Raw genomic sequence first — 50,458 nt, 5'->3', positions numbered from 1 at the left:
CCCAAACTCTATCAGTGTTTTTCCGTCTCTCTGACCACCTTCCTGCAGGCATGCAGAAAGCGACCCCGAGATAGGATCTGACAAGTTGGGTGCTGCCAGGCAATGATGCTTGTTCGCATCACGGAGCCTCAAGCAGGGGTACGACTGTACACGGGGCCGCGGAGCGGGTGCAAATCGATTAGAGTAGGAGTGGTCTAGACCTCTAACGGGAGTTCTCGTACGGAACCGGGACTTCCCATGACATACCCTGCTCAGCAGTGTGCCGTCCGGGACTGGCAGTGACGGCCCATATATGAATCTCCACCCCTGGGAGGCTTCCCATGACCACCGTGACGTCCCCGCTCGCCGGACGCGCCATCGGACTGGCCGCCGTGCCGGATCCGGTCTTCTCCGGGGCCATGGTCGGCCCGGGCATCGCCATCGACCCCGTGCGTGAGCCTTCCGAGGCCGTCGCACCCGTGGACGGAGTCGTCGTCTCCCTCCACCCGCACGCCTTCGTCGTCGTGGACGCGGACGGACACGGTGTGCTCACCCACCTCGGCATCGACACCGTGCAGCTCAACGGCGAGGGCTTCGAGCTGCTCGTGAACAAGGGCGACACCGTGACCCGTGGTCAGGGCATCGTGCGCTGGGACCCGACCGCCGTCGAGGTCGCCGGCAAGTCCCCGGTGTGCCCGATCGTGGCCCTGGAGGCCAGGGCCGAGGCCCTCTCCGAACTCCATGAGGACCGCGACGTCAAGGCGGGCGACAGCCTCTTCGTCTGGAAGTGATGTCATTGGCCGTCGCATGACGGCACGTAGGACAACCACCGCGGCGGCGGGACCCGCCGCACTATCCGGAGACGGGTGAGATGGAGACAACGCTGCGAGGCGTCGGCGTGAGCCACGGAGTGGCGATCGGCGAGGTTCGGCACATGGGAACGGCGGTGCTCGAACCGCCTGCCAAGCAGATCCCGGCCGAGGATGCGGAGCGCGAACAGGGGCGCGCCCGTCAGGCTGTGGAGGCTGTGGCGGCCGACTTGATTGCCCGCGGGAATCTGGCGGGGGGCGAAGCCCAGGCGGTGCTCGAGGCGCAGGCCATGATGGCCCAGGATCCCGAGCTGATGGCCGATGTGGACCGGCGGATCGCTGTCGGCAGCACCGCCGAGCGCGCGGTCTATGACGCCTTCGCGGCGTACCGGGACCTGCTGGCCGGTGCCGGTGAGTACCTCGCCGGGCGCGTGGCGGATCTCGATGACGTGCGGAATCGTATCGTCGCACGCCTGCTCGGTGTGCCGATGCCGGGTGTGCCGGACAGCGACGAGCCTTATGTCCTCGTCGCGCGCGATCTCGCGCCGGCGGACACGGCGCTGCTGGACCCCACCCTGGTCCTCGGTTTCGTCACCGAGGAGGGTGGGCCGACCAGCCACAGCGCGATTCTGGCGCGGGCGCTGGGTGTGCCGGCCGTGGTGGCACTGCCGGGTGCGGGCGAGCTGGCCGAGGGCACGATGATCGCGGTGGACGGCAGCACCGGCGAGATCTTCGTGAATCCCAGCGACGCGAAGAAGGCCCAGCTGGAAGCCGCGGCCGCCGAGCGCAAGGCCGCGCTGGCCGCGTCGACGGGGCCGGGTGCCACCTCCGACGGTCACAAGGTGCCGCTGCTCGCCAACATCGGTGGTCCGGCGGACGTGGCAGCCGCGGTCGAGGCCGGTGCCGAGGGCGTCGGCCTGTTCCGGACCGAGTTCCTCTTCCTGGACGACAACAAGAAGGCGCCGACCGAGCAGAAGCAGGTCGAGGCCTATCGGCAGGTTCTCGAGGCGTTTCCCGAGGGCCGCGTCGTTGTGCGGGTGCTGGATGCCGGTGCGGACAAGCCGCTGGACTTCCTGACGCCGGCCGACGAGCCGAACCCTGCCCTGGGCGTGCGCGGTCTGCGGACGCTCCTCGACCACCCCGAGGTGCTGCGCACCCAGCTGACCGCGCTGGCGAAGGCTGCCGAGGGTCTGCCGGTCTACCTTGAGGTGATGGCCCCGATGGTGGCGGACCGTATCGATGCCAAGGCGTTCGCGGACGCGTGCCGGGAGGCCGGGCTGCAGGCGAAGTTCGGCGCGATGGTGGAGATTCCGTCGGCGGCGCTTCGGGCGCGGTCGATCCTTCAGGAGGTCCAGTTCCTGTCGCTGGGGACGAACGACCTGGCGCAGTACACGTTCGCCGCAGACCGTCAGGTGGGCGCGGTGTCCCGGCTTCAGGACCCGTGGCAGCCCGCGCTGCTCGACCTGGTCGCGCTGTCCGCGGAGGCGGCGAAGGCCGAGGGCAAGAGCTGTGGAGTCTGCGGTGAGGCCGCCTCCGACCCGCTGCTCGCGTGTGTGCTGACCGGCCTCGGTGTCACCTCCCTTTCCATGGGTGCGGCGTCGATTCCTTATGTCCGGGCCACGCTGGCGAAGTACACGCTTGCGCAGTGCGAGCGGGCTGCGGCGGCCGCGAGGGCGGCCGACACCGCCGAGGATGCGCGTAACGCGGCTCAGGCGGTGCTGTCCGGCGAGTAGGCGGACCAAGCCGTCGACGGCTCCTCTTCCGGGGCGCTCCACCTGTGGGTGGGGCGCCCCGTCCGTGTCCGTGTCCGTGGGTGGATGCTCAGTGGCGATGCTCCGCGGCTGGGCCGTCCCCTCCTTCCTCTCCGGTCTCTCCTGCCCTTGCGTCCTGTCCCAGGTCGGGTGGGACGCAGTAGTCGACGCCTGACTCCGGAGAAATGAGGTCACCCGACTCGACGTCGGTGCAGTAGGCGTCGAAGACCTGGCCGGCGGTCAGGGGGTCGAGGCCGTCTCCACGCAGGCGCCAGCCGTAGATGCGGTCCGAGGTGCCGGGGGCGGTGGTCCGCATGACCAGCCCGCCGGGGCTCCGGGTGGCGATGCCCAGGGCCAGAACAGTGGTGAATTCGAGGGCCTCGGCCTCGTCGAGTTGTGTGGTGCCGTCGGCGTCCTGGTCGGCGTGGAGGGCGGCGACGAGGGTTTCCGGTGTGCCGGAGACGCTGCAGACGAGATGCCGGTTGCCGGGCGGGGCGGTGTCGAGGATACGGACGAGGAGGTTCGAGGCGCGGGCGAAGGCCGCGCGGCCGATGTCCTCACCGCAGGTCGCGCAGGCGCCGACGCGGGCCAGGAGTGTCGAGGCGTACTCCCAGGTCGCCTGGCGTACTGCTTCGTCCACGAGGACCGGGACCAGGTCGGCGAGCTTCTGGCCTTCGTAGGGAACCGTGGGGCCGTTGGCCGCCAGTTCGGCTGTGAAACGTGTGCGGCTCGACGGGAGGTCGGGGTCGAGGTCTCCGTCCTCGCAGAAGTCGGCGTACTCCTGCGGGTCGAAGAGGGCGACGGTGGTGTGGCTGCCCTGGGCGGCGCGTGTTTTGAGCAGGGCTTCCACCTGCTGCAAGTAGGTTTCGTGGTCCGCGAACGTGAAGCTGCGGTAGCGCCGCATGGCCCGGAAGTCGTGCTCGTCCGTGAGCAGACCGATGGTGCCGGCGATTTCGCGGTGCAGGACGCGTCGCATGGTCAGGTGGTCGGTGTGCGCCATGTTTCCCCCTGTGCGCAGTCGATCAGTGCTCACTCACAGTAACCGGAGGCACTGACAATGAGGTCCGATCGAGTCGGCAGCGGAGGAAAAGCGCAGGTCGTGGAAGCGTTGGCGTAAACAGCGGCCTCGGACGTCGACGCTGCGGTCGGTGAGTGAGAGGCCGGTTGCGGGGCTGATCTTGCGGGGGTGTGCGGGTCAGGTTCGCTTGCGGGCGAGGTCCTCGTAAAAGTGCAGCAGGTCGAGGTTGTCGATGGAACCGGGGTTGACCGCCTTGTCCAGCGGGGTGCCTTGGAGCAGGCGTTTGACCGGGACCTCGATGCGTTTTCCGGTGAGGGTGTGCGGGATGCCGGGGACCTCGATGATCTCGTCGGGGATGTGGCGCGGTGAGAGCTGTTCGCGGATCGTCTGCTTGATGCGGTTCATGAGGGCCTCGTCGAGGACGGCTCCGGGGGCCAGGTGGACGAACAGGGGCATCCAGTAGCCGCCGTCGGGCTGTTCGATGCCGATGACGAGGGATTCCCTGATCTCGGGCAGGCGTTCCACGGCTTCGTAGATGTCGGCCGAGCCCATCCGCACGCCCTGCCGGTTGAGTGTGGAGTCGGAGCGGCCGTGGATGATCACGGAGCCTCGGGACGTCACGGTGATCCAGTCGCCGTGGCGCCAGACGCCGGGGTAGGTGTCGAAGTAGCTGTCGTGGTAGCGGCTGCCGTCGGGGTCGTTCCAGAAGTAGATCGGCATGGATGGCATGGGGTTGGTGACCACGAGTTCGCCGACCTCGTCGGTCAGGGGTTTGCCGCTCGCGTCCCGGGACTGCAGGTCGGTGCCCAGTCCGGGGGCCTGGAGTTCGCCGATGTAGACGGGCAGGGTCGGTACGGCTCCCGCGAAGCAGGAGCACACGTCGGTGCCGCCGCTGACGGAGGCGATCCACAGGTCGTCGCGGACCTCGTCGTGCAGCCAGCGGAAACCGTCGGGCGGGAGGGGGGAGCCGGTGGTGGCCACGCAGTGCACGCGTGAGATGTCGTAGTCCCGGCCCGGGTGGAGGTCCGCCTTGCGGCAGGCCATGACGTACGCGGCGGAGGTGCCGTAGAGGGTGGCTCCCGTGCGTTCGGCGACCCGCCATTGGGCGCCGGTGTCGGGATAGCCGGGGCTGCCGTCGTAGAGGACGATCGTGGTGCCGGTCAGGAGGCCGGAGACGAGGAAGTTCCACATCATCCAGCCGGTGGAGGTGTACCAGAAGAAACGATCCTCGGGGCCCAGGTCGCAGTGCAGGCCGAGTTGCTTGAGGTGCTCGACGAGGATGCCGCCCTGGGACTGGACGATGGCTTTGGGGAGGCCGGTGGTGCCGGAGGAGTACAGCACCCACAGGGGGTGGTCGAAGGGCACCTCTTCGAACTCAGGTTCCGTGTCCGCGCTGGTCAGAGACGACCATTCCAGGACGCCCGGGGGGGCTTCCGTGCCGAGGAGCGGGATGTGGACGACCGCGCGCAGGGTGGGCAGCTCGCGACGCAGTTCGGCGACGATGTCGCGGCGGTCGTGCTCCTTGCCGCCGTAGCGGTAGCCGTCGACGGTGAACAGGACGACGGGTTCGACCTGCTGGAAGCGGTCGAGGACGCTGCGGGCGCCGAAGTCGGGGGCACATGAGGTCCAGACGCCGCCCACGGCGGCCGTGGCGAGGAGAGCGACGACGGCCTGGGGGATGTTCGGGAGGTAGCCGCTGACCCGGTCTCCGGGACGTACGCCGAGAGCGCGGAGTTCGGCGGCCAGGGAGCCGACCTGGCGGCGGAGTTCGGACCAGGTGACCGGGCGTGGTTCATGGGTCTCGTCGACGCACAGGAGGGCCGGTTCGTCCGGGCGTGTCGCGGCCGCTCGCAGGGCATGTTCGGCGTAGTTCAGGGTGGCGCCGGGGAACCACTGTGCGCCGGGCATCGATCGGTCGGCCAGCACGCGCGCGTAGGGCGTGGCGAAGCGTACGTCGAACCACTCCGTGACGGCTTTCCAGAACGTGTCCAGTTCGTCGACGGACCAGCGGTGCAGCGCGGCGTAGCCGCCCTCCCCGGGGGCGCCGTGGTGCTCGGCCGCCCACGCCTGGAACTTGGTGATCTGCGCCTGGGCGATGCGTTCCGGATCTGGCTGCCAGAGCGGCTGGGGGTTCACGATCGACATGGGCGGCTCCCGGACTGTGCGCGTCGTGTGCGTCGCTCGCGCACGGGCTGGGGTGTGCGCGTGACGCGGCTGACAGGGACGATGCCATGTGATCGACTCCTACACCAGGGTGCCGCCCACATAGTCCGTGTCGGGAAGATGTGGTCCCGGCACGGGTGAACGGCAGTTGAACGCCACACGCGTGTAGGCCGGTCAATGGCAGGGTGAGCAGCATGGACGGTCGTGACCTGGTGCATTCGGTGAAGGCGGTCGGTTTCGCGGGAGCGGCTCAGGGGTTGCGTACCGTACGCGCGGCGTGGCGCAGGCGCCGTGCGGACGCCGTCGGCCTGCCTCCGCGGGGGTCGGAACGCGCGCGGGTGCCCGGACAGGTGCGGGAGGTGACGCCCGGCCCGGGTGGCGGCGTTCTACGGTTCAGCCGATCCGAGCTGCGGATCACCGTCATGGTGAACGGGGCCGTCTTCTGGGCCTGGGACGGTGTGGGGCCAGAGCCGTCGTACGCCCTCGCGGGCCGCTCTCCGGAGCCCGACCCCCGGGCGGTGCTGGAGCCGGACAAGGACGGCGGCTGGCGGGTCGTGGCGGAGCGGGTGACGGTTGTCGTGTCACGGAACGGCGCTGTCGAGGTGCGTACCCCTGGTGGTGTGCCCCTGCGCCGGGATCTGCCGCCCCGGTGGTGGGAGCCGGTCGGGGGCGGACGGGCGCGCTGGATGCAGCGGTCCGAGGTGTCCGCGGACGCGCGTTTCTTCGGGCTGGGCGGACGCTCGTCGGGGCCCCGGCTGCGGGACGCAACGTACCGACTGTGGAACACCGACCAGGGGCGGGCGTTCGCGCCTGGCGACGATCCGCTGTACATCACCATGCCGGTGCAGCTGGTGGTGGCCGACGCGGGCACTCATCTGGTGTTCCATGACACGTCGTGGGACGGCACGGTGGCGCTGCGCGAGGGCGAGGAGGGGGCGGGTTCCGGGCATGACCGGGCGGGGATGTGCGAGATGCGTATGGACGGTGGTCCGCTGCGCTGCTGGGTGATCGTGGGCTCCCCCGCGCGCGTGCTGCTCGCCTGGGCCTCGCTCACCGGGGCGCCGGCGCTGCCGCCGGCGTGGGCGCTCGGCCACCATCACGCGCGGTGGGGCTTCGGCAGTGAGCAGGAGGTACGGCGGATCGTCGCGGGGTATCGGCAGCACGGTCTGCCGCTCGACGCGGTGCACCTGGACATCGACCACTACGACGCCCATCAGGTGTTCACCGTGGACCGGGAGCGGTTCCCGAAGCTGGCGGCGCTCGCCGAGGAGCTGCGGCGGGACGGGATCCGGCTGGTGTCGATCGTCGACCCCGCGGTGAAGGCCGAACCGGGCAACGAGGTGTACGACGGTGGGACGGCCCACGGCGCCTTCGTGCGGGACGTATCGGGACAGCCGGTGCGCGGTGTGGTGTGGCCCGGCGAGGTGGTGTACCCGGACTTCACGCACGCGCGCGTGCGCAAGTGGTGGGGTGGCCTCTACGAGGAGCGGCTCGCTCAGGGCTTCTCGGGGTTCTGGCATGACATGAACGAGCCGACGTCGTTCGCCGCGTTCGGGGAGTCGACGCTGCCGCGTTCGGCCCGGCACGACCTGGAGGGGCGGGGCGGCGACCATCGTGAGGCGCACAACGTGTACGGGCTGTGCATGGCCAGGGCGGGCTACGAGGGGCTGCGCGAGCTGGCACCGCGGCAGCGGCCGTTTCTGTTCTCGCGGTCCGGCTGGGTGGGCATGCAGCGCTACGGCGGCACCTGGTCCGGTGACGTCGCCACCGGGTGGCCGGGCTTGCGGGCGTCATTGTCGCTGGTCATGGGGCTGGGCCTGTGCGGGGTGCCGTACTCGGGGCCGGACGTGGGCGGCTTCGACGGGAGTCCCTCGCCGGAGCTGTATCTGCGCTGGTTCCAGCTCGGCGCCTATCTGCCGCTGTTCCGTACGCACGCGAGTCTGCGAGCGGGGCGCAGGGAGCCGTGGGAGTTCGGTGCCGAGGTGCTGGAGCACGCGCGCGTGGCGCTCGTCGAACGCCGGCGGCTGCTGCCGTACTTCCTGACGCTGGCGCACCTGGCCCGCCGTACGGGGGCGCCCTATGTGCGGCCGGTGTGGTGGGGCTCGCCCGAGGACCGGGCGCTGCGTGACTGCGAGGACGCCTTCCTGCTGGGTGACTGTCTCCTGGTGGCGCCCGTGCTCGCCCCGGGCGCGGACCGGCGTGCGGTGCAGTTGCCACGGGGGCTCTGGTACGACACGGCCACGGGGCAGGCGTACGAGGGTCCGGCGCAGGTTCTTGTCGACGCCGCCTTGTCACGGATTCCGGTGCTCGCGCGCGCGGGTGCCGTGATCCCCACGCGCGGGACGGACGGCGGGCTGGAACTGGAGGTGTGGGCTCCCGCCCGGGGGCGCACCGGGGCCGGGCTGGTGGTGCCGGATGCCGGGGACGGGTGGGAGGAACCGGAGGTCGAGCGTTACGTCACACGTTGGGAGGGCTCGCGGGTGGTCGTCGAGCGGGAGGGCGGTGGGGAGCCGCCCCACCCGGTGCGGGTACGCGGGCTCGGGGAGCGCTGACTCAGACGTACCGGCCCTCGAACCAGGCCCGCACGGCGAGCGTGTGCAGCGGGAAGGCGAGCTCCTCGGGCCTGCGCAGGAGGTGCCAGCCCTCCGTCTCGTCCGTGGCGGTGGGCTCGGGCAGGCGGTCGGCGGGGCGTTCCGGAAGGACGCCGAACAGCAGCAGATGACCGTCGGGCGAACTCATCGCGTCGACGAGCCGGACGTCGCGGCTCGCCGCGTCGATGCCGGTCTCCTCTTTGAGCTCACGGACGAGTGCCTGCCGCCAGTCCTCACGGTCGTCGATGTAACCGCCGGGCAGTGCGATGCCCCCGCGCGCGGGGGCGACGGTTCGGGTGATGACGACCAGCGCCGTGCCCTTGGTGTCGTACACGGGCTGGATCGCGACCGCGACCGGCAGCGGATTGCGGTAGGCGACTGTGCCGCAGGCCGGGCAGGTGCGGGGCCAGCCGGAGACGCCCTCTCCGTAGGGCGATCCGCAGCTCGAACAGTGGGAGTCCGGCGCGGAGTTGGGGGCGGAGTGCTGAGTTTCGGACACGCGGCGGACTGTATCCGATCTTGCTGAGGGCGTCTCCTCGCAGGTGGTCGAGTGGCCCCTGGGCAGGGCCTTCGCGGCCTGGCCGTCGAGGTCCTTAGCGCTTCCCTGGATCCGGTGGCACACTTCTGACGCACTGTCAGATCTAGCTGCCAGGAGGGACCTTGTCGCGTACACGAACACCCGTGGTCGATGGATGGTTCACCGGTGACGGGGACGACTTCCGTCTGCTGGGCACGCGCTGCTCGGCCTGCGCCGCTGTCTTCTTCCCCCGCGAGGACGTCCACTGCCGCAATCCCGGGTGTCCGGGCGGAGATCTGGAGGACGTGCCGCTGTCACGGCGGGGACGTGTCTGGTCGTACACGGACAGCCGATACCGGCCTCCGTCACCCTATGTGACCGATCCGGAACTTCCCTGGGAGCCGTACGCGTTGATCGCTGTGGAGCTCCAGTCCGAGCGGATGGTGGTGCTGGGACAGGCGGCTCCCGGGGTCACCGTCGCCGATCTGACGGTGGGCATGGAGGTGGAGGTCGTTCCCGGCGTGCTGCACGAGGACACGGAGACGATCTGGACGACGTGGCACTGGCGGCCGACGGGGGTGGCGACATGACGGGCGATGTGGCGGTGCTGGGCGCCGGAATGCATCCGTGGGGCAAGTGGGGGCGGAGTTTCGTCGAGTACGGGGTGGCGGCGGTACGCGCGGCGCTGGCCGACGCGGGACTGGAGTGGCGGCAGATCGGCTCGATCGTCGGTGCCGACACCGTGCGCGGCGGCTACCCCGGGTATGTGGCCGGGGCGACCTTCGCCAAGGCGCTGGGCTGGCAGGGGGCGCGGGTCACCAGCGTGTACGCGGCGTGCGCGTCGGGGACACAGGCCGTCAGCACCGCGCGAGCGCAGATCCTCTCGGGTCTTGCGGACGTGGTGCTCGTCGTGGGTGCGGATGCCGCGCCCAAGGGCTTCTTCCGGCCGGCGGGAGGTGACCGGCCGGACGATCCCGACTGGCTGCGGTTCAGGGTGCTAGGAGCGACCAATCCGGCGTACTTCGGGCTGTACGCACGGCGGAGGATGGCTGTCCACGGTGACACCCTTGAGGACTTCGCCCAAGTCAAGGTGAAGAACGCGGCGCTCGGCGCGCTCAACGCCAACGCGCGGTACCGCAAGCCGGTCACCGCGCAGGAGGTCGCCGCCTCGCCGGTGGTCGCCGATCCGCTGCGGCTGCTCGACATCTGCGCGACCTCGGACGGAGGGGCTGCCCTGGTCCTGTCCAGCATGGAGTTCGCCCGCCGCCACGGGGTGGCGGAGCCGGTGCGGATCCGGGCGGTGTCCACGGTGACGCCGCGTTATCCCAACCCCGTGCTGGATCTGCCGGACATCGCGACGGACTCCGCGGTGGCGGTGGAACCTGCCGCCGAGGCGTTCCGGGCCTCGATCGCGCGGGCCGCCTACGAGGAGGCGGGCGTCGGGCCCGAGGACCTCTCCTTCGCTGAGGTGTACGACCTGTCCACGGCACTGGAGTTGCAGTGGTACGAGGATCTTGGGCTGTGCGGCGAGGGCGAGGGCGCGAAGCTCCTACGGGACTGCGAGACGACACCGGGCGGGCGCATACCCGTGAACATGAGCGGCGGACTGGCCTCCTTCGGGGAGGCGGTCCCGGCTCAGGCGATCGCTCAGGTCTGCGAGGTGACATGGCAGTTGCGGGGGCAGGCCGGTGATCGGCAAGTCGCCGGGGCACGTGTGGGGATCACGGCCAACCAGGGGCTGTTCGGGCACGGTTCCGCGGTGATCGCGGTGCGGTGAGGAGCGGGTGGTTCCCGGGGGGTGCGACCGCCCGGCCGTACGGGCACCGGCGACGCTTCCTACCGTATTCGGCGCCACCGACGTACCACTGGTGATGCCTCGTCACACATCCCTGTGCAGGCTGTTCGTACGCTGCGTGATCGACTCGGAATCCTGCGTGAACGTCTCATGAACTGGACCGCGGCGCTTTCTGGGGGCGCCATCATGCTCCTGTGCGCTCCTGGTCGGATACTCTCCGCTTCGCTTTCCAACCGGTGGTCAACTTGTCCACCGGCGGGATCGCGGCACTGGAGATCCTCGCCCGCCCGGAGACCGGCGACATCCTCGCCGAGGCGCGTCGGGATCCCGAACTCGACAGTCGGCTCGCCGTGTTGGCGGTGCGCACGGCGGTTCGCAAGGAGTCGCTGCTGCCACTGCACGTCAACGTGTTCGCCGGGACGCTCGCCGACCTCGGCGGGCTCGCCTCGCTGCACGCCGCCGTGCGCGCGGCGGGACGTATGCCGTGGGAGGTGACGATCGACGTGGGCCCGCCGTACACGCACGTGCCGCAGCAGGCGCTGCTGGAGGCGGTGACCGCACTGCGCGAGCAGGGCTTCCGGATCAGCGCCGACGGCGTCGGGGACGGGGACGTACCGCTGCGACTGCTCACGGACATCGGGCCGGACCTGGTCAAGCTCGACGCGTCGCTGCTGGCGCGGCCGGCCGCGGTGCGGGCGATGCGGACGCTGTGCGACGAGCTGCGGGCGCTGCTGTGTGTGGAGGGCGTGGAGACCGAACTGCAGTTCGCGGCAGCGTTGTCGGCCGGGGCGCAGCTGGCGCAGGGGGAGTTGTTCGCGCCGCCGGCCAGGCTCCCGGCGGTGGACGTGTACGTTCCGCTCCGCTCCCCCGAGATCGAGGCGCCGTCGCCGTCGGGACCGCTGGTGCGGGAGTTCGTGCGGCCGGCCGCGCTGCTGCCCGCGAACGCGTCCGCGGCCCAGGTACGGGCGCTGCTGACCGGGTCGCCGGAAGTGTCCGGGGTGCTCCTCGTGGACCGGGACGGGGTGCCCGTGCGGTCCGTGCACCGGTCGCGCTTCCTGCTGTCCATGTCGGGCCGCTACGGGCACGCGCTGTACGCGGACCGGCCCGCCGCCAAGCTGGGCGATCCACCGCGCACGGTGGGCATCGACGCCACCGCGTGGGAGGTGCTGGAGGTGGTCGCGGACGGCGGGCGGGACCGTACGTCGGACGATGTGGCGGTCGTCGACGCATACGGACGGTGCGTGGGCGTCGTACGGCTGGCGGACCTCGTACGCGCGCTGGCCGAGACGCGCGTCGAGGAGGCCGCCGGGCTCAATCCGCTCACGCGCCTGCCCGGGTCGGACGCGATCACCGGTGAGGTGGACCGGCGGATCGCGGACGGCCGGCCGTTCGCGCTGAGCTGGCTGGATGTCGACCACTTCAAGCAGGTGAACGATGGGGCCGGGTTCGCGGCCGGCGACGAGCTCATCCGGTCGATGGGACGGGCGCTGCAGCTCTCGGCCTCCGGGAGCACGCGCGTGGGGCACATCGGCGGGGACGACTTCTTGGTCCTCGCGGATCCGGAGGGGCTGGATCCGCTGGCGGCCTCGGTGCTGGACATGCCGTGGTCGGCGGGTGGGCGGCCGGTGACACTGTCCCTGGCCACCGTGCTGTGTCCGCCGGGCAGCGTGGCGGATCACCGAGAGGCGGCGGCCTGTCTGGCGCCTCTGAAGAAGGCCGCGAAGTCGCTGAGCGGGGCGAGCTGGGTGCTGGGCCACGCCCGACTGCCCGGGTATGAGATCCGCCGTGGCGCGGAGCCGACGCGGAGCGGGGCAGGGTGTGCGGTGGGGGAGCCCGGCAGGGGCTGAGAGGGCGCTGAGGGCCCAGCGGCATGGCCTGGCGGCCCCGGACGGGTGCGGCGTCGCCAAGCTGGTGCCAGCGCAGCCTGGGGCCCTGAGGGCGCTGCCTGGCGCGCCGGGGCGGGCGCGGAGTCGTGAACGGGTGTCGTCAGCGACCTTGACGCCCCCTGAGCGCCGGTGAACACTTCCCGTTGTCAGCCGACATCGCCGTACATTCTCGGCGTAATCCGGCACTGCGCCGTATGGGCTTCTCACCGAAGCCCACTCCCCCGGCCGGTCGGCTGCGACGGCACGCTCGTCACGGACGCCGGGCGGGGCGCGGGACGTCCCTGGCTCCGGCTGATCGGCACGGGAGCAACGCGACGCACCCTGCACGGAGGACCGGGGTCGAGCACCCCGTCCACGGCCTAGGAGCCGCCATGAGCAACGGAGACGTCTTCGTCGGCGAGATCATCGGCACCGCGATCCTGATCCTGTTCGGTGCCGGTGTGTGCGCGGCCGTCACGCTCAGATATTCGAAGGCGCGGGCGTCGGACTGGATCGTGATCGCGTTCGCCTGGGGGTTGGCGGTGACGGCGGGCGCGTACACCGCCGCTCCCCTGCCCGGTGGGCACATCGATCCGGCCGTCACCCTGGGTATCGCCGTCGACACCGGCGTGTGGGGCAAGGTCTGGGTCTACGTGCTGGGGCAGCTCGTCGGTGCCCTGCTGGGCGCCGTCCTCGCCTACCTGGAGATCATCGCGACGATCGCCCTGGTTCTGCCGATCCTGGCATTCGGGCTGATCGAGGGGCTCGGCGCATCCGGAACGACCGTGCTGATCGTCTCGCTGCTGGTCGTCGGCATCGGCCTCTCGCTCGGCGGGCCCACCGGCCATGTGATCAACCCGGCGCGCGATCTCGGCCCACGCATCGTGCACACGCTCCCGCCGATCCCGAACAAGGGCACCTCTGACTGGGGCGACGCCTGGATTCCGGCGGTTGGGCCACTCGGGGGAGGAACACTCGTCGGCCTCATCTACAACGCAGCTTTCTCAACCGAGCCCAAGGGGTAGCCATGACGAACAACGCCGAGAAGTACGTGGCCGCGATCGACCAGGGCACCACGTCAAGCCGCTGCATCATCTTCGACCGCAACGGCGCGATCGTCGCCGTCGACCAGCGCGAGCACCGGCAGATCTTCCCAAAACCCGGCTGGGTCGAGCACGACGCGACCGAGATCTGGTCGAAGGTGCAGGCGGTGGTCGCCGGTGCGGTCGCCAAGGCCGGACTTCGTGCCGAGCAGCTCAGCGCGCTCGGCATCACCAACCAGCGCGAGACCACGGTGCTCTGGGACCGCTCGACGGGGAAACCGGTGCACAACGCCATCGTGTGGCAGGACACCCGCACCGCCGCGCTCTGCAACGAGCTGGGCGGTTCGGACGGCCAGGACCGGTTCCGCGAGCAGACGGGGCTGCCGCTGGCCAGCTATTTCTCCGGCCCCAAGGCAGCCTGGCTGCTCGACAACGTGCCCGGCCTCAGAAACCGCGCCGAGCGGGGTGAGATCGCCTTCGGGACGATCGACTCCTGGCTGATCTGGAACCTCACCGGCGGCACCGACGGCGGACGGCACGTCACCGACGTCACCAACGCCGGACGCACCATGCTGATGAACCTGGAAACCCTCCAATGGGACCCCTCCATCCTCTCCGCGATGAACGTGCCCGAGTCCGTGCTGCCCGAGATCCGGTCCTCGGCCGAGGTGTACGGGACGGCCGTGGGTCAGCTCGCGGGCGTGCCCGTGGCGTCCGCGCTGGGCGACCAGCAGGCAGCCGTGTTCGGGCAGGCGTGCTACGACGTGGGGGCGGCGAAGAACACGTACGGCACGGGCAGTTTTCTGTTGCTCAACACCGGCAACCGGCCGGTGCCGTCCAAGAGCGGGCTGCTGACGACGATGGGCTACAAGATCGGCAGTGAGGCACCGGTGTACTGCCTGGAGGGGGCGATCGCTATAACGGGCGCGCTCGTGCAGTGGTTCCGCGATCAGCTCGGCATCATCCGTACCGCCGACGAGATCGAGACACTGGCGGCGAGCGTCGAGGACAACGGCGGCGCGTACATCGTGCCCGCGTTCTCCGGCCTGTTCGCGCCGTACTGGCGCTCCGACGCGCGCGGCGTCGTCGCCGGGCTGACCCGGTACGTCACGAAGGCGCACCTCGCGCGTGCGGTGCTGGAGGCCACGAGCTGGCAGACGCGTGAGGTCGTCGACGCCATGTACCAGGACTCGGGCGTGCACATCACCACCCTGAAGGTGGACGGCGGCATGACCAAGAACAACCTCCTGATGCAGCACCAGGCGGACGTCCTCGACGTACCCGTGATCCGGCCCAAGGTGTCCGAGACGACCTGCCTGGGCGCCGCCTACGCGGCGGGGCTCGCCACGGGCGTGTGGAACGACCTCGACGAGCTCAAGGCGCACTGGGAGAAGGACGCGGAGTGGACACCGACCATGGAGGCGTCTGTGCGGGACCGCGAGTACCGCAACTGGCGCAAGGCGGTCGAGAAGAGCTTCGGCTGGGTCGAGGACGGCGTCGACTAGGCACACGCGCGCGTGCGATGTCCTCGGAGTTCTTGGACTGCGGCCCGTACCCCAGTCGGCGGGGGTACGGGCCGTGCACGTACGTCAGGTCGTCACGGCCTGGCGGCGGTCGGCCGCCTGCGCCATGGCGTGCTGGACGACAGCGATGAGGACCTCCTTGACCGACTCCCGGTCACGCGCGTCGCACAGCAGCAGCGGTACGTCGTCGTCGAGGTCGAGGGCCCGGCGTACCTCCTCCGCCGGGTAACGGGCCGCCCCCTCGAAGCAGTTGACGCCGACGAGGAACGGTATGGAGCGCCGCTCGAAGTAGTCGACGGCGGCGAAGCAGTCCGCCAGGCGGCGCGTGTCGGCGAGTACGACGGCGCCGAGCGCGCCTTCGGAGAGCTCGTCCCACATGAACCAGAACCGCTCCTGGCCGGGCGTGCCGAACAGGTACAGCACGAGGTCCTCGCGCAGTGTGATGCGGCCGAAGTCCATGGCCACCGTGGTGGTGTGCTTGCCTTCCACGCCGCTTGTGTCGTCGACCGGGCGCCCGGCCTCGGTGAGCAGTTCCTCGGTGCGCAGCGGCCTGATCTCGCTGACCGCGCCGACGAGGGTCGTCTTGCCCACTCCGAAGCCGCCGGCCACCAGGATCTTGAGCGTGACGGGCTCGACCGGTGGTTTGCCGCGCTCAGAACGCCCGAAGATCATCGATCTCTTCTCCTGCTTGATGGGGGTCGGGCGGCGGTGGCCCGTAGCCTCCGCCGCCGGGGGTTTCGATGACGAGTACGTCGCCGGGTCCGACGTCCGTCGCGTCGCTGCCGCCGAGTGCGGTGATCGTGCCGTCCGCGCGCTCGACGCGGTTGGCGCCCAGGGCGCCGGGCTCGCCGCCCGCCATGCCGTACGGGGGCACCTTGCGGTGCTGGGACAGCGTGGAGACGGTCATCGCCTCAAGGAAGCGGATGCGGCGGACCGCGCCGTCCCCGCCGCGCCACCGACCCGCGCCTCCGCTGCCGCGCCGGACGGAGAACTCCTCCAGCCGGACGGGCAGGCGCCACTCCAGTACCTCGGGGTCGGTCAGCCGGGAGTTGGTCATGTGGGTCTGGACGACGCTCGCCCCGGGGAAGCCGTCGCCCGCGCCGGAGCCCGATGCGACGGTCTCGTAGTACTGGCGGCGTTCGTTGCCGAAGGTGACGTTGTTCATCGTTCCGGAGCCCTCGGCCTGCACGCCGAGCGCGGCGTAGAGGGCGCCGGTGATGGCCTGGGAGGTCTCCACGTTGCCGGCGACCACAGCGGCGGGCGGCTCGGGCGAGAGCATCGAGCCGGACGGCACGATGATGTGGATCGGACGCAGGCAGCCGTCGTTCAGAGGGATGTCGTCGGCGACCAGGGTGCGGAACACGTAGAGGACGGCCGCGTTGACCACCGAGTAGGGGGCGTTGAAGTTGCTGGCCAGCTGGGCCGACGTACCGGTGAAGTCGACTGTGGCGGAGCGGTTGTCGCGGTCCACGCGCACGCGTACGCGCATCACGGCCCCCGAGTCGGTCTCGTAGGCGTACTCGCCGTCGTCGAGGGCGTCGATGACCCGGCGTACGGCTTCTTCGGCGTTGTCCTGGACGTGCCGCATGTACGCCTGGACGACGTCGAGGCCGAAGTCCTCGATCATGCGGGTGACTTCTTCGACACCCTTCTGGTTGGCGGCGATCTGGGCGCGCAGGTCGGCCAGGTTGGTCCTCGGGTTGCGCGAGGGGTGGGGCGCCTCGGTGAGCAGACGGTGGGTCTCCTCCTCGCGGAAGCGGCCGTTCTCGGCGAGCAGCCAGTTGTCGAAGAGGACGCCCTCCTCCTCAATGGTGCGGCTGTTCGCGGGCATGGAGCCCGGTGCGATGCCGCCGATTTCCGCGTGGTGGCCGCGGGAGGCGACGTAGAACAGAATCCGGTCACTGTCCGTGTCTGTGGTGCTGCCGGTGTCGAAGACCGGGGTGATCACGGTGACGTCGGGGAGGTGGGTGCCGCCGTGGTACGGGTCGTTGACGGCGTATGTGTCCCCCGGCCGCATCCCGGTGCCGCGGCGCCGGATGACCTCCTTGACGCTGGTGCCCATCGAGCCCAGGTGGACGGGGATGTGGGGGGCGTTGGCCACCAGGTTTCCGTCCGGGTCGAACAGGGCGCAGGAGAAGTCCAGGCGCTCCTTGATGTTGACGGACTGGGCCGTGGACTCGAGTCGGGCGCCCATCTGTTCGGCGATGGACATGAAGAGGTTGTTGAAGACCTCGAGAAGAACCGGGTCGACTTTCGTGTCGAGATCGGAACTCTGTGTAATCGCCGCGCGTTCCAAGACCAGATGCCCGTCGTCGGTCGCCGCGGCCCGCCAGCCGTCGTCGACGACGGTTGTCGCGCCGGACTCGGTGATGATCGCGGGTCCGGTGACGGTGCCGCCCGGGGACAGTTCCTCGCGGCGGTGGAGGGGTACGTCGCGCCAGGTGCCGCCGGTGTGGAGGCGGACGGTGTGCGGGGCGGTGGGGCGGCCCGCACGGGCGGCCTCGTAAGGGGCGAGAGCGGAGAGATCGGGGGGTTCGGTGATGCCGGTGGCTTCCACGGAGAGGGCTTCGACGACGATCGGGCGGTCGAGCGTGAAGGAGTACGTGGCGCGATGACGTTCTTCGAAGGCGTGCTTCATGGTGTCGGGCTCGGTGAGCTCGACGGTGAACGTGGTGTCGGTGCCGTCGTAGCGGAGCTGCGCGCGGCGCGTGATCTCGATGCGGTCCTCGGGGATGTCCTCGGCGAGAAGTTCGGCACGGGCCGCGGCCTCCAGGTCGTCCGCCGTCTTGGTGACGGCGGGCATGGAGGCGGCTTCCAGGGGCGCTTCTACGGACTGTTCCCGCATGGCGGTGGTGTCGGCGAGGCCGATGCCGAGCGCGGAGAGGACACCGGCCATGGGGGGTACGAGGACGGTTCGGATACCGAGCAGGTCGGCCACCATGCACGCGTGCTGCCCGCCGGCCCCGCCGAAGGTGGTCAGGGCGTAGCGGGTGACGTCGTGGCCCTTCTGGATGGAGATCCGCTTGACGGCGTTGGCGATGTTGGCGACGGCGATCTGGAGGTAGCCCTCGGCGACCTGTTCGGGGGTGCGGTCGTCGCCGGTCCGCTCGCGGATCTCGCGCGCGAGGGCGGCAAAGCGGTCGCGGACGAGGGGCGCGTCGAGGGGCTGGTCGCCGTCAGGGCCGAACACATGGGGGAAGTGGTCGGGCTGGATGCGGCCGAGCATGACATTGGCGTCGGTGACTGCGAGGGGGCCGCCCGCGCGGTAGCAGGCGGGGCCCGGATCCGCGCCCGCCGAGTCCGGCCCCACGCGGTAGCGGGAGCCGTCGAAGTGGAGGATCGAGCCGCCGCCGGCCGCGACGGTGTGGATGTCCAGCATGGGCGCGCGCAGCCGGACACCGGCGATCTGCGTGGTGAAGACGCGTTCGTACTCGCCGGCGAAGTGGGAGACGTCGGTGGAGGTGCCGCCCATGTCGAAGCCGATGACGCGGTCGAAGCCGGCGAGCTGCGACATCCGGGCCATGCCGACGATGCCGCCCGCGGGCCCGGACAGGATGGCGTCCTTGCCGCGGAACTGGCCGGCTTCGGCGAGTCCTCCGTTGGACTGCATGAACATCAGCCGCACGCCTTCGAGCTGGTCGGCGACGCGCTGCACGTAGCGGCGCAGCACCGGCGACAGGTAGGCGTCGACGACGGCGGTGTCCCCGCGCGGGATGAGTTTCATCAGTGGGCTGACCTCGCTGGACAGCGAGATCTGCGGGAAGCCGACGCGGGCTGCCAGCTCCCCGACGGCCTGTTCGTGGGCGGGGTGGAGGTGGCTGTGCATGCAGACCACGGCGACGGCGCGGATTCCGTCGTCGTAGGCCTGGCGGAGCGGTTCGGCGAGGGCCTCCAGGTCGGGTGCGGTCAGGACGGTGCCGTCGGGGGCGATGCGCTCATCGACCTCGACGACCCGCTCGTAGAGCAGCTCGGGGAGTTCGATGCGGCGGGCGAAGATGTGGGGGCGGTTCTGGTAGGCGATGCGCAGGGCGTCGCGGAAGCCGCGGGTGATGATGAGCAGGGTGCGTTCGCCCTTGCGTTCCAGGAGGGCGTTGGTGGCGACCGTGGTCCCCATGCGCACCGACTCGATGGGGTCCTGGGAGCCGGCAAGGAGTTCGCGCACGCCCGCGACGGCCGCGTCGGAGATGGGGGTCCCCCTGCTGGAGCGAAGCCGAGAGTCGGGGAGTGCCGGGTTGTCGGACAGCAGTTTGTGGATCAGCAGCCGTCCGTCCGGGCGCCGCGCGACGATGTCGGTGAAGGTGCCGCCCCGGTCGACCCAGAACTGCCAGCCTGTCACGTCTCCACCTCGCTTCCGCGCTGCTCACAGCGCCCGGAGGCCGTTGATCACGTCGCGCAGAATACTCTCGTCCGGCAGTTCGGCCGGGGGTACGGGCCGTGTCACATGGACCAGTCCCGCGTCCGTCAGGTCACCGACGAGGACCCGTACGACGCCGATGGGCAGGTCGAGTTCGGCTGCGAGTTCGGCGACCGACTGCGGGGCGTCACGGCACAGCTCGACGATGTCCACGTGCTCCGGGGACAGGGTCGGGTCCGCTTCCGGGTCGTCCACATGGGGTTCCGTGACGACCACCGCGATCAGATCGAGGCGGTGCTGGGCCGCATGGCTGGTGCGGCCTCGCGTCATGGCGTAGGGGCGGACGACCGGTCCTGCTTCGTCGTCGAACCAGTGGCTTCTTGCCTGACCGTCTGCGCTCATGCCATCCCACTACCCGCCCGAGGGCAGATCGGTGCGCGGAGCGGTGCCCAGGTGCGCGCCAACCCGCTTCACGAGGAGCGTCATCTCGTAGGCTACCTGGCCGATGTCGGAGTCGGCGTCCGACAGGACCGCGAGGCAACTGCCGTCGCCGGCGGCCGTGACGAACAGGAAGGCGTCGTCCAGTTCGACGACCGTCTGCCGGACGCTTCCAGCGTCGAAGTGCCGGCCCACGCCCTTGGCGAGGCTGTGGAACCCGGAGGCGACGGCGGCAAGGTGCTCGCCGTCCTCCCGGGTGAGGTCCTTGGAGACCCCTGTCGCCAGGCCGTCGCCGGAGAGCACGACGGCCTTGCGGATGCTTGCGACGCGGTCCACCAGGTCGTCGAGGAGCCAGTTGAGCTCGCCGGACTTCCCGTGCGCGGTGTGGCCGGTCGCCTTCGGTGCGGTCATCGACCGTCCCCCTTAGTCGTTCCCTGTGGTGCTGTGCCGGGGTGGGCGTCGTCGCCCGCGGCGTTCTCCTGGCGGCCGCGCTGCCAGCCGCGCTGGAGCGAGGCCATGCGGCTGCGGACCTCGTCGGCGTCCCGTTCTGCGGGCACCGTTCGGTCCTCGGTCCGGCGGCCGGGGTCCTGTCTCAGCTGCGGCACCAGGTTGGCCTGGCGGATGCGGCGCGGCAAAGGGCCGGTGCCGGACGCCTCAGAGCCGCGTTCCCTGGGGCCGGGGCGCCGCCCGGCGGGATCGTCGGGGCCGAGGTCGCGGACCGGCGGCTCGGCGCGATCGCCGAGGGGGCGAAGCGGAGGCTTGGGGCCATCGCCGAGGTGGCCGAGCGGAGGCTCGGGGCCGTCGCTGGGGCTGGGGCCGGTGGACGGGGGGCGCGCGCCGGTGTCGTCGGCCAGGCGGCCGGGCCGCCCCCCGCGGTCCTTTGACCTGGAGACGTCATCCTTTGCCTCAGAGACGTCGCCCAAGATCTTGCCCGGGTGCTGCGAAAGCTCGCCGGAGTCGCGGTTCGTGGACTCGTTCGTCTCGTTGAGACGGCCTGGGCCGGAGCTCCGGCCGAGAGCCGAACTGCCGCGGCGGCGGGTCGGGAGAGGTGGCGTGCGGTCCTGGTCCGGGCGGCGAGGGGCGGGGCCGGTCGCGTTCTCGTCCTCGGTGTCCGAGCGCCGGGATCGCTGGTCGGTGACCGGGCGGCCGTGCGAGCTGACCAGCTTGGGTGTGCGTCGGCGGGGCAACGGCACCGGGGGATTGACATGATCGTCTGTTTCGGCACGGCCAGGTCCGCCGCGTGCGTCGGCGCGGGGCGTTGTGTCCTCGTCCGCGCGGGTGAGGGTGCGGCGCGGGCGGAACAGCCCGCCACGTTCGCTCTCCTCGCCGTCGAGGGCGCCCGGGAAGTCGTCGAGGGCGTCGAGATCGACGGGGCCCTCCAGTTCGACCGGCCCGTCCAGCAACCCGGCGGGCAGGCCAGGCAGTTGCACCGGCACCTGGGAGAGCGCGGTCCTGCGGCTCTCCTCAAGCTCGGCCTCCTTGGACGGGCGCGGCCGGTCGAGGCGGAAGCCGATGCCGTTGGTGTCGGGCACGTCGTCCGTCAGCAGCGCGTCGGGGATGAAGACGACCGCGGTGGTGCCGCCGTACGGGGAGGGCTGCAGCGAGACCCGGACGTTCTGCCGCTGGGCGAGCCGGCTCACCACGAACAGCCCGAGCCGGTCGGTGTCGGAGAGTTCGAACTCCGGGGTCTCGGCGAGTCGGAGGTTGGCGTCCAGCAGGGCCTCGGCCGCCATGCCGAGGCCGCGGTCGTGGATCTCCAGGGTGAAGCCGTTGGCCACCCGCTCACCGAGGACCTGGACGGCCGTGTGCGGCGGGGAGAACACGGTGGCGTTCTCCAGGAGTTCGGCCACGAGATGGGTGAGGTCCGCGACCGCCGGTCCGGTGACGGCGATACGGGGCAGGCGGCGGACCTCGATGCGCTCGTAGTCCTCCACCTCGGCGACGGCGGCCCGGACAACGTCCATGAGCTGGATGGGCTTGCGCCACTGCCGGGAGGGCGCGGCGCCGGAGAGGATCACCAGGCCCTCGGCGTGCCGACGCATACGAGTGGTGAGGTGGTCGAGGCGGAAGAGGTCGGCGAGTTCCTCGGTGTCCTCGGTCCTGCGCTCCATGGCGTCGAGCAGCGTGAGCTGCTTGTGGAGGAGGACCTGGCTGCGGCGAGCGAGGTTCACGAAGACCTCGGAGACGCCGGCGCGGAGTTCGGCCTGTTTGACGGCGGCTTCGACGGCGGCCCGCTGCAGGGTGTTGAGGGCCTGGCCGACCTCGCCGATCTCGTTCTGGTCGTACTCCAGGCGCGGGACCTCGGTCTCCACGTCGACCTGCTCGCCCGCGGAGAGGCGGCGCATCACACTGGGCAGCCGAACGCCGGAGGCCTCGTGAGCCTCCAGGCGGAGTTGGCGCAGATCGCGGACGAGGCCGCGGCCGATGCGTATGGAGACGATGAGCGAGAGCAGGACGGCAATCAGACCGAGGACGCCGGCCACGACGGCCTTGACGATGATGCCGGTGGCGATCGGGCGGACGCGGTCCTGGTAGCGGTCCGCCGCCTCGTCGTCGAGGGTGCCGAGTTCATCGAGCACGTTGCCGGCCGTGGAGTCCCAGGTCTGCGCGGAGACTCCGCCGGCGTCACCCGAGGGCGCAGACACGGCGGACTCCTCGGCGACACGCAGTGGAGCGGTGGCGGCGTTCTTCCAGAAGCGCTCGTACCGCTCACGTTCCGAACTCGGCAGCAGCGGCAGGTTGGTGTCGTAGAGGAGGTTCCGCTGGGCCACGAGGTCGGAGATGTGACGGATCTCGGCGCGAGAGAGTTCGCCGACGACCAGGGCGGAGCCGAGGAGCGCGTCCTCGCGGGAGAGGAGTTCGCGGGCGCGGACCACGTTGACAAGCGCGCGGTACTCGGTGTCCATCTCCACGTTGTCGACGACATGGAGGTCGCCGAGGAGGACGAAGCAGGGGTCGACCAGGCGGTTGTAGAGGTCGAGCGCCTGGGAGCGGTTGACGGTGCCGTCCTCCACACTCTGGCGCAGGGACTCGATGCCGTCGAACGCGTCGAGGACGGCGGTCAGCCGTTCGCCCCAGGTCTCGTCGAGGGCATCGCGCACCTCCGGACTGCCGGCGTTGCTACGGACCCTGGCGATGGCCTCGTCGGTGGCGGCGCGGCTGCGTCTGAGCGCGGCAAGTCCGTCGGAGGCCCGGGGGTCGGCGAGGTAGACCAGGGTCTGGCGGCGTTCCTGCTGAAGGACCCGGACGGTGTCCTCGGTGGGGTAGCCGATTTCCTCGACGACGGACGACGCGCTGAACAACTGGGCTGCTTCGCGTCCCGTGAGTGCCGTGGCGAAGGCCCAGATCGCGCTCAGGGACAGCAACGGCACGAGAAGCAGCGCCACGATCTTCCGGCGGATGGACTTCCCGCGAAAGCGCATGGCCTCCCCCAGCTCGACCCCCACCGGCAGGGGGTACACATGTGCGTCAACAAACGGCGCGAGCCTACTACCGACGCACCCGTAACTCGAAGGGACTTCCGGAAGGTGAGCTTCCGTACGCCTGGCGGTCATGGGGAGTTGTCCGGTCATTGGGGGAGATTGCCGCCTCGAATCCGGGGACCCCCGCGAAGCCGGACCCGGTCAGCATGTCTGGGTGTTTGGCCGGAAATTTTCGCCCGTTGGGAATCTTCGCGGCGCACCGTTCGTCCTTCTCTACAGGAAATGGGGGCAGAATCGGCCACAGGAGCCGCATCCTGCACCCGGTCGGCGTAAAACAGCGCAAGCCGGGCAGTCACTGGGGAGTCGGGTCTTCGGACTGGGGCGATCGGTCTGCTGGCGGTGGGGAGTGACACGGTGATGGGCACGGCGGAGCGGCATGAGGCACCCGGGACAGGTGCGGTCGCACACATGACGGCGCGGCGGGGCGCCGAGGCGCCGGATCGTGACATTCGGGTGGGCGGGCTGACAGTGGCGGACGGGCACTCAGGGACTGAAGAGAACAAGGAGGACTCTGGGTCCGCAGTGGCGGCAGCAAACGAGGGCGCCGCACGGTCCTTTGAGCCGGAGGCGTCCCAAGAGCGGCCCTTTTACCGGCCGTTGTGGATCGAGGAGCCCGCGAAGCGGCGGCGGCTGCCGGATCCGGTGCGGACGGCGGCGGTGCGGGCGGTGCTCATCATCGCCGTGACGTTGATACAGGCGATGGTGGCGTTCCTGTGCACCCTGGCCGGGTCCTGGCTGGCCTTCCCCATGGTGCTCAGCAGTATCGCCAGCACCGTGGTGGCCACATGGAGTGTGCTCGACGTGTGGGTGACACGTCAGGTGTGGAACCAGCGCAACGGCGTGGTGTCGGTGCCGAGCAGCACCGCGCGGGCGCTGCGCCGCGAACGCCGCCGGGCCCGACGGCAAGCACGGGCCGCCGAGCGGGCACAGGAGCGGATACGTGGGCAGGGCGGGGCTGGGCAGTTGTCGCATTCCTGAGCCGGTTGGGCTGGACCGGTCGTGCTGGGCCGACCGGCCAAGGTGGTACAGGTCACGCGCTCAAGAGCTCTCCGAGGAAACCCCCACCCTCCCCGCCCCGCGTGCGAGTTCACGTCGTACGCGCATGAACGGCCGTGTACGGTCCACCGCGAGTACGGCAGTCGTGCGTCCCTCCCGCTCGTAGAGCGCCCGGAAGCCGCCGCCGTCCGGTGCGGTGGCGTTCCCCCCTCGGCGATCCGCACCGTGTCGCCGTGCTGGCGGTGACCGGCGAACTGGATACGTACGCCGTACTGATCGGACCAGAAGTACGGCACGGAGCGCACGGTCTCGACGGTGCGCCCGGCGAGCAGGTTGGCCACGGCGACGCGGGGCTGCTGCGTCACGGAGGTCAAGTGCTCGGCGCGGGAGCCGCCGACCCGGGCGACGTCGCCGACGGCGACGACGTGCGGCAGTGATGTCACGCAGCCGTCGTCACACGGGACCCCGTCGTGCAGGGCGAGCGTCGAGACCGAGAACACCTACACGGCCGGGCAGCTGGTGATCTGCCCGAGCGCGTGGGCGCCGCGGCTGCTCACCGGCCTTCGGGTGCCGTTCACGATCGAGCGGCAGGTCATGTACTGGTTGGAGCCGAAGGGCGGCATCGAGCCCTTCCTCCCGGAGCGCCATCCCATCTACACCTGAGAGGACGCCAAGGGGCTCCAGGTGTACGGCTTCCTCGCCATCGACGGCCCCGGCCTCGGCGCCAAGGTCGCCTTCTTCCGCAAGGGCGAGGTCACCACCCCGGAGACCATCGACCGTACGGTGTCCGACCACGCTCGCCGAAGCTGCTGATGCTGTCCGGCCGTCCGGCCCGCCGCGCATCTGCGCGAGCTGGGCTTCGACGTCGTGGTGCATCGATACCGCCCCGCGCCCCTCAGGGCGCTGTCGGTGTCGGCCGTTTGAACAACCGGGTCGCCGTGATCTCGCTGTGCACCGCCTCCCCGGCCTGGGGCTGCTGCGGCAACCCCGGCCTCAGGTGTTCCTCCACGCTGATGTACTTCAGGCCCGCCCGCAGGTCGGCGTCGTTGCGCAGGCGGATGACCAGCGGGAACTCGGCCAGAGCGGTCGTGTCGAACAGGCCCGTGGTGTACAGGAGCTGCACGCCCAGCGCGTCCGACACCGCCCGCTGGAGTTCCAGCAGGTACGTCGCGTTGGCGCGGCCGATGGGGTTGTCGAGGAAGAGGGTGCCGGCGTGCCGGTGCTTGGCGCGGCCCCGGTCGTTGGAGCGGAGCGCGGCCATCGTGCAGTACAGGGCGATGGCCGCGGTGAGCAGCTGGCCGCCGGAGAACACGTCGCCCATCTGCCCGACGGGGACGCGCTCGGCGCGCAGCACGGCGTCCGGCTTGAGGATCTCCACGGCCACGCCCTTGGGCTGAAGGGCGGCGGCCACGCCGCGCAGCAGCAGGGACATGCCGTCGCGGCGCAGGTCGGAGTTCTTCTTGACGGCGGCCCGGGTCGCCTCGTCGACGACCTCGCCGAGCCGTTCGGTGAGGGTGGCCTGGTCGGGTTCCTCGAAGCGGATCCGCAGGAACTCCTGCCCGGACCACTCGCCGAGGCCTTCCGGAAGACGGGAGAGCCGCTGGGCGGACCGGAGCGTGGCCAAAGCCGACTCGACGAGCCCGCGGAGCCGGTCCACGATCGAGTCCCGGTTGCGCTCCAGCTGCGCCAACTCATCGGTGAGGACCCGAAGCCGGGGCGCGAAGGCGTCGGCCCATTTCTGCGCGTGCTCGGGCAGCGCGGACGCGGGAAGCTCGCGGATCTGCTGGCGGGCGGGGGTGCGTACCTGCTCGTAGCGGGTGGAGTTGGCGTGCCGTACGAGAATGTCGCTCGCCTCGCGCACGGCGGCCTCGGCGGCGGACAGGTCCGCGGCGCAGCCGCGCAGCGAGCGGCGGGCTTCGGCGGCGGACTGCCGGGCGTCCTCCAGGCTGCCCGGATACGGCTCCGGCGCCTCGTGCTCCTCCTCCGCGGCGTGCTCGCGCAGCAGGTCGCGCAGCAGCGCGGCGATCTCGTCGAAGCCGCTCGCCGCGTCCTCGGCGGCGCGGTGCGCGTCGAGCAGCTCGGCGTGCGCCTCGCGGGCCTGGGTCAACGCCTCGGTGCGGGACGCGAGTTCGGCGGTCGCCGTGCGCAGCAGCGCCTGGGCGTGCTCGGCGTCGCGCGGCTGGAGTTCCTCGGGCAGCTCGGTGTGCGCGTCGCCCTCCTCGGGCGCGTGCCGTTCGGCCTCGCCGCGCAGCCGGCCGAGCTGCTCGCTCGCGCTGGACATCCGGGTCTCCAGCAGCTGCACCAGCTCCTCCGCGCGCGCGGCGGCGGCCTGCCGGGACGGCCCGTCGGCCCCGTCGGGGAACTGCAGCAGCTGCTCCGCGCGCGTACGGACCTTGTTGCTCAGCCGGTCCAGCTCCGCGCGGGCCGCGCTCTCGTCGCTCTCCGCCCGCGCCTGTTCGGCCCGCAGATCGGCGCCGACGCCGACCTTCTCGTACACCTGGGAGGCCGCCCGGTACGCCTCCCGCAGGGCGGGCAGGGACGCCTTGGGCGCGTCCGTGTCGTCTTCGGGTACGTCGTCGGGGGCGCCGGCGATCTCGGAGCGCTCGGCGCGCAGCGCACGCGCGGTGCGGCGGGCGTCGTCGGCGGCGCGCTGGGCGGCGCGCCGGTCCTCGTCGGCGGCGCGGGCCCGTTCCAGGCAGGCCTGGGCGAGAGCCTCGGACTCGGTGGCCTCGTCGGCGAGTTCCCGCAGCTTGACCTGCCAGCCGGCGCGTTCGCGCAGCCGGAAGGCGAGCCCGGCGAGGGCGTCGGCGGAGCGCCGGGCCTTCTGCGCGGCCTCCTGCCGCTCCTCACGCACCTGCGCGGCCTCGGCGGCGGCTTCCTCGGCCTCGGCCCGCACGGTCCGCGCCTCGGCCAGCTCGGCCTCGGCGTCCTCGGCGAACGCGCGCGCCTCCCGCGCGGTGTGCGCCAGCTCCACCAGCCGCCCGGCCGGACAGCCGGTGCGCCACGAGGCGAGCCGCGCAGCCAGCTCGCGGTCCTTGCCGAGCCGGGCCGCGAGGGTGCGGATCTCCTCGTCCCGCTCGGTCGCCCGCGCGCGCAGCGCCTGCCGTTCCTCGTCGGCGGCGTGCTCGTCGTGCATGGCCGGGTTCGGCGGTACGAGGAAGACGTCCGCGCCGCTTTCCGCCTCCGGGGCCGGGGTGGGCGCGAGCAGGGCGGCGGCCGTGCCGACGGCCACGGCGGACCGGGGCAGCAGGGCTGCGTCGCTGAGCGCCTCCCGCGCGCGTGCGTGCGAGGCCGGGTCGGTGATGATGACGCCGTCCACCAGCTCGGGCCGGGCGGCCAGTACGCGCGCGTGGTCGGCGGGGGCGACGGCCTGCGCGAGGTAGCGCCAGCCGGGCAGGGCCGGGATGCCGTGCTCGCCGAGGAACTCCACGGTCGCCAGCACGTCCGGGCCGGGCGGCAGCAGGCCCCCGTCACCGAGCGCGCCCAGGATGCGGGCGTCGTCGGCGGCGGCGGTGCGCAGCTCGAAAAGCTGACGCTCGGCCGAGGAGACGGCGTCGTCGAGCAGCTCGCGCAGTTCGTCGGCGAAGCGGTCGAGTTCCTCGGGGGTGAGGGGGCCTTCGGCGACAGCGCGCGGGGTCCTGGAGGTGCCATGACGCGGGCGGAGCGACCGGGATGCGGAGTCCGCGCCCGCTCCTCGCCCGGCCGCGCCGTCGGCCGCGTCCGCCGCCGAGGCACCGCCCCGGCCGGACCCGGCGACGGGCACAGCATCCCCGGAGCCGGGTCGTCCGGACCCGGCTCCGCTCGTGCCGTCGGCACCCGCTCGCGGCCCGGGCACGCCACCGGACGCCGCTGCGCCGGAGGCAACTGGCAGGCTGAGCAGCTCCGCCAGCCGTTCCTCCGCCGCCAGCGCCTCGGCGGTCCGCCGCTCGGCGTCGTACGCCCGCTCCGCCGCGGTCGCCGCGTCCGCCGCGCGGGCCGCCGTCAGTTCGGCCCGGGACTCGGCGGACGCCGCCTCGCGCGCCTGCTCGCTCGCCCGGTGGGACGCCTCACGGGCCGTGTCCCAGGCGGCCACCGCCGACTTCTCCGCGTCGCTGGCGGCGAGGGCGGCTCGGGCCGGGTCGGCGTCGGGGGCGCTGTCGTCGAGCCAGCCCGCGCGCACCGCCTCGGCGGTCTCCTGCTGGACCTCGGTGAGGCGCTGCCGCAGGTGCCCGGCCTCGCTGCGGGCCCGCTGCGCCTCGGTGGCCGCGGTGGTGGAGTCCCGGTACGCGGAGTCGCTGACCTCCTGGAGTCCGGCGGACCGCGCCTCCTCCTCGTTCGCGAGCGTCTCGGCGCGCTCCGCGGCCGCGTGCAGGGCCCGTACGAGGTCCACGGCGGCCTTGGTCCGCGCGGCGAGCGCGGGAGCCGCGTCCCGTTCGGCCTCCTGGATCGCGGCGGCCACGCGCCCGACCCGGTCGGCGGCGGCGCGGTGCCGCAGTACGGCCTCGGCGGCCTGCCAGGCCGCGTGCAGGGTGCGTGCGTCGGCCAGCTCACGCTTCTGCGCGGCCGCCGACTTCTCGGCCGCGGCGAGCGCCAACGAGGCGTGCCGGTAGGCGAGTTCGGCGGCGATCAGGGCGCTGCGCCGGCGCGCGGACTCGGCGTGGGTCACGGCGTAGGCGGCGGCCGTGACCCGCTGGGCGAGGTCGGCGGCTCGCACGCGCTCCTGGGCTCCGCGCGCGGACAGCCGCCGGGCCAGCGCGCGCGTCCGCCGCTCGGCCCCGGCGTGGATGTCCCGCGCGCGTGCCCGTGCCTCGGCGGCCTCCACGATCCGCCCGAGCAGGTCGACCGACCCGGCGGTGAAGTCGCGTTCGGCGATGAGCTCGGCGCGCCGCCCCAGCTTGTTCCCGAAGCCGCTGACGAGGTCGGCGAGCCCGTCGGTGTCCCGGGTGTCGGTGACCGCGCGCAGCAGCAGGTCGGTGAAGTCGGAGTCCTTCTTCACCGCGAAGAGACCGGCGGCCTCACCCTCGTCGGCGTTCATCTCCCGCTGGTAGCGGAAGAGTTCGGGGTCGAGGCCGAGGTCGCCGAGGTGCTCGGTCCAGCGCTCGTGGATCTCCTCCCAGTGCACTTCGAGGTGCGGATACGCCTTGCCCGCCTCGGTGAGCGCGTCCCGGAAGCCCTTCATGGTGCGCCGCCGCCCCTGCGCGCCCGACTGGCCCTCCACGGGCGGCCGGACGGCGGTGGACTCGGCGACGGGCAGGTTGTCCAGGGTCAGCCCGGGGCCGGGCCGGAAGGAGTACCAGGCCTCGGCGAACTTCCGCGGGTCGTTGGAGACCTGACGCCCGCGCCACTCGCTCACCTTGCCGACGACGACGCACTCGCCGGTCAGCACGTGCTGCCACTCCAGCGCGACATGCCCGCAGTCGTCCGCGAGCAGGAACTTGCGCAGCACACCGGAGCTGGCGCCGCCGAGCGTGTTGCGGTGTCCCGGCAGCATCACCGAGAAGATCAGCTTGAGCAGCACGGACTTGCCGCCGCCGTTCTCCAGGAAGAGCACCCCGGCGGGCGCGGGCCGGCGCGGCGGGCCGACCGGCTCCTCCTCGAAGAACTCCGCCTGCGTCGGCGCGGGATCGGGCACGGGCTCGCCGACACCGCGCAGGTCAAGCACGGTGTCGGCGTAGCGTGCACCGGCGGGCCCGATGGAGTAGAGGCGGACCCGGGACAGCTCGTACATGGCGGACTCTCGTAAGTCTTCGGCAGGTCAGGGAAGTTCAGGCGCGGGGTGCGGCTTCAGGCGGAGTGGAACGGCAGTCCGGCGTCGGCCACCAGCTCCAGGTCGTCGCCGTCCTCCGGGGGCAGCAGCGTCGGCGTGCCGTCGGTCACCGGGACGACCCCCAGCTCCAGCAGCTCGGCCATGGCCGCGCTTCCGGCCATGTCCCGCACCTGGAGCTGGTAGCGGGCGGTCGTCCGATAGGTGCCGCCGTTGTCGTCCCCCGTCCGCTGCAGGAACCCGGAGTCGGTGAGGAAGGCCACGGCCTTGCCGACGATGCCGGTCGTGGACCCGGCGAGGCGGCGCGCGTCCTTGGTGGCACCGGTGGCGCTGCGTCTCACCCAGATCCGCCAGGCGGCCTCCAGCCCGGGCGCGTCGGTCGCGGGGTCGGTGTTCTCCCCCTGCTCGGCGGCCCGCTCCTCCAGCCGTCGGCAGGCCTGCCGGACGAAGGCGTCGACGCCGTTGACCGTCACGCGGCCGATGTACCCGTCGTCGGCGAGGTCCTCGGGGCGCGGGAACGCCATGGCGGCGACGGCGAGATGCGCGAGCCCGTGCAGGAACCGGTCGCCGGAGTCGGCGGCCGTACGCCGCGCGTAGTCGCCCATCCGGACGGCGAACACGGAGTCCTCGGCGGCGGTCACGGCCATCCCCGCGCGCGGGGACACCTCCAGCACGATCAGGCCCAGCCCGGCGGCCACGGCGTCCGCGAGCCGCGCGAACGCCGGGTCCTCCCGGTAGCGCCGCAGCAGATCGGCGTACTCCTGATCGCGCGCGGGCAGCAGCTTGGGCTGCAATCCGAACGCGACGAGCCGAGCCGCGTCGGCGGCGTCGGCGGGGGTGACGGCGGCGCTCCCCGGCGTCCCGGCGCGCTCCGGCTCAACGTGCTCGCTCACGACTGCAACTCCTCAGACATCATCACGCGGGCTCCGTCCGGTCCGCCGTCATTCCCGCCGCGTCCAGCAGTGCCGTGCCGACGATCAGGTCGGCCCCGCCGAACTCGGGATCGTCGAGCTCCGTCCCGTCGTCCACGGAGAACAACAGCTTCTCCTCTCCCTGCCGATAGGCCGTCCCCACCGGCGGACTCGCCGCGTGGACCGCCATCAACGCCACCAGATACGGCAGGTCGGGATCGATCCGACGGGCCTCGGCCAGCAGGCCCGACAGGCGCCGTGGCGCGTCCGGCGGCAGGTCCAGCAGCGCGTTCGCCGCGGCCAACTGCTCCTCGCTGAACCGGCTGTCGTCCGGCGTGGCGATCAGATCCGGCTCCGGCATCTCCGCCCCGAGGTGCTCCCGCTCCACCGGCGGGGTCAGCAGTATGTCGACCAGGTCCCCGACCCGGACGGACACCGGCGTGCGCAGTCCGGTCCCGCGCGCGAAGAAGGCGTCCGTGACACGGATCGCCTGCTGAAGCGGCAGCGGCAGCACGGGCGCCACCAGGTGCCCGTACAGATCTATCCCCGCCATGGACATCGGCGTCGCGAAGGCCTGCCGGTCCTGTTCTGCGCGGAACAGCGGCCCGGCCTCCAGCAGTCGCGACTGCAACTGTGTGTGGCGCCGGATGCAGTCCTTGACGATGTCGACCAGCTCGGCGGCCCGCCGCTTGTGCTCGGGGTCCTCGGACTCGTCGCGCGCCTTGCGGATGTTGGTGAGGATGGCGTTCTCGTGCCGGTACCGGTCGGCGACGTGGTCCAGCGCCTCGGCGATCATGTCGGGCACGGTGCTGAGCCAGTCCACCGCGCGGACGTTGCGCCGGGTGGCCTCCAGGGCCCGGCGGAGCGTCTCCGAGTACTGCACGGTCCGGTAGCGGGCCTGCTCGGCCGCCAGTTGGGCGTCCGCGAGCCGACCGCGGTTGATCAGGACCTCAAGCTTGACCTCGGCGGCGATCTGGGCGCTGGTGACATCGGTGTCGAGGGCGCCGACGAGGACGTTCACCGCCTCGTCGGTCGTGCGGAGGTAGACGCTGCCGCCGGGTCCCGGCACCTCCTCGATCAGCTTGAAGTCGTAGTCCCGCCGGACATATGTCCCATCCGGTGCGAACGTGCCGTAAACCGCCCGGAATCCACGGTCCACGCTGCCGACGTTGATGAGGTTCTCCAGCACCCAGCGCGCGACCCGCTCGTGCTCGGCGGCCGGACGCTGGGGGGCCTGCGCCGCGATGCGCGGGACGAGCCGGGCCACGACCTGGTCGTGGTCGGCACCGGTGTCGAAGTCCATGTTCAGGGTGACGAGGTCGATCGCCGCGAGGGCGACCTCCGCCATGCCGTAGACCGAGTACTCACCCGCGAGGTTGGCCTTGCGCGCGTCGAGGTCGTGCAACGGCGCGGTGCAGGCGAGCGCGCGCAGCCGCCGCGCCAGTCCCTCGTCGGCGGCCGGACCCAGGGCGGGGCGCGGCCCCGCGCTGAACTGGGGCGGAACACTGTCCGTCGATGCAGGCGAAGTCACGGTGCACAGATTAGGTCCTCGGTCTGACAACGACCCAAACGACGCAGATGCCACCCCACGTCACGACGGTCACACCGAGGCCCGACGGCGTCCTACGCGTCGTCGCCGACCCGCCGCCGGTAGACCTCCACGACCCGCCTCAGCGAGTCGTCGAGATACACCTCCAGCAGCCGCTCCGCCTCGCCTCTGTCCCCCGCCTGAAGGGCCTGGAGGATCTGGCGGTTGCGGGTGAGGTACGGCTCGTGCAGCCGCCGCGGGTCGTCCACCACATGGAAGGCGAGCCGCAGTTCGGCGAAGACGCTGCGCATCAGCTCGTCGGTGCGTTCGCTGCCGGCGAGGGCGACCAGCTCGCGGTGGAAGTGGATGTTGGCCGTGCCCAGACCTTTCCAGTCGTGCTCGACCGCCGCCCGCTGCCCTTCCGTCACGGCCGACGCGAGGGCGTCGAGCGCGTACGGCGGCTCGCCGAGCCCCCGGACGACGGCGCACTCGACCAGGCGCCGGGTGCGGTAGATGTCCTCGACGTCCTCCACGGCCAGGACCCGGACGAAGACACCCCGGTTCAGCTCGTGCACCAGCAGCCGTTCGTGGGTGAGCAGCCGGAACGCCTCGCGCAGGGTGTTGCGGGAGACGCCGAGCGCCCCGCCGATGCTGTCCTCCGACAGCCGCGTCCCGGGCGGGAAGTACCCCTCGGCGATCCGGCTCCTGAGGATGTCCGAGACCCGCTCGGCGGTGCTGGTGCGCCCCAGCAGGGCCCGGTCGTCGGCCAGTCCCGTCAGCTGCTCTGCCATGCCCGGAATTCAATCGCAGATACAAGAACGAAACAACATGAGTATTGAGGGATCGTTCAACGATCCTCTACCTTGCTACGAACGGCGCCGCCCCTCCCTCACCGCGGCACCGCCAAGCTTCCGCACGGCACGGCTCAGTCCGCAGCACCCTCCGTCCTCCCACTGCGAGGTGCACATGAGCACGACCCCTCCACCGCAGGCCCTGACCACCGACGCTCGCCCGGGAAAGGGTGAACAGGCCGACGGCGACGGCGCGTTCGGCTGGCTGCGCGCCCTCGGCCCGCGCGGCCGCCGCGCCTTCGCGGGCGCCTTCGGCGGCTATGCGCTCGACTCGTACGACTACTTCACGCTCCCGCTGAGCATGGTGGCGCTGGCCGCCTACTTCGGCCTGGACAGCGGCCAGACCGGCCTGTTGACCACCGTCACGCTCGTCGTGTCCGCGATCGGCGGCGCCCTCGCGGGCGTGCTGGCGGACCGGATCGGCCGGGTCAAGGCGCTGATGATCACGGTCATCACGTACGCCGTCTTCACCGTGGCCTGCGGCTTCGCGCCCAACTACGAGACGCTGCTGGTCTTCCGGGCCCTGCAGGGCCTGGGCTTCGGCGGCGAGTGGGCGGTCGGCGCGATCCTGGTCGCCGAGTACGCGAGCGCCAAGCACCGGGGCCGCACCCTGGGGGTGATCCAGAGCTCGTGGGCCGTCGGCTGGGCCCTCGCCGCGATCGTGTACACGCTGGTCTTCTCGTTCCTCGACGAGGACCTGGCCTGGCGGGTGATGTTCTGGACCGGCGCCCTGCCCGCACTGCTGGTCATCTGGATGCGGCGCCGCGTGCACGACGCCCCCGAGGCGGTCGCGGCACGGGAGAGGAGCCCGCAAAAGGGGTCATTTGCCGTCATTTTCAAGCCGGGTACGGCCGACACGCCGGGCCTGCTGCGCACCACGCTCTTCGCCGTGCTGCTCTCGACCGGCGTCCAGGGCGGCTACTACACGCTGGCGACCTGGGTGCCGACGTACCTGAAGACGGAGCGTGACCTGTCCGTCGTCGGCACCGGTGGCTATCTGACGTTCCTGATCTCCGGCGCCTTCATCGGCTACCTGACGGGCGGTTACCTCACCGACCGGCTGGGCCGGCGGCGCAACATCTGGTTGTTCGCCCTGCTGTCGGCGATCTGCATCCTGGCGTACGCGAACATCCCCAGCGGCGCCAACACCCTCGTGCTGGTGCTGGGTTTCCCGCTCGGCTTCTGCATGTCGGCCATCTTCAGCGGCTTCGGGTCGTTCCTGAGCGAGCTGTACCCGACCGCCGTGCGCGGTACGGGGCAGGGGTTCACGTACAACACCGGTCGAGCCGTCGGCGCGGTCTTCCCCACCACCGTCGGCTTCCTGGCGGACAGTTGGGGTGTGGGCGGCGCACTGGTCTTCGGCGCGGTGGGCTACGGTCTCGCGGCGCTGGCCCTGCTGGGGCTGCCCGAGACCCGGGGGAAGGAGCTGGTATGAACCGCACCGACGACCGCCCCCTGCCCCTCGTCGACCCGCACGCGCACGCGTGGACCCCGGAGACGGCACGGGCCCGCTTCCGCGCGGGACTGACCGGCCCCACGGCCGGGGTCGCGGCGGGCCGCACCCAGGTCAACCTGATCGCGGTGCCCGCCGACTGGGCCTACGACATGCTGCTGTTCTGCCAGCGCAACCCCAAGCCCTGCCCGGTGCTGGACGTCACGGACGCCGGTTCCTGGACGACCGTGCTCGCCGCCGGGGCGGATCTGCGCACCGATCTGCCGCGCTACCGGGTGTGGCGGGACGGCGCGTTGGTGGACGAGCCGACGGACGTGCTCGGGCACTGGCGGGACGACCTGGTGTCGTTCCTGATCGGCTGCAGCTTCACCTTCGAGTGGGCGCTCGCCGAGGCGGGTGTACCGCTGCGCCATATCGAGCAGGGACGGAACGTGCCGATGTACGTCACGAGCCGTCAGTGCCGTCCGGCGGGGCGGCTGCACGGGCCGATGGTGGTGTCCATGCGCCCGGTGCCGCCCGCGCGTCTGGCGGCGGCTATCCGGGAGAGCAGTCTGCTTCCGGCGGTGCACGGCAGCCCCGTGCACTGCGGTGATCCGTCGGCGCTCGGCATCGGCGACCTCGCCCGGCCGGACTTCGGCGATCCGGTGGCCGCCGAACCGGACGACATCCCGGTGTTCTGGGCCTGCGGGGTGACCCCGCAGGCGGCGGTGATGGCCTCCCGCCCGCCGTTCGCCATCACCCACGCGCCGGGCCAGATGTTCCTCACCGACGCCCGCGACGAGCAGTACCGCGTGGCCTGATTCAGCGAAGGGGACCCATGACCGCGATCGATCTCAACGCCGACCTCGGCGAGGGCTTCGGCCGCTGGCGGCTGACCGACGACGAGGAGTTGCTGTCCGTCGTCACCAGCGCCAACGTGGCCTGCGGCTTCCACGCCGGGGACGCGGCCACCATGCGGCGGGTGTGCGAGCTGGCTGCCGCGCGCGGGGTGACGATCGGCGCGCAGGTCTCCTACCGGGACCTGGCCGGGTTCGGGCGGCGCGCGATGGACGTGCCGCCCGCCGAACTGGCGGCCGAGGTGGCCTACCAGATCGGCGCCCTGGAGGTCTTCGCCCGCGCGGCCGGGGCCCGGGTGGCGTACGTCAAGCCGCACGGAGCCCTGTACAACCGTGTGGTGCACGACGAGGAGCAGGCCGGTGCGGTCGTCGACGGCGTGCTCCTCGCCGGCGGCTCGCTGCCCGTGCTGGGGCTGCCCGGCTCACGGCTGCTGGAGCTGGCCGCCAAGGCGGGCCTCCCGGCCGTGACGGAGGCGTTCGCGGACCGCGCGTACACCGACGAGGGCACCCTCGTGCCGCGCGGCCGGGAGGGCGCCGTCGTGACCGACCCCGAGGCCGTGGTGGAACGGTCGGTGAGCCTGGCCCGCTCCGGGACGGTCGTCGCCCACTCCGGGGCCCAGATCGACGTACGCGCGCGTTCCCTGTGTCTGCACGGGGACACGCCCGGCGCGGTGGAGCTGGCCCGGCGGGTCCGGCGGCGGCTCGAAGAGGCCGGTGTCCGGGTGGAGGCCTTCGCATGAGGGTGCTGCCGGTCGGCGACAGCGCCCTGCTCGTCGAGGTGTCCTCCGGCGACGAGGCGCAGGCGCTGCACGCGGAGTTGCTGCGCCGCCGCGCGGAGGGCTCGATCGCGGTCCGCGAGATCGTGCCCGCGGCCCGTACGGTCCTCCTCGACGGCCTGACCGACCCGGTCCGTCTGGCTTCCGAACTGACCGCCGCCGACGTGCCACCCGCTCCCCCGCGCGCGGGTGAGGTCGTCGACCTCCCGGTGCGCTACGACGGCCCGGACCTGGCGGACGTCGCCGCCCTGTGGGGCGTGACCGAGCAGGACGTGGCCCGCATCCACGCCGGCACCGAGTTCCGGGTCGCCTTCTGCGGGTTCGCCCCCGGCTTCGGCTACCTCACCGGGCTGCCGCCCCAGTACGACGTCCCGCGCCGCGCCACGCCGCGGACCGCGGTCCCGGCGGGTTCGGTGGCGCTGGCCGGGCCGTACACCGGCGTGTACCCGCACACGTCGCCGGGCGGCTGGCAGCTGATCGGCAGCACGGACGCGGTGCTGTGGGACCACGCGCGCGTGCCGGCCGCGCTGCTGTCGCCGGGCACGCGCGTGCGGTTCGTTCCGGTGGGCACCGACGGCCAGAGCCCAGTGGGCGCCGATCGTCCGGACACGGCACGCACCGACGGCCGGGGCCCGGTGGGGCGCTCATGACGGACCGTGCGCTCGCCGTCGTCCGGGCCGGGGGGCTGACCACCGTGCAGGACCAGGGGCGTCCCGGGCACGCCCACCTCGGCGTGCCGCGCTCCGGGGCGCTCGACGCGCCCGCGGCGGCGCTCGCCAACCGGCTGGTCGGCAATCCGCCCGGGGCGGCCGTCCTGGAGACCACCCTCAACGGGTGCGCGGTACGACCCCGTTCCACGGTCACCGTGGCGGTCGCGGGCGCGCCCTGCCGGGTCACGGTCGACGCCCGCCCGGTCGCCTGGGGCGCTCCGGTCCGGGTGCCCGCCGGAGCGGTCCTGGACGTCGGCGCGGCGGTCCGCGGGGTACGAAGCTATGTGGCCGTCTCCGGCGGCATCGCCGTCGAGCCGGTGCTCGGCAGCCGCTCCACCGACCTGCTGTCGGGGCTCGGCCCGCCGCCGCTCACGGACGGCGCGGTGCTCTCCTTGGGGCGTGTCGTCGGCCCTCACGCGCGCGTGGACGTCGCCCCGCAGCCCGCGCCCCCGGCCGAGCTGGTCCTGCGGGTGACGCTCGGGCCCCGCGACGACTGGTTCACGCCCGATGCCGTACGGACGTTCACCTCCCGCACCTACCGCGTGTCCGCCGCCGGCAACCGCATCGGGCTGCGCACGGAGGGACCCTCCCTGGAGCGGGCCCGCGCGGGGGAACTCCCCAGCGAGGGCGTGGTCCTGGGCGCGGTCCAGGTCCCGCCCGACGGCCGTCCGGTCGTCTTCCTCGCCGACCACCCGACCACCGGCGGCTACCCGGTCCTCGCGGTCGTCCGCGCCGCGGACCTCCCGGCGGCCGCGCAGGCGGTACCGGGGACACCGGTCCGCTTCGTGGCGGTACGCCGCCGTTGACACACCGCCGTTGACACACCGCCGTTGAGCCCCGTCGAGCACCTCAGCCCTACGCCGCCTCCGGCTCCGGCTGCTGCTCCGGCACCGGGCGCTGCTCCGGCGCCGAGCGCTGGGCGGGCATGGACAGCCCCTCCGGCAGAACGAGCTTCCCCGGGCCCGAGCGCTGCTGCGGCTCCGGCACCGACAGCGCCGCCAGCGCCGTCGACACGGCGTGCGCCGCCCGCAGGTCGAGCCGGGCGCTGGTGCCGCGCGCGCGGTGCCGCATCTCGACCGCCGCGAGGCGCAGCAGCTGGGGCAGCAGGTCGTTGCACCGGCGCAGCACCCAGGCGGTGCCCGCCGTGGCCAGCCACACCAGGCTCGCCGACCTGGTGGGCGGCGGGAACTCGGGCTCGGAGGCGGGCGCGGTGCCCGTCGCGATCCCGGCGTCCGACAGCAGCTCGTGGAACCGGATGGCCAGCTGCCGGTGCCCACGCTCCCCGGGGTGCAGCCGGTCCGCGCTCCACATGGCCCGGTCGTCGACCCAGTCGCCTTCGGCGGCGTGCAGGTGCAGGGCCCCGTACCGCTCGGAGAGCGCGTGGACCACGGTGTTCACCGCGCGCTGCCGCCGGGCCAAGGGGTTGGCGAGCACCCCGGGCAGCCCCAGCATCGCGCCCGGGTCGGGCAGGCAGGCGGTGAGGACGGCGGTGCCCTGCCGGGTGAAGGCCGCGTACACCTTGTCGAGGCGTTCGGTGATGTGGTGGATGTCGAACGTGCGGCGCAGCGTGTCGTTGACGCCCACGAGGACGGACGCGACGTCCGGTCGCAGGGCCAGCGCGGCGGGCAGCTGGGACTCCAGCACGTCGCGGGTCTGGGCCCCGCTGACCGCGAGGTTGGTGAATGCGGCGGGCGGTTCGGACAGGCCGCCGGCGAGCAGCGCGGCCCAGCCGCGCCACCCATTCCCCACGGGATCGCCCACCCCCTCCGTCAGCGAGTCCCCGAGGGCGACGTAACGGACGGCTCTCATGCCGCGCCCTCCGCACGGGCGAAGGGGCGCTTCGGCACCGCCGCGTCGTGCGCGGCGAGGAAGGCGTCCACCGCCGTACCCCAGCCGAAGCACTCCGCACGCGCGCGTGCGGCCTCCCGGCGTTCGCGCTCGGGACGGTCGAGGAGCCTCTCCACGGCGTCCGCGAAGGCGTCCCCGTTGTCCGCCGCGGTGGCCCCGGCGGATCCGATCACCTCCGGCAGCGCGGAGGACGCGCTCGCCACGACGGGCGTGCCGCAGGCCATGGCCTCCAGCGCGGCGAGCCCGAACGTCTCGGCCGGCCCGGGCGCCAGGCACACGTCGGCGGTGGCCTGCAACGCGCCGAGCAGGCTGCGGTCGGCGACGTGCCCCAGGAAGGTCACCGGCAGGTCGCGCTCCTGCGCCCGCTTCTCCAGGCCCGCGCGCAGCGGCCCGTTTCCGGCCACCACGAGCACCGCGCGCACACCGCGCTGGCGCAGCGACTCCAGTGCGTCCAGCGCGGTGCCGGGCCGCTTCTCCACGGACAGCCGGGAGCACATCACCAGCAGCTTCTCGTCCGCACGCGCGTGTACGTCGCGCAGCGCCGCGTCGCGCAGGGTGGGGCGCCGGTTCATCAGGTCGACGCCCAGGGGCGCCCGTACGACGTTGCGGGCGCCGATCCGGACGAACTCCCGCTCGGCGAACTCGGTGGTGCACACGACCTTGGAGTAGGTGTGGGCCGTGCGGACGTTGAGGGCGTCGGCGGCGCGCCGGGAGAGGTTCTCCGACAGGCCCCATGTGCGCAGCACGCCGTCGGCGGTCTCGTGGGAGACCATCACCGCGGGCACCCGGGCACGGCGGGCCCACTTTCCGGTCCACCTCAGGGTCGTACGGTCGGAGACCTCCAGGCGGTCCGGGCCGAGCTCCTCCAGCAGGGCGGCGACGCGGCGCTTGTCGATGAGCACGCGGTAGCCGCCGGTGCCGGGCAGCACCGGTCCGGGCAGGGTGACCACCCGGCCCTGCTCGGTGTCCCGGTCGCTGTACTTCTCGCCCGGCACGATCAGGACGGGGTCGTGGCCCGCGACCTTGAAGCCCTTGCCCAGTTCGCGCAGCGCGGTGCGCAGGCCGCCGGAGGCGGGGGCGACGAAGTTCGCCAGCCGGACGATGCGCAGGGAGGTGTTCATGCCGCCACCGCCGGCCTGCGCGCGTCGAGGACGGCCTCGTAGTGCGCGATGAGCTGGTCGCCGACGGCGGCCCAGGTGCGGCCCTCGACGGTGGCGCGGGCGGTGGTCCCGAAGGCGGCGCGCAGCGCGGGATCTGCGGCCAGGGCAGCGACGGCGTCCCGGACGGCCTCCGCGTCGCGCGGCGGTACGAGGAAGCCGGTGCGGCCGTGGTCGACCAGGTCCTTGGGGCCGCCGGCGGCGGGCGCGACCACGGGGACACCGCTGGCCATGGCCTCCTGCACGGTCTGGCAGAAGGTCTCGAAGGGGCCGGTGTGCGCGAAGACGTCCAGCGAGGCGAAGATCCGGGCGAGTTCGTCGCCGGTGCGGCGGCCCAGGAAGACGGCGCCGGGCAGCGCCTCGACCAGGCCCGGCTGGCTCGGCCCGTCACCGACGACGACCACGCGCACGCCGGGCAGAGCGCAGACGCCGGAGAGCAGCTCGACGTGCTTCTCGGGCGCGAGCCGCCCGACATAGCCGACGATCAGCTCGCCGTTCGGGGCGAGTTCCCGGCGCAGCGCGCCGTCCCGCAGGTCGGGGCGGAAGCGCACGGTGTCGACGCCGCGCCGCCACAGGTGCACCCGGGGCACGCCGTGGGCCTCCAGGTCGCCCTGGGAGGCGCTGGAGGGGGCGAGGGTGCGGTCGGCGGCGGCGTGCACGGAGCGGATGCGCCGCCAGGCCGCGGCCTCACCGGCGCCCACATAGGTGCGGGCGTATCCGGCCAGGTCGGTCTGGTAGACGGCGACGGCGGGGATACCGAGCCGGGCGGCGGCGGCCATGCCGCGGACCCCGAGGATGAAGGGGCTGGCCAGGTGCACGATGTCGGGCTGGTGCGTGAGCAGCGCGGCGGCGAGGCGCCGGCTGGGCAGGGCGACACGGACCTGGGGATAGCCCGGGAGCGGAAGGGACGGGATGTGGACGACGGGGCACGGCGCGAGAGCACCTGCCTTGTGGCCGGGAGCGGGAGCCGGTGCGACGACGAGGGGAGCGTGACCGCGATCGACGAGGTGTCGGGCGGTCTGGAGCGCGCAGTGGGCCACGCCGTTCACATCGGGGGGAAAGGATTCGGTCACGATGACGACACGCATAGGGCTGTTGTCGCCACGCTGGACGTGGCCGCGTCAACGTCGATCTTTCCGAACGGGGAACGATCCATGAGCGTTGCGCTGCCCACCCGCGCACGTCGGCCCGCGGCCACGCTCCTCTGGCCCACGGGTCACCCGCCGTTCACCCAACGGGTACTCGTCTGCCCTGTCACCCGGCGGGTGGGTCGGGGCGGCGTTCACATGGCGTCGGGGCCGATCCGGCTGCGGACCGCCGTCTGGACCTCCGCCTCCTCGGCGGGGTCGGAGGCGAGCCGGCGCAGTTGCTCGACGACGCGGGTGTCTCCGGTCTCGGCGTGCCGGGCGGCCAGTTCCCGGGTGGTCTCCTCGCAGTCCCAGAGGCACTCGACGGCGAACCCGGACGGGAAGGAGGAATCGGTGGCGGCGAGGGCGCGGGCGGCCCTGCCACGCAGATGGGACGAGGCGGTCTCGCGGTAGACATGGCGCAAAACCGGTGCGGCGCAGCCGATGCCGAGCCGTCCGGCGCCGTCGACGAGGGTCCACAGGGTCGGCGCGTCGGGTCCTTCGCCCCGCACGGCCTCCCGTAGCGCGCCGAGGACCAGGTCGCTGTCCTTGGCACCGCCCCGGCAGGCGAGCATGCGCCCGGCGGCGGCGCCCAGCGGATCGGGGCGGCGGGCCCAGCCACGCGCCCGGTCCACGGCGGCCACACTGCGCATCCGTTCGAAGGCGTCGACGGCGGCCTCCACGACCGGCGCGGGGCCGGTGACGACGGCCGCCTCGATCAGGTCGAGGGCGGCGGGGTCGTTGTTGTCGGCGAGATAGCGCAGCGCGGTGCAGCGGGCGCCCTCGGTGCCGTCCTGGGCGGCCTGGACGATCTCGGGCCGGTCCTCGGGTCCGGCCACGGCCGTGAGACAGCGGGCGGCCGGGACATACAGCGCCACGCCGCGTTCGACGCCCTGCTGGGCCCACTCGAACACGGCCTGCACGCTCCACCCCGGACGGGGCCCGGTGGGGCGCATCTGCCGCTGCCAGCGGTCGAAGCAACCGGCCTCCCGGGCGGCACGCACGCGCGTGCCGATGGATTCGCGCGGATCCTCGGCCCACAGCCGCCAGGGCCTCGGTTCGAAGGCGTCCCGCACGGCGGCGGCCAGCTCGGCCTCGCCCGCGGCGTCGGCCGGGAAGCGGGCCAGCACGGGCGCGGCCAGGGCGCGCAGCCCGGCGTCGTCGTCGCGCAGGGCGAGTTCGTCCAGGGCCCAGGCCCAGTTGGAGCCGTGGGCGGCGTACCTGCGCAGCAGGGCGAGCGCGTCGCGCCTGCCGTAGGAGGCGAGGTGGCCGAGGACGGCGAGGGCGAGCCCGGTGCGGGACTCGTCGGTGTCGACGATGTCCTCGGGATCGAAGAGATGCGCCTCGATCGCGTCCAGCTCGCCGTTCAGGTCGAGGTAGAGGCGGGCGTAGTACAGGGAGCGGTTCTCCACCTGCCAGTCGTGGCGGGGGTCGCGCAGCACACAGTGGTTCAGGGCCGCGAGCGCCTCGGCACGGGGGGCGGTGAGCGCGTGCAGCGTACCGTCGCCGCGGCCCCGCTGAAGCAGGCCGAGCAGCGTACCGCTGGGCGCTATGACCGGATCGAACATGGGAAACAGCCTCACATCAAGCGTTGACGCAACCGGGAAACGTGCTTTACCTGGCCGCGTGACAACGCGTCGGGGCCCCCGCCGTCTTCTGCTTGCTGTAGACCATCTTCCTCTGCCTCTCGTCGGTGGCCCATGCGGGCCGCATCACGGCCCGCGCGGTGCGGCAACACCTGCCCAGCCATCGCGTCCGTGAATCACGACGTCATGATGACCCGGCACTTCTCGATGCCGCGACCGAAATTTCCGGCGGCCCCGCACCGCCTCCCCCGTTTTCCGTGTCGTACCTGACCAGCGAGCCTTTTCTGCCTGATCAGGGTGTTCGGATCAGTGTGCGCCGAACAGTTCCAGCAGCTCCGTCCTGCCGAACATCCGGGCGGTGTCGACGGCCGACGGGGTGCCCGCGGCCGGGTCGGCGCCACCCTCCAGCAGAGCCTTGATCACTTCTTCCTCACCCTTGAAGACCGCCCCGGCGAGTGGGGTCTGGCCTCGGTCGTTGACCCGGTCCGCCTCGGCGCCGCGGGCGAGCAGGGCCCGCACCGTCCCGGCGTGCCCGTGGTAGGCGGCGAGCATCACGAGGGAGTCGCCGCGGTCGTTGGTGAGGTTGGCCGGAACGCCCGCGTCGACGTACGCCACGAGCGCCTCCGTCCGCCCCTGCCGGGCCAGGTCGAAGATCTTGGTCGCGAGCTCCACGACCTCGGGGTCGGGGGCTTCAGTCATCGGCCGGACCGCCTCTCACTACGCACGAGTATGAACAGCACCTAACCGCACGGCTGGGCTCTACGGGTGAATTGCCAGCGTACTGGCTGTACGGGGACATGACGGGCCACGTCCGAGGCAAAGATCACCAATGCACCCGGCGGGGCGCAAGCCCCTGCGCCCAAGACGGCCGTAGCTCCGCCGCCCGGGCGAAATCCACCGGATTTCACCCAGTTGCACCTTTTATCGTATGGATACATCCTGTGAGCCTGGAAGTACTCATGGTGACTGTCCCCCTCGACACCAGGAGACCTCATGATTCTGTCCATCTCAGGCGTCGTCCTGCTCGGCATCGTCGTCTTCATCTTCTGCCGCAAGGACGGACTCAAGTCGTCCCACGCGCTGATCGCAGCCCTGTTCGGCTTTTACCTGGCGAGCACAGCCGTCGCCCCGAGCATCAAGGCGGGCGGCGAGAGCCTGGCGAGCCTGCTGGGCGGTCTCAAGTTCTGACGCCTCCGCCGCCCGGACCCCCCACCCCGCCCACACGCACCTTTCAGGAGACACCCGTGGCCCGGCGCCCCCTCCCCCGCATTCTGAGCAACGGCGGCGCTCAGCTCGCCCGGAGCCGGGATCTGGCCCGGACGGCGGCCGACAGCGCCACCGACGTCCTCCACCCGCTGATCACGATCATCCGGGGTCTGCGCCGGCTGGCGGCGGCCGGGCTGCGCAAGTGGGCGGACACCCCCAAGGACAAGCGTGGTCCACTGCTGTTCCTGGTGGCCTCGGTGATCTTCGTTGTGGCGCTCGCGCCGTACGGCCCGCTGCTCGCCGTCGTCGCGCTGATGGCGGCGGCAGCCTGGCAAGGCCGCGACCGCACCCCGCCGGCCCCCGACGGCCCCGACGAGGGCCAGACACAGCGCCTGCAGTCGCTGTACGAGGCGCTGGTCCCGTACTTCTCCGTCGCCGAGGACCCGGCCCCCCTGTACGCCCACGGCGGGGACTGGGAGAAGGCCTTCCCGGAGTACGAGTTCGACGCCACGGGCCGGTTCGCGCACCTGGTCATCCGGTACCCGGCGTACTTCCCGGACGGCGAACCGGAGGCACGCGCGCGTGTCGAGCATCTGCTGACGGCCAAGGCGGGCCGCGGCCGCGAGTACCACTTCGTGTGGGACGAGGAGGGCAACCAGCTCACGGTGGCGGTCCTCGCGCCGCTGCCCACCGACATCGCCGCCCAGCGCTTCGTGACGTCACCCGGCGAGACGGTCCTCGGCTTCACCGACGCGAGCGAGGTCCAGCGCACGCTGCCGGTCGCCCACGGCGAGGAGCAGCGCGACATGCCGCCCGTGGTGTGGCGCACGGGCATCCGCTCCACCGAGCCCCACCTGCTGGCCGTCGGCCAGCCGGGCAGCGGCACGTCGACCCTGCTGCGCTCCGTGGCGCTCCAGGCCCTGGAGTACGGCGACGTCCTCATCGTCGAGGGCAGCGGCACCGGCGAGTACGCCTGCCTGACGGGCCGGGACGGGGTCCTGGCCGTCGAGTGCGCGCTGGCGGGGGCGCTCGCGAGCCTGGAGTGGGCCACGACCGAGACGGAACGCCGGCTGATCGCCGTCAACCGCGCGCGTCAGGCGGGTCATCCCCCGCCGGACGACACCAAGCGGCCGCTGTGGATCCTGGTGGACCGCCCGACCGCGCTGGCCCACGTGGCCGCCGCCGACGGCCACAAGGACCCGCAGTCCCTGCTCCAGGTGCCGCTGCGGCACGGCCGCGCCGCGAACGTCACGGTGGTGGTCGCCGAGCAGTTCGACAGCCTGGACGCCCTGAGCGACCCCGTACGGCAGCACACCCGCGCGCGGGTGGTCCTCGGCCCCGCCACCGGGGAACAGCTCACGACGATCCTGGGCGCGCCCCCGCACACCACGCCGGTCGCGCACGTCCCACCCGGCCGCGGCTACGCCCGCCTGGGCACGGGCCCGGTCCTTCGCCTCCAGGTCCCGGCGACACCGGACCCGTACGACGACGCCACGAGCGACGCCCACCGCCAGGCGGTACTGGACCTGCTCCCGCCCCGCACGACCCCGGCGGACGCGGAGCCGGACCGGGTCCCGGCGGCAACCGAGCCGGAACCGGTCCCGGCGGAGGCCGCGGTGGCGGAGAGCTCCTGAAGCGGACGGCTCCTGAAGCAGAGACCTCCTGAAGCGGCGGCGACGGCTCCCGACCGGAGGGCGGCTATGCCACGAAGGTCCGCGGCGCCTCCGCCCCCACCGTCCCGCCGCTGCGCACCAACCGGGCCGCCGCGGCCAGCCGTACCGCCGCCTCCTCCGCCACCGCGCCCCCCACGGTGAACGGCAGCCGCACATACCCCTCGAAGGCGCCGTCGACACCGAACCGCGGACCGGACGGGACCCGCACCCCGACCCGCTCCCCCGCCTCCGCGAGCCGCGAGCCCGACAGCCCCCCGGTGCGCACCCACAGCGTGAGCCCGCCCCGTGGCACCTCGAACTCCCAGTCGGGCAGCTCCCGGCGTACCGCGGCGACCAGCGCGTCCCGGTTGTCCCGCGCCTGCCCGCGCCGCAGGTCCACGGCCTGCTCCCAGCCTCCGGTGCCGAACAGCCAGTGCACGGCCAGCTGTTCCAGCACCGGCGTGCCCAGATCGGCGTACGCGCGCGCGGCGACCAGGCTGCGGATGACGTCCGGCGCGGCCCGCACCCAGCCGATGCGCATCCCGGCCCAGAAGGCCTTGCTGGCGGAGCCGACGGTGATGACGGTGGACCCGGCCGGGTCGAAGGCGCACACCGGCGGCGGCATCTCCACATCCGGGTCCAGCCAGAGCTCGTTCATCGTCTCGTCGGCGACGATCACGGTCCCCGCCGACCGGGCCGCCTCGACCAGCCGCCGGCGCTGGTCCTCGTCGGCGAGCGCGCCGGTCGGGTTGTGGAAGTCGGCGACGACGTAGGCGATGCGCGGCGCGGCATCGCGCAGCACCTGCCGCCAGCGGTCCATGTCCCACCCGGCGAGCCCGTCGGCCATCGCCACGGGCACCAGCCGGGCGCCCGCCTCCCGCATCAGCTGCAGGATGTTGGCGTACGACGGCGACTCGACGGCGACGCGCTCACCACGGCCCGCGAAGAGATGGCAGATGGCGTCGATGGCCCCCATCGCGCCGGTCGTCACCATGATCTGTTCCGGCATGGTGGGGATCCCGCGCGCGGTGTAGCGCTCGGCGAGCATCGAGCGCAGGGCGGGCAGTCCGGCCGGATAGTCGCCGTGCGTGTGCGCGTACGGCTGCAGCTCCTCCAGGGCGCCCTGCACGGCGCGGGTGAGCCAGGGTTCGGGCGCGGGCAGCGCCGCACAGCCGAGGTCGATCATCGACCCGAGCGCCTCGGGCGGCAGTGGTTCCAGCCCGCGCGCGGGGAGCGGGTTTCCGGCCGGTACGGCGGTCCAACTGCCCGCGCCGCGCCGGGACTCCAGGAATCCCTCGGTGCGCAGCGCCTCGTACGCGGCCGCGACTGTCGTACGGCTGACGGACAGGGCGAGCGCCAGTTCCCGCTCGGCGGGCAGTCGCGCGGCCACCGGCACCCGCCCTTCGAGCACCAGCAGCCGGATGCCGTCGGCGAGCGCGCGATAGGCGGGCGGACGGCGCGAGCCCGGACCCGCCGGGCGGTCCTGCTGCGACTTGAGCTGCCGGGCCAGCTGCGCCGCACCCACCGCTGAGGTCCACTGCCCCATGACAATCAGTCCACCTTCCCCGAATTGGCCCCGACCGGCGTTTCTCCCCCTGCCACAGGATGCCACCCAGCGGGCCATTCACACCACCAGGGGTGCCTCGAACCCGCGCAGCCCGATGTTGTTCGCCGCCCCCTCGGCATCCCGCAGCAGCACCGCCGTTGCCACTGGTCAACCCCGGCGCGCCATACTGCGTCCGTGAGCACGCGCATACGCCATCCCTTCCTCGACCATCCGGGCCCGATCGCCTTCGCCCACCGGGGCGGGGCCGCGGACGGTCTGGAGAACACCGTGCTGCAGTTCCGGCGCGCGGTGGAGATGGGCTACCGGTACATCGAGACCGACGTCCACGCCACACGGGACGGACGGATCGTCGCCTTCCACGACGCGACGCTGGACCGGGTGACCGACGGGGCGGGCCGGATCGGCGACCTGCTCTGGAAGGACGTACGGCACGCGCGCGTGGCGGGCATCGAGCCGGTGCCGCTCTTCGAGGAGCTGCTGGAGACCTTCCCCGAGGTGCGCTGGAACGTCGACCTGAAGGCCGAGTCGGCCCTCCACCCCTTCCTGGAGCTGATCGACCGCACCGACGCCTGGGACCGGGTCCTTGTCGGCTCCTTCTCCGAGGCCCGCGTCGTCCGCGCCCAGCGCCTGGCCGGGCCGCGCCTGGCGACGTCGTACGGCACGCGGGGCGTGCTCAACCTGCGGCTGCGTTCCTGGGGCGTACCGGCCGCGCTGCGCCGCTCCGCGGTCGCCGCACAGGTGCCCGAGACGCAGTCCGGCATCCAGGTGGTGGACCAGCGGTTCGTCCGGGCCGCCCACGCGCGCGGGTTGCAGGTGCATGTGTGGACGATCAACGAGGCGGAGCGGATGCACCGGCTCCTGGATCTCGGTGTCGATGGCATCATGACCGATCACATCGACACGTTGCGCAAGGTCATGGAGGACCGGGGCGTCTGGGTCTGACGCCCCGGGCCGCGCCCCGCGCACGGCACTTCACGGGGAAGCGAGGGGGCACGGGTGGGCACCGAGACCGTGCGGACACCGGCGGCCGACGACGCGGCCGGGCGGCGGCGCCAGCAGCGCGGCTGGTACTTCTACGACTGGGCGTGCTCCGTCTACTCGACGAGCGTGCTCACCGTGTTCCTGGGCCCCTATCTGACGTCGGTCGCCGAGTCGGCCGCGGACACAGACGGCTTCGTCCACCCCCTCGGGATCCCGGTCCGCGCCGGTTCCTTCTTCGCCTACTCGGTGTCCCTGTCGGTGATCGTGGCCGTGCTGGTGATGCCCCTGGTCGGTGCCGCCGCCGACCGCACCGGCCGCAAGAAGCCCCTCCTGGGCGCCGCCGCCTACCTCGGGGCCGCGGCCACGGCCGGCATGTTCCTGCTGGACGGCGACCGCTATCTGCTCGGCGGTGTCCTGCTGGTGGTGGCGAACGCCGCGCAGTCTGTGGCGATGATGCTCTACAACTCCTACCTGCCGCAGATCGCCCCGCCCGAGGAACGCGACGCGGTCTCCTCGCGCGGGTGGGCCTTCGGCTACGCGGCGGGCGCGCTGGTCCTGGTCGCCAACCTGGTCCTCTATCTCGCCCACGACACCTTCGGTGTCTCGGAGAGCATGGCCGTGCGCATCTGCCTGGCCTCGGCCGGTCTGTGGTGGGGCGCGTTCGCGCTGATTCCGCTACGACGCCTGCGCGACCGCCGCTCCCCCGCGCGCGAGACGACGGTCACCGGCTGGCGGCAGCTCGCGGCGACGGTCCGCGACATGCGCCGCCACCCGCTCACGCTGGCCTTCCTGCTGGCGTATCTCGTCTACAACGACGGCATCCAGACGGTGATCACCCAGGCGTCGGTCTACGGCTCCGAGGAGCTGGGCCTCGGCCAGTCCACGCTCATCGGCGCGATCCTGCTCGTGCAGGTCCTCGCGGTGTTCGGCGCGCTGGCACTCGGGCGGCTGGCCCGGCGGTACGGCGCGAAGCGCACGATCCTCGGCTCGCTGGCCGCCTGGACGCTGATCCTGGTCGCCGGGTACTTCCTGCCCGCCGGAGAGCCGGAGTGGTTCTTCGTGCTGGCGGCCGGCATCGGGCTCGTCCTCGGCGGCAGCCAGGCCCTGTCCCGCTCGCTCTTCTCCCACCTGGTCCCACCCGGCAAGGAGGCCGAGTACTTCTCGGCGTACGAACTGAGCGACCGCGGGATGAGCTGGCTGGGCCCACTGCTGTTCGGGCTCACCTACCAGCTGACCGGGAGCTACCGGGACGCGATCATCTCGCTGGTGGCGTTCTTCGTGCTCGGGTTCGGGCTGCTGGCGAGGGTTCCGATGCGGCGTGCCGTCTCGGATGCGGGGAACCCGGTTCCGGAACGGATTTAGAACGGATTTAGCACTCACAGCGAAAGGGCTGTAGTGTACGCGTTTGGCCTGCCAGGCGTACCGTTACTGCGCGTCAAAGATGCCGAAACGCTGGGTGACATCTGCTGTCAGATGTGACAAACCGGGCGCCGGTGGGTACAACATGGGCGGCTACGACGGCGACGCATGACCCGGAACGGGACTCCGAACGGGAATCTTTACCGCCGACCGGACGTTGACCGGATGACGACGACAGCGACACCTGTCCTGTGGGCGACAAGCCCGGGAGGCACGATTCATGAGTGAGCGAGCTCTTCGCGGCACGCGCCTCGTGGTGACCAGCTACGAGACGGACCGCGGCATCGACCTGGCCCCCCGCCAGGCCGTGGAGTACGCATGCGAGAAGGGGCACCGATTCGAGATGCCCTTCTCGGTCGAGGCGGAGATCCCGCCGGAGTGGGAGTGCAAGGTCTGCGGAGCCCAGGCACTCCTGGTGGATGGCGACGGCCCGGAGGAGAAGAAGGCCAAGCCGGCGCGTACGCATTGGGACATGCTGATGGAGCGGCGCACGCGTGAGGAGCTCGAAGAGGTCCTTGAGGAGCGTCTCGCCGTTCTGCGCTCCGGCGCGATGAACATCGCGGTGCACCCCCGAGACAGCCGCAAGTCCGCGTAGTTCCCACGGGGCTTGGGCGGGGTTTCACAGCGCACGCAAGATGACCGCGGGCGCCGTACGTGAGTGTGACGTACGGCGCCCGCGGTCATTGGTGTGCTGGTGAGCGGAAGGCGCCCGGCGGTCATCGGGGCGCCTGAAGGCTCAGCGGTTCAGCGGCGGGCGTGGCTCCCGCGGAGCGTCGCCCGGCT

Annotated in this window: 38 protein-coding genes and 2 pseudogenes (1 of these 40 only partly in view); 20 read left to right on the top strand and 20 right to left on the bottom strand. The window is 72.1% G+C overall.

Going from position 1 to position 50,458, the window contains the following annotated elements; translation table 11 throughout:
• Positions 1–320 precede the first annotated feature (320 nt).
• Both KWI83_RS08050 and ptsP read left to right on the top strand, forming a co-directional pair.
• Positions 321–770 carry a PTS glucose transporter subunit IIA gene (locus KWI83_RS08050; protein WP_218513582.1) on the top strand — a complete coding sequence of 150 codons (450 nt, stop codon included), beginning with the start codon at positions 321–323 and terminating at the stop codon, positions 768–770.
• Between the two features lie 80 nt (positions 771–850).
• Positions 851–2,521 (top strand): phosphoenolpyruvate--protein phosphotransferase, encoded by a 1,671-nt coding sequence (gene ptsP / locus KWI83_RS08045; protein WP_218513581.1) that lies wholly within the window; start codon positions 851–853, stop codon positions 2,519–2,521.
• An 88-nt stretch (positions 2,522–2,609) separates the two neighbouring features.
• Here ptsP and KWI83_RS08040 read toward each other — a convergent pair whose 3' ends face one another.
• Both KWI83_RS08040 and KWI83_RS08035 read right to left on the bottom strand, forming a co-directional pair.
• A complete protein-coding gene (locus KWI83_RS08040) occupies positions 2,610–3,539 on the bottom strand; it encodes a hypothetical protein (RefSeq protein WP_218513580.1) in 930 nt (309 codons plus the stop codon).
• 195 nt (positions 3,540–3,734) lie between these two features.
• The gene (locus KWI83_RS08035) at positions 3,735–5,702 is read right to left on the bottom strand and encodes an acetoacetate--CoA ligase (RefSeq protein ID WP_218513579.1); all 1,968 of its coding nucleotides are present in this window, start codon (positions 5,700–5,702) and stop codon (positions 3,735–3,737) included.
• A gap of 212 nt (positions 5,703–5,914) precedes the next feature.
• Here KWI83_RS08035 and KWI83_RS08030 point away from each other — a divergent pair, with 212 nt between their 5' ends.
• On the top strand, positions 5,915–8,272 hold the full coding sequence (locus tag KWI83_RS08030; RefSeq protein WP_218513578.1) for a glycoside hydrolase family 31 protein: 2,358 nt from the start codon (positions 5,915–5,917) through the stop codon (positions 8,270–8,272).
• Position 8,273: 1 nt separating this feature from the next.
• Here the strand turns inward: KWI83_RS08030 and KWI83_RS08025 are convergent, their stop codons facing one another.
• On the bottom strand, positions 8,274–8,810 hold the full coding sequence (locus tag KWI83_RS08025; protein ID WP_218513577.1) for an NUDIX domain-containing protein: 537 nt from the start codon (positions 8,808–8,810) through the stop codon (positions 8,274–8,276).
• A 182-nt stretch (positions 8,811–8,992) separates the two neighbouring features.
• On the opposite strand from KWI83_RS08025, the gene KWI83_RS08020 reads away from it, so the two are divergent.
• From KWI83_RS08020 to glpK, 5 genes are all read left to right on the top strand, one after another.
• Complete coding sequence (locus KWI83_RS08020) at positions 8,993–9,418, top strand: Zn-ribbon domain-containing OB-fold protein (protein ID WP_218513576.1); 426 nt, start codon at positions 8,993–8,995, stop codon at positions 9,416–9,418.
• Positions 9,415–10,605 (top strand): lipid-transfer protein, encoded by a 1,191-nt coding sequence (locus KWI83_RS08015; protein WP_218513575.1) that lies wholly within the window; start codon positions 9,415–9,417, stop codon positions 10,603–10,605. The genes KWI83_RS08020 and KWI83_RS08015 overlap by 4 nt, the downstream gene beginning before the upstream one ends.
• A gap of 212 nt (positions 10,606–10,817) precedes the next feature.
• Positions 10,818–12,470, top strand: a complete 1,653-nt coding sequence (locus tag KWI83_RS08010; protein WP_218513574.1) for a GGDEF domain-containing protein — start codon at positions 10,818–10,820, stop codon at positions 12,468–12,470.
• A 410-nt stretch (positions 12,471–12,880) separates the two neighbouring features.
• Positions 12,881–13,513, top strand: coding sequence for an MIP/aquaporin family protein (locus KWI83_RS08005; RefSeq protein WP_218513573.1), 633 nt, complete (start codon positions 12,881–12,883; stop codon positions 13,511–13,513).
• A gap of 2 nt (positions 13,514–13,515) precedes the next feature.
• Positions 13,516–15,036: a glycerol kinase GlpK gene (gene glpK / locus KWI83_RS08000; protein WP_218513572.1), complete on the top strand. Its 1,521-nt coding sequence runs from the start codon at positions 13,516–13,518 to the stop codon at positions 15,034–15,036.
• A gap of 84 nt (positions 15,037–15,120) precedes the next feature.
• Here the strand turns inward: glpK and KWI83_RS07995 are convergent, their stop codons facing one another.
• The 5 genes from KWI83_RS07995 to KWI83_RS07975 are packed head-to-tail and all read right to left on the bottom strand — an operon-like array spanning position 15,121 to position 23,268.
• Positions 15,121–15,726: an ATP/GTP-binding protein gene (locus KWI83_RS07995; protein ID WP_218513571.1), complete on the bottom strand. Its 606-nt coding sequence runs from the start codon at positions 15,724–15,726 to the stop codon at positions 15,121–15,123.
• Entirely contained in the window at positions 15,707–19,390 is a 3,684-nt protein-coding gene (locus tag KWI83_RS07990) for a hydantoinase B/oxoprolinase family protein (protein ID WP_218513570.1), read from the bottom strand. Before KWI83_RS07990 ends, KWI83_RS07995 begins: the two co-directional genes overlap by 20 nt.
• A gap of 24 nt (positions 19,391–19,414) precedes the next feature.
• The gene (locus KWI83_RS07985; protein ID WP_218513569.1) at positions 19,415–19,810 is read right to left on the bottom strand and encodes a DUF742 domain-containing protein; all 396 of its coding nucleotides are present in this window, start codon (positions 19,808–19,810) and stop codon (positions 19,415–19,417) included.
• A 9-nt stretch (positions 19,811–19,819) separates the two neighbouring features.
• Positions 19,820–20,257, bottom strand: coding sequence for a roadblock/LC7 domain-containing protein (locus tag KWI83_RS07980; RefSeq protein WP_218513568.1), 438 nt, complete (start codon positions 20,255–20,257; stop codon positions 19,820–19,822).
• Positions 20,254–23,268: a nitrate- and nitrite sensing domain-containing protein gene (locus tag KWI83_RS07975; protein ID WP_218513600.1), complete on the bottom strand. Its 3,015-nt coding sequence runs from the start codon at positions 23,266–23,268 to the stop codon at positions 20,254–20,256. Before KWI83_RS07975 ends, KWI83_RS07980 begins: the two co-directional genes overlap by 4 nt.
• 417 nt (positions 23,269–23,685) lie before the next feature.
• Between KWI83_RS07975 and KWI83_RS07970 the strand changes: the two genes are divergently transcribed.
• Entirely contained in the window at positions 23,686–24,306 is a 621-nt protein-coding gene (locus KWI83_RS07970; RefSeq protein ID WP_218513567.1) for a hypothetical protein, read from the top strand.
• 60 nt (positions 24,307–24,366) lie between these two features.
• On the opposite strand, the pseudogene KWI83_RS07965 reads toward KWI83_RS07970, so the two are convergent.
• Positions 24,367–24,812: pseudogene (locus tag KWI83_RS07965) on the bottom strand (oxidoreductase C-terminal domain-containing protein); the annotation flags it as partial.
• A 4-nt stretch (positions 24,813–24,816) separates the two neighbouring features.
• Here KWI83_RS07965 and KWI83_RS07960 point away from each other — a divergent pair.
• Positions 24,817–25,119, top strand: a pseudogene (locus tag KWI83_RS07960) (N-methyltryptophan oxidase); the annotation flags it as partial.
• A gap of 100 nt (positions 25,120–25,219) precedes the next feature.
• Here the strand turns inward: KWI83_RS07960 and KWI83_RS07955 are convergent.
• The 4 genes from KWI83_RS07955 to KWI83_RS07940 form a co-directional block, all read right to left on the bottom strand.
• Positions 25,220–30,031, bottom strand: a complete 4,812-nt coding sequence (locus KWI83_RS07955; protein WP_218513566.1) for a hypothetical protein — start codon at positions 30,029–30,031, stop codon at positions 25,220–25,222.
• A gap of 56 nt (positions 30,032–30,087) precedes the next feature.
• Positions 30,088–30,960 carry a hypothetical protein gene (locus KWI83_RS07950; protein ID WP_218513565.1) on the bottom strand — a complete coding sequence of 291 codons (873 nt, stop codon included), beginning with the start codon at positions 30,958–30,960 and terminating at the stop codon, positions 30,088–30,090.
• A 22-nt stretch (positions 30,961–30,982) separates the two neighbouring features.
• A complete protein-coding gene (locus tag KWI83_RS07945; protein WP_218513564.1) occupies positions 30,983–32,509 on the bottom strand; it encodes a hypothetical protein in 1,527 nt (508 codons plus the stop codon).
• Between the two features lie 92 nt (positions 32,510–32,601).
• Positions 32,602–33,297: a GntR family transcriptional regulator gene (locus KWI83_RS07940; protein WP_218513563.1), complete on the bottom strand. Its 696-nt coding sequence runs from the start codon at positions 33,295–33,297 to the stop codon at positions 32,602–32,604.
• Positions 33,298–33,472: 175 nt separating this feature from the next.
• Between KWI83_RS07940 and KWI83_RS07935 the strand changes: the two genes are divergently transcribed.
• Genes KWI83_RS07935 through KWI83_RS07915 form a run of 5 tightly spaced genes read left to right on the top strand, consistent with a single transcriptional unit; the run spans position 33,473 to position 37,938 of the window.
• Entirely contained in the window at positions 33,473–34,792 is a 1,320-nt protein-coding gene (locus tag KWI83_RS07935; protein ID WP_218513562.1) for an MFS transporter, read from the top strand.
• Positions 34,789–35,610, top strand: coding sequence for a putative hydro-lyase (locus KWI83_RS07930; protein ID WP_218513561.1), 822 nt, complete (start codon positions 34,789–34,791; stop codon positions 35,608–35,610). Before KWI83_RS07935 ends, KWI83_RS07930 begins: the two co-directional genes overlap by 4 nt.
• Positions 35,611–35,627: 17 nt before the next feature.
• Entirely contained in the window at positions 35,628–36,386 is a 759-nt protein-coding gene (locus tag KWI83_RS07925) for a LamB/YcsF family protein (RefSeq protein WP_218513560.1), read from the top strand.
• Positions 36,383–37,072, top strand: a complete 690-nt coding sequence (locus KWI83_RS07920; protein ID WP_218513559.1) for an allophanate hydrolase subunit 1 — start codon at positions 36,383–36,385, stop codon at positions 37,070–37,072. The genes KWI83_RS07925 and KWI83_RS07920 overlap by 4 nt, the downstream gene beginning before the upstream one ends.
• Entirely contained in the window at positions 37,069–37,938 is an 870-nt protein-coding gene (locus KWI83_RS07915) for a biotin-dependent carboxyltransferase family protein (RefSeq protein WP_218513558.1), read from the top strand. The genes KWI83_RS07920 and KWI83_RS07915 overlap by 4 nt, the downstream gene beginning before the upstream one ends.
• Positions 37,939–37,987: 49 nt before the next feature.
• Here KWI83_RS07915 and KWI83_RS07910 read toward each other — a convergent pair whose 3' ends face one another.
• From KWI83_RS07910 to KWI83_RS07890, 5 genes are all read right to left on the bottom strand, one after another.
• Positions 37,988–38,941 (bottom strand): SGNH/GDSL hydrolase family protein, encoded by a 954-nt coding sequence (locus KWI83_RS07910; RefSeq protein WP_218513557.1) that lies wholly within the window; start codon positions 38,939–38,941, stop codon positions 37,988–37,990.
• On the bottom strand, positions 38,938–40,101 hold the full coding sequence (locus KWI83_RS07905; protein WP_218513556.1) for a glycosyltransferase: 1,164 nt from the start codon (positions 40,099–40,101) through the stop codon (positions 38,938–38,940). Before KWI83_RS07905 ends, KWI83_RS07910 begins: the two co-directional genes overlap by 4 nt.
• Positions 40,098–41,225, bottom strand: coding sequence for a glycosyltransferase family 1 protein (locus KWI83_RS07900; protein ID WP_218513555.1), 1,128 nt, complete (start codon positions 41,223–41,225; stop codon positions 40,098–40,100). Before KWI83_RS07900 ends, KWI83_RS07905 begins: the two co-directional genes overlap by 4 nt.
• 194 nt (positions 41,226–41,419) lie before the next feature.
• Positions 41,420–42,832, bottom strand: coding sequence for a HEAT repeat domain-containing protein (locus KWI83_RS07895; RefSeq protein WP_218513554.1), 1,413 nt, complete (start codon positions 42,830–42,832; stop codon positions 41,420–41,422).
• A 324-nt stretch (positions 42,833–43,156) separates the two neighbouring features.
• Complete coding sequence (locus KWI83_RS07890; RefSeq protein WP_218513553.1) at positions 43,157–43,549, bottom strand: ankyrin repeat domain-containing protein; 393 nt, start codon at positions 43,547–43,549, stop codon at positions 43,157–43,159.
• 294 nt (positions 43,550–43,843) lie between these two features.
• On the opposite strand from KWI83_RS07890, the gene KWI83_RS07885 reads away from it, so the two are divergent.
• Together KWI83_RS07885 and KWI83_RS07880 are read left to right on the top strand one after the other, a co-directional pair.
• Entirely contained in the window at positions 43,844–44,038 is a 195-nt protein-coding gene (locus KWI83_RS07885; protein WP_218513552.1) for a hypothetical protein, read from the top strand.
• 56 nt (positions 44,039–44,094) lie between these two features.
• Entirely contained in the window at positions 44,095–45,690 is a 1,596-nt protein-coding gene (locus tag KWI83_RS07880; RefSeq protein ID WP_218513551.1) for a hypothetical protein, read from the top strand.
• Positions 45,691–45,754: 64 nt separating this feature from the next.
• Here the strand turns inward: KWI83_RS07880 and KWI83_RS07875 are convergent, their stop codons facing one another.
• The gene (locus tag KWI83_RS07875; protein ID WP_218513550.1) at positions 45,755–47,254 is read right to left on the bottom strand and encodes a PLP-dependent aminotransferase family protein; all 1,500 of its coding nucleotides are present in this window, start codon (positions 47,252–47,254) and stop codon (positions 45,755–45,757) included.
• 195 nt (positions 47,255–47,449) lie between these two features.
• Between KWI83_RS07875 and KWI83_RS07870 the strand changes: the two genes are divergently transcribed.
• The 3 genes from KWI83_RS07870 (at position 47,450) to KWI83_RS07860 (ending at position 50,270) form a co-directional block, all read left to right on the top strand.
• Positions 47,450–48,217 carry a glycerophosphodiester phosphodiesterase gene (locus tag KWI83_RS07870; protein ID WP_218513549.1) on the top strand — a complete coding sequence of 256 codons (768 nt, stop codon included), beginning with the start codon at positions 47,450–47,452 and terminating at the stop codon, positions 48,215–48,217.
• A gap of 54 nt (positions 48,218–48,271) precedes the next feature.
• Positions 48,272–49,618 (top strand): MFS transporter, encoded by a 1,347-nt coding sequence (locus tag KWI83_RS07865; protein WP_218513548.1) that lies wholly within the window; start codon positions 48,272–48,274, stop codon positions 49,616–49,618.
• A 277-nt stretch (positions 49,619–49,895) separates the two neighbouring features.
• Entirely contained in the window at positions 49,896–50,270 is a 375-nt protein-coding gene (locus tag KWI83_RS07860) for an RNA polymerase-binding protein RbpA (protein WP_003977404.1), read from the top strand.
• Between the two features lie 141 nt (positions 50,271–50,411).
• Here KWI83_RS07860 and fxsA read toward each other — a convergent pair whose 3' ends face one another.
• Positions 50,412–50,458, bottom strand: partial view of an FxsA family membrane protein gene (gene fxsA, locus KWI83_RS07855; protein ID WP_218513547.1) — the 3' end only. 508 nt of this gene lie beyond the right edge of the window; the window shows 47 of its 555 coding nt (coding positions 509–555); its start codon lies beyond the right edge, outside the window; it ends in the stop codon at positions 50,412–50,414.

This window comes from Streptomyces sp. TRM70350 (genome assembly GCF_019219825.1).
In the GTDB taxonomy this organism is placed as follows: Bacteria; Actinomycetota; Actinomycetes; order Streptomycetales; family Streptomycetaceae; genus Streptomyces.
This window is presented reverse-complemented; position numbering and strand designations above follow the sequence as displayed.

Excerpts from the sequence above, each read along its gene's own strand:
- KWI83_RS08050 (WP_218513582.1), top strand. The coding sequence starts at position 321 with ATGACCACCGTGACGTCCCCGCTCGCCGGACGCGCCATCGGACTGGCC.
- ptsP (WP_218513581.1), top strand. The coding sequence starts at position 851 with ATGGAGACAACGCTGCGAGGCGTCGGCGTGAGCCACGGAGTGGCGATC.
- KWI83_RS08040 (WP_218513580.1), bottom strand. The coding sequence starts at position 3,539 with ATGGCGCACACCGACCACCTGACCATGCGACGCGTCCTGCACCGCGAA.
- KWI83_RS08035 (WP_218513579.1), bottom strand. The coding sequence starts at position 5,702 with ATGTCGATCGTGAACCCCCAGCCGCTCTGGCAGCCAGATCCGGAACGC.
- KWI83_RS08030 (WP_218513578.1), top strand. The coding sequence starts at position 5,915 with ATGGACGGTCGTGACCTGGTGCATTCGGTGAAGGCGGTCGGTTTCGCG.
- KWI83_RS08015 (WP_218513575.1), top strand. The coding sequence starts at position 9,415 with ATGACGGGCGATGTGGCGGTGCTGGGCGCCGGAATGCATCCGTGGGGC.
- KWI83_RS08005 (WP_218513573.1), top strand. The coding sequence starts at position 12,881 with ATGAGCAACGGAGACGTCTTCGTCGGCGAGATCATCGGCACCGCGATC.
- glpK (WP_218513572.1), top strand. The coding sequence starts at position 13,516 with ATGACGAACAACGCCGAGAAGTACGTGGCCGCGATCGACCAGGGCACC.
- KWI83_RS07995 (WP_218513571.1), bottom strand. The coding sequence starts at position 15,726 with ATGATCTTCGGGCGTTCTGAGCGCGGCAAACCACCGGTCGAGCCCGTC.
- KWI83_RS07985 (WP_218513569.1), bottom strand. The coding sequence starts at position 19,810 with ATGAGCGCAGACGGTCAGGCAAGAAGCCACTGGTTCGACGACGAAGCA.
- KWI83_RS07980 (WP_218513568.1), bottom strand. The coding sequence starts at position 20,257 with ATGACCGCACCGAAGGCGACCGGCCACACCGCGCACGGGAAGTCCGGC.
- KWI83_RS07975 (WP_218513600.1), bottom strand. The coding sequence starts at position 23,268 with ATGCGCTTTCGCGGGAAGTCCATCCGCCGGAAGATCGTGGCGCTGCTT.
- KWI83_RS07970 (WP_218513567.1), top strand. The coding sequence starts at position 23,686 with ATGGGCACGGCGGAGCGGCATGAGGCACCCGGGACAGGTGCGGTCGCA.
- KWI83_RS07955 (WP_218513566.1), bottom strand. The coding sequence starts at position 30,031 with ATGTACGAGCTGTCCCGGGTCCGCCTCTACTCCATCGGGCCCGCCGGT.
- KWI83_RS07940 (WP_218513563.1), bottom strand. The coding sequence starts at position 33,297 with ATGGCAGAGCAGCTGACGGGACTGGCCGACGACCGGGCCCTGCTGGGG.
- KWI83_RS07935 (WP_218513562.1), top strand. The coding sequence starts at position 33,473 with ATGAGCACGACCCCTCCACCGCAGGCCCTGACCACCGACGCTCGCCCG.
- KWI83_RS07930 (WP_218513561.1), top strand. The coding sequence starts at position 34,789 with ATGAACCGCACCGACGACCGCCCCCTGCCCCTCGTCGACCCGCACGCG.
- KWI83_RS07925 (WP_218513560.1), top strand. The coding sequence starts at position 35,628 with ATGACCGCGATCGATCTCAACGCCGACCTCGGCGAGGGCTTCGGCCGC.
- KWI83_RS07920 (WP_218513559.1), top strand. The coding sequence starts at position 36,383 with ATGAGGGTGCTGCCGGTCGGCGACAGCGCCCTGCTCGTCGAGGTGTCC.
- KWI83_RS07915 (WP_218513558.1), top strand. The coding sequence starts at position 37,069 with ATGACGGACCGTGCGCTCGCCGTCGTCCGGGCCGGGGGGCTGACCACC.
- KWI83_RS07910 (WP_218513557.1), bottom strand. The coding sequence starts at position 38,941 with ATGAGAGCCGTCCGTTACGTCGCCCTCGGGGACTCGCTGACGGAGGGG.
- KWI83_RS07905 (WP_218513556.1), bottom strand. The coding sequence starts at position 40,101 with ATGAACACCTCCCTGCGCATCGTCCGGCTGGCGAACTTCGTCGCCCCC.
- KWI83_RS07900 (WP_218513555.1), bottom strand. The coding sequence starts at position 41,225 with ATGCGTGTCGTCATCGTGACCGAATCCTTTCCCCCCGATGTGAACGGC.
- KWI83_RS07895 (WP_218513554.1), bottom strand. The coding sequence starts at position 42,832 with ATGTTCGATCCGGTCATAGCGCCCAGCGGTACGCTGCTCGGCCTGCTT.
- KWI83_RS07890 (WP_218513553.1), bottom strand. The coding sequence starts at position 43,549 with ATGACTGAAGCCCCCGACCCCGAGGTCGTGGAGCTCGCGACCAAGATC.
- KWI83_RS07885 (WP_218513552.1), top strand. The coding sequence starts at position 43,844 with ATGATTCTGTCCATCTCAGGCGTCGTCCTGCTCGGCATCGTCGTCTTC.
- KWI83_RS07875 (WP_218513550.1), bottom strand. The coding sequence starts at position 47,254 with ATGGGGCAGTGGACCTCAGCGGTGGGTGCGGCGCAGCTGGCCCGGCAG.
- KWI83_RS07860 (WP_003977404.1), top strand. The coding sequence starts at position 49,896 with ATGAGTGAGCGAGCTCTTCGCGGCACGCGCCTCGTGGTGACCAGCTAC.